46 protein-coding genes and 1 pseudogene (2 of these 47 running past the window's edge) are annotated in these 57,671 nt (G+C 73.2%); 26 read left to right on the top strand and 21 right to left on the bottom strand.

What is annotated here, in order from left to right; all coding sequences use genetic code 11:
• Positions 1-882, bottom strand: partial view of a rhamnogalacturonan lyase B N-terminal domain-containing protein gene (locus tag LQ326_RS29285; RefSeq protein ID WP_234542051.1) — the 5' portion only. It extends 798 nt beyond the left edge of the window; 882 of the gene's 1,680 nt are visible here — the first part of the coding sequence; its start codon is at positions 880-882; its stop codon lies beyond the left edge, outside the window.
• 189 nt (positions 883-1,071) lie between these two features.
• On the opposite strand from LQ326_RS29285, the gene LQ326_RS29280 reads away from it, so the two are divergent.
• From LQ326_RS29280 to LQ326_RS29270, 3 genes are all read left to right on the top strand, one after another.
• Positions 1,072-2,130, top strand: coding sequence for a rhamnogalacturonan acetylesterase (locus tag LQ326_RS29280; protein ID WP_234542050.1), 1,059 nt, complete (start codon positions 1,072-1,074; stop codon positions 2,128-2,130).
• A 165-nt stretch (positions 2,131-2,295) separates the two neighbouring features.
• Positions 2,296-3,993: a DUF2264 domain-containing protein gene (locus tag LQ326_RS29275; RefSeq protein ID WP_234542049.1), complete on the top strand. Its 1,698-nt coding sequence runs from the start codon at positions 2,296-2,298 to the stop codon at positions 3,991-3,993.
• A gap of 24 nt (positions 3,994-4,017) precedes the next feature.
• A complete protein-coding gene (locus LQ326_RS29270; RefSeq protein ID WP_234542048.1) occupies positions 4,018-6,009 on the top strand; it encodes a HEAT repeat domain-containing protein in 1,992 nt (663 codons plus the stop codon).
• 257 nt (positions 6,010-6,266) lie between these two features.
• On the opposite strand, the gene LQ326_RS29265 is transcribed toward LQ326_RS29270, so the two are convergent.
• Both LQ326_RS29265 and LQ326_RS29260 read right to left on the bottom strand, forming a co-directional pair.
• A complete protein-coding gene (locus LQ326_RS29265; protein WP_234542047.1) occupies positions 6,267-6,989 on the bottom strand; it encodes an alpha/beta fold hydrolase in 723 nt (240 codons plus the stop codon).
• Positions 6,982-7,572, bottom strand: a complete 591-nt coding sequence (locus LQ326_RS29260) for a TetR/AcrR family transcriptional regulator (RefSeq protein WP_234542045.1) — start codon at positions 7,570-7,572, stop codon at positions 6,982-6,984. The genes LQ326_RS29265 and LQ326_RS29260 overlap by 8 nt, the downstream gene beginning before the upstream one ends.
• 210 nt (positions 7,573-7,782) lie before the next feature.
• Between LQ326_RS29260 and LQ326_RS29255 the strand changes: the two genes are divergently transcribed.
• Positions 7,783-9,045, top strand: a complete 1,263-nt coding sequence (locus LQ326_RS29255; RefSeq protein WP_234542043.1) for an MFS transporter — start codon at positions 7,783-7,785, stop codon at positions 9,043-9,045.
• Between the two features lie 15 nt (positions 9,046-9,060).
• Here LQ326_RS29255 and LQ326_RS29250 read toward each other — a convergent pair whose 3' ends face one another.
• From LQ326_RS29250 to LQ326_RS29230, 5 genes are all read right to left on the bottom strand, one after another.
• Entirely contained in the window at positions 9,061-9,861 is an 801-nt protein-coding gene (locus LQ326_RS29250) for an ABC transporter permease (protein ID WP_234542042.1), read from the bottom strand.
• A gap of 4 nt (positions 9,862-9,865) precedes the next feature.
• Complete coding sequence (locus LQ326_RS29245) at positions 9,866-10,672, bottom strand: ABC transporter permease (RefSeq protein WP_234542039.1); 807 nt, start codon at positions 10,670-10,672, stop codon at positions 9,866-9,868.
• Complete coding sequence (locus LQ326_RS29240) at positions 10,672-11,679, bottom strand: ABC transporter ATP-binding protein (RefSeq protein WP_181804648.1); 1,008 nt, start codon at positions 11,677-11,679, stop codon at positions 10,672-10,674. The genes LQ326_RS29245 and LQ326_RS29240 overlap by 1 nt, the downstream gene beginning before the upstream one ends.
• A gap of 139 nt (positions 11,680-11,818) precedes the next feature.
• The gene (locus LQ326_RS29235; protein WP_372496980.1) at positions 11,819-13,054 is read right to left on the bottom strand and encodes an ROK family transcriptional regulator; all 1,236 of its coding nucleotides are present in this window, start codon (positions 13,052-13,054) and stop codon (positions 11,819-11,821) included.
• 68 nt (positions 13,055-13,122) lie between these two features.
• Positions 13,123-14,376 carry an FAD-binding protein gene (locus LQ326_RS29230; RefSeq protein ID WP_234542036.1) on the bottom strand — a complete coding sequence of 418 codons (1,254 nt, stop codon included), beginning with the start codon at positions 14,374-14,376 and terminating at the stop codon, positions 13,123-13,125.
• A 186-nt stretch (positions 14,377-14,562) separates the two neighbouring features.
• Between LQ326_RS29230 and LQ326_RS29225 the strand changes: the two genes are divergently transcribed.
• The 4 genes from LQ326_RS29225 to LQ326_RS29210 all read left to right on the top strand — a co-directional run bounded on the left by LQ326_RS29225 (position 14,563) and on the right by LQ326_RS29210 (position 20,053).
• Positions 14,563-15,570, top strand: coding sequence for a hydroxyacid dehydrogenase (locus tag LQ326_RS29225; RefSeq protein WP_234542033.1), 1,008 nt, complete (start codon positions 14,563-14,565; stop codon positions 15,568-15,570).
• Positions 15,571-15,659: 89 nt separating this feature from the next.
• A complete protein-coding gene (locus LQ326_RS29220) occupies positions 15,660-16,730 on the top strand; it encodes a LacI family DNA-binding transcriptional regulator (RefSeq protein WP_234542031.1) in 1,071 nt (356 codons plus the stop codon).
• Between the two features lie 170 nt (positions 16,731-16,900).
• On the top strand, positions 16,901-18,229 hold the full coding sequence (locus tag LQ326_RS29215) for a radical SAM protein (protein WP_234542030.1): 1,329 nt from the start codon (positions 16,901-16,903) through the stop codon (positions 18,227-18,229).
• Between the two features lie 315 nt (positions 18,230-18,544).
• Positions 18,545-20,053, top strand: a complete 1,509-nt coding sequence (locus LQ326_RS29210) for a cellulose-binding domain-containing protein (RefSeq protein ID WP_234542029.1) — start codon at positions 18,545-18,547, stop codon at positions 20,051-20,053.
• A 78-nt stretch (positions 20,054-20,131) separates the two neighbouring features.
• Here LQ326_RS29210 and LQ326_RS29205 read toward each other — a convergent pair whose 3' ends face one another.
• The 3 genes from LQ326_RS29205 to LQ326_RS29195 form a co-directional block, all read right to left on the bottom strand.
• A complete protein-coding gene (locus tag LQ326_RS29205) occupies positions 20,132-21,136 on the bottom strand; it encodes an ABC transporter substrate-binding protein (protein WP_234542028.1) in 1,005 nt (334 codons plus the stop codon).
• Positions 21,137-21,222: 86 nt separating this feature from the next.
• Complete coding sequence (locus LQ326_RS29200) at positions 21,223-22,257, bottom strand: ABC transporter permease (RefSeq protein ID WP_234542025.1); 1,035 nt, start codon at positions 22,255-22,257, stop codon at positions 21,223-21,225.
• On the bottom strand, positions 22,254-23,048 hold the full coding sequence (locus LQ326_RS29195; RefSeq protein ID WP_234542024.1) for an ATP-binding cassette domain-containing protein: 795 nt from the start codon (positions 23,046-23,048) through the stop codon (positions 22,254-22,256). Before LQ326_RS29195 ends, LQ326_RS29200 begins: the two co-directional genes overlap by 4 nt.
• A 201-nt stretch (positions 23,049-23,249) precedes the next feature.
• Here LQ326_RS29195 and LQ326_RS29190 point away from each other — a divergent pair, with 201 nt between their 5' ends.
• Positions 23,250-24,260, top strand: coding sequence for a LacI family DNA-binding transcriptional regulator (locus tag LQ326_RS29190; RefSeq protein WP_308402043.1), 1,011 nt, complete (start codon positions 23,250-23,252; stop codon positions 24,258-24,260).
• Positions 24,261-24,814: 554 nt separating this feature from the next.
• On the opposite strand, the gene LQ326_RS29185 is transcribed toward LQ326_RS29190, so the two are convergent.
• The 3 genes from LQ326_RS29185 to LQ326_RS29175 all read right to left on the bottom strand — a co-directional run bounded on the left by LQ326_RS29185 (position 24,815) and on the right by LQ326_RS29175 (position 28,389).
• Positions 24,815-26,584, bottom strand: a complete 1,770-nt coding sequence (locus LQ326_RS29185; RefSeq protein ID WP_234542023.1) for a DEAD/DEAH box helicase — start codon at positions 26,582-26,584, stop codon at positions 24,815-24,817.
• Between the two features lie 88 nt (positions 26,585-26,672).
• Positions 26,673-26,876 carry a cold-shock protein gene (locus tag LQ326_RS29180; protein WP_016578941.1) on the bottom strand — a complete coding sequence of 68 codons (204 nt, stop codon included), beginning with the start codon at positions 26,874-26,876 and terminating at the stop codon, positions 26,673-26,675.
• A 142-nt stretch (positions 26,877-27,018) separates the two neighbouring features.
• Positions 27,019-28,389 (bottom strand): acyltransferase family protein, encoded by a 1,371-nt coding sequence (locus LQ326_RS29175; protein ID WP_234542021.1) that lies wholly within the window; start codon positions 28,387-28,389, stop codon positions 27,019-27,021.
• A gap of 519 nt (positions 28,390-28,908) precedes the next feature.
• On the opposite strand from LQ326_RS29175, the gene rsgA reads away from it, so the two are divergent.
• From rsgA to LQ326_RS29150, 5 genes are all read left to right on the top strand, one after another.
• Complete coding sequence (gene rsgA / locus LQ326_RS29170; RefSeq protein WP_234542019.1) at positions 28,909-30,090, top strand: ribosome small subunit-dependent GTPase A; 1,182 nt, start codon at positions 28,909-28,911, stop codon at positions 30,088-30,090.
• Between the two features lie 112 nt (positions 30,091-30,202).
• On the top strand, positions 30,203-31,606 hold the full coding sequence (locus LQ326_RS29165; protein ID WP_234542076.1) for a DNA-3-methyladenine glycosylase 2 family protein: 1,404 nt from the start codon (positions 30,203-30,205) through the stop codon (positions 31,604-31,606).
• A gap of 255 nt (positions 31,607-31,861) precedes the next feature.
• Positions 31,862-33,043 carry an SGNH/GDSL hydrolase family protein gene (locus LQ326_RS29160; protein WP_234542018.1) on the top strand — a complete coding sequence of 394 codons (1,182 nt, stop codon included), beginning with the start codon at positions 31,862-31,864 and terminating at the stop codon, positions 33,041-33,043.
• Between the two features lie 231 nt (positions 33,044-33,274).
• Complete coding sequence (locus tag LQ326_RS29155; protein WP_234542016.1) at positions 33,275-34,852, top strand: protein phosphatase 2C domain-containing protein; 1,578 nt, start codon at positions 33,275-33,277, stop codon at positions 34,850-34,852.
• Positions 34,853-34,931: 79 nt separating this feature from the next.
• Positions 34,932-36,674, top strand: a complete 1,743-nt coding sequence (locus LQ326_RS29150; RefSeq protein WP_234542015.1) for a pyruvate dehydrogenase — start codon at positions 34,932-34,934, stop codon at positions 36,672-36,674.
• A gap of 31 nt (positions 36,675-36,705) precedes the next feature.
• Here the strand turns inward: LQ326_RS29150 and LQ326_RS29145 are convergent, their stop codons facing one another.
• Positions 36,706-38,079, bottom strand: coding sequence for a helix-turn-helix domain-containing protein (locus LQ326_RS29145; protein WP_234542075.1), 1,374 nt, complete (start codon positions 38,077-38,079; stop codon positions 36,706-36,708).
• Between the two features lie 210 nt (positions 38,080-38,289).
• Here LQ326_RS29145 and LQ326_RS29140 point away from each other — a divergent pair, with 210 nt between their 5' ends.
• The 3 genes from LQ326_RS29140 (at position 38,290) to LQ326_RS29130 (ending at position 40,304) form a co-directional block, all read left to right on the top strand.
• On the top strand, positions 38,290-38,910 hold the full coding sequence (locus LQ326_RS29140) for a hypothetical protein (protein ID WP_234542013.1): 621 nt from the start codon (positions 38,290-38,292) through the stop codon (positions 38,908-38,910).
• A gap of 176 nt (positions 38,911-39,086) precedes the next feature.
• Positions 39,087-39,548 carry a hypothetical protein gene (locus LQ326_RS29135; RefSeq protein WP_234542011.1) on the top strand — a complete coding sequence of 154 codons (462 nt, stop codon included), beginning with the start codon at positions 39,087-39,089 and terminating at the stop codon, positions 39,546-39,548.
• Between the two features lie 306 nt (positions 39,549-39,854).
• On the top strand, positions 39,855-40,304 hold the full coding sequence (locus tag LQ326_RS29130; RefSeq protein ID WP_234542009.1) for an ATP-binding protein: 450 nt from the start codon (positions 39,855-39,857) through the stop codon (positions 40,302-40,304).
• A 101-nt stretch (positions 40,305-40,405) separates the two neighbouring features.
• Here the strand turns inward: LQ326_RS29130 and LQ326_RS29125 are convergent, their stop codons facing one another.
• Entirely contained in the window at positions 40,406-41,437 is a 1,032-nt protein-coding gene (locus LQ326_RS29125; RefSeq protein WP_234542008.1) for a DUF2637 domain-containing protein, read from the bottom strand.
• Positions 41,438-41,764: 327 nt separating this feature from the next.
• Entirely contained in the window at positions 41,765-42,598 is an 834-nt protein-coding gene (locus LQ326_RS29120; protein ID WP_234542007.1) for a (2Fe-2S)-binding protein, read from the bottom strand.
• 169 nt (positions 42,599-42,767) lie between these two features.
• On the opposite strand from LQ326_RS29120, the gene LQ326_RS29115 reads away from it, so the two are divergent.
• The gene (locus tag LQ326_RS29115; RefSeq protein ID WP_234542006.1) at positions 42,768-43,550 is read left to right on the top strand and encodes a GntR family transcriptional regulator; all 783 of its coding nucleotides are present in this window, start codon (positions 42,768-42,770) and stop codon (positions 43,548-43,550) included.
• Between the two features lie 358 nt (positions 43,551-43,908).
• Here the strand turns inward: LQ326_RS29115 and LQ326_RS29110 are convergent, their stop codons facing one another.
• Together LQ326_RS29110 and LQ326_RS29105 are read right to left on the bottom strand one after the other, a co-directional pair.
• A complete protein-coding gene (locus tag LQ326_RS29110) occupies positions 43,909-44,676 on the bottom strand; it encodes a hypothetical protein (protein ID WP_234542005.1) in 768 nt (255 codons plus the stop codon).
• Positions 44,677-44,844: 168 nt separating this feature from the next.
• Complete coding sequence (locus LQ326_RS29105) at positions 44,845-46,506, bottom strand: PucR family transcriptional regulator (RefSeq protein ID WP_234542004.1); 1,662 nt, start codon at positions 46,504-46,506, stop codon at positions 44,845-44,847.
• Between the two features lie 376 nt (positions 46,507-46,882).
• Here LQ326_RS29105 and LQ326_RS29100 point away from each other — a divergent pair, with 376 nt between their 5' ends.
• The 4 genes from LQ326_RS29100 (at position 46,883) to LQ326_RS29085 (ending at position 52,192) form a co-directional block, all read left to right on the top strand.
• Positions 46,883-47,773, top strand: a complete 891-nt coding sequence (locus LQ326_RS29100; protein WP_234542003.1) for an FAD binding domain-containing protein — start codon at positions 46,883-46,885, stop codon at positions 47,771-47,773.
• Positions 47,773-48,360: a (2Fe-2S)-binding protein gene (locus tag LQ326_RS29095; protein ID WP_234542002.1), complete on the top strand. Its 588-nt coding sequence runs from the start codon at positions 47,773-47,775 to the stop codon at positions 48,358-48,360. The genes LQ326_RS29100 and LQ326_RS29095 overlap by 1 nt, the downstream gene beginning before the upstream one ends.
• 5 nt (positions 48,361-48,365) lie before the next feature.
• Positions 48,366-50,771 (top strand): xanthine dehydrogenase family protein molybdopterin-binding subunit, encoded by a 2,406-nt coding sequence (locus tag LQ326_RS29090; protein WP_234542001.1) that lies wholly within the window; start codon positions 48,366-48,368, stop codon positions 50,769-50,771.
• A gap of 212 nt (positions 50,772-50,983) precedes the next feature.
• Positions 50,984-52,192 (top strand): XdhC family protein, encoded by a 1,209-nt coding sequence (locus LQ326_RS29085; protein ID WP_234542000.1) that lies wholly within the window; start codon positions 50,984-50,986, stop codon positions 52,190-52,192.
• On the opposite strand, the gene LQ326_RS29080 is transcribed toward LQ326_RS29085, so the two are convergent.
• Positions 52,167-52,607 (bottom strand): SRPBCC family protein, encoded by a 441-nt coding sequence (locus LQ326_RS29080; RefSeq protein ID WP_234541999.1) that lies wholly within the window; start codon positions 52,605-52,607, stop codon positions 52,167-52,169. The genes LQ326_RS29085 and LQ326_RS29080 overlap by 26 nt on opposite strands.
• A gap of 195 nt (positions 52,608-52,802) precedes the next feature.
• Between LQ326_RS29080 and LQ326_RS29075 the strand changes: the two genes are divergently transcribed.
• The 3 genes and pseudogenes from LQ326_RS29075 (at position 52,803) to LQ326_RS29065 (ending at position 55,977) form a co-directional block, all read left to right on the top strand.
• A complete protein-coding gene (locus tag LQ326_RS29075; RefSeq protein WP_234541998.1) occupies positions 52,803-54,053 on the top strand; it encodes a cytochrome P450 in 1,251 nt (416 codons plus the stop codon).
• Positions 54,054-54,315: 262 nt separating this feature from the next.
• A pseudogene (locus tag LQ326_RS29070) lies at positions 54,316-54,475 on the top strand (serine/threonine protein kinase); the annotation flags it as partial.
• 338 nt (positions 54,476-54,813) lie between these two features.
• Positions 54,814-55,977: an NAD(+)/NADH kinase gene (locus LQ326_RS29065; protein ID WP_234541997.1), complete on the top strand. Its 1,164-nt coding sequence runs from the start codon at positions 54,814-54,816 to the stop codon at positions 55,975-55,977.
• Between the two features lie 81 nt (positions 55,978-56,058).
• Here LQ326_RS29065 and LQ326_RS29060 read toward each other — a convergent pair whose 3' ends face one another.
• Positions 56,059-57,414 carry a hypothetical protein gene (locus LQ326_RS29060; protein WP_234541996.1) on the bottom strand — a complete coding sequence of 452 codons (1,356 nt, stop codon included), beginning with the start codon at positions 57,412-57,414 and terminating at the stop codon, positions 56,059-56,061.
• Between the two features lie 113 nt (positions 57,415-57,527).
• Here LQ326_RS29060 and LQ326_RS29055 point away from each other — a divergent pair, with 113 nt between their 5' ends.
• A protein-coding gene (locus LQ326_RS29055) for a molybdopterin-dependent oxidoreductase (RefSeq protein ID WP_234541995.1) crosses the window boundary here: on the top strand, positions 57,528-57,671 show its start. It continues 1,092 nt past the right edge of the window; 144 of the gene's 1,236 nt are visible here — the first part of the coding sequence; its start codon is at positions 57,528-57,530; the stop codon falls past the right edge of the window.

Raw genomic sequence — 57,671 nt, 5'->3', positions numbered from 1 at the left:
GCCGGCCGCCACGTACCCGGAGATGCCGAGCGAGTCCGCCCACGGCGTGGTGAGGGTGCCCGGGTACAGGGACGAGGAGGGCGCGCCGCCGTCCGTGAAGGCGATGACGTACGGGCCCTGGAGGCCGTAGCGCTCCGCCTCCGTCTGGTTCTCGCCGTAGTACAGGATCTCGTACAGGCCACCGCCGTCGGCGCTCTGGTGGCGCAGCAGCGAGCGGTAGAACGGGCCGCCGGAGGCCTTCTCGTGGTTGCTGCGCACGATCCACAGGCCGACGCCGCCGGTCGTCCAGCCGATGTAGTCGTAGTCCGTCACCCGCAGCCTGGAGTAGTGCTTGGCGCGGGTCTGGCCGTCGGACTTCTCGAAGACGTCCGCGGACTCGATGACGGTGGGCGCGTAGGTGTAGGAATCCGGCTCGTCGTTGAGGAACAGGCCGGCCTTCACGCGCACGATGTACCGGGTGGCGGTGACCGACGAGTCGGCCTTGTTGGTCCACAGGTAGACGTTGTTCTCGCCGCTGCGGGCCGCGTAGTAGTGCTTCAGTGTGCCGTACGCGACGGAGACCAGGATCGTCGAACCCGACTGGGCGATGGTGACCGTCGAGGTGCCGAGGCCCGACTCGACGTGCGAGTTCTTGCCGCCGTAGCCCTGGTACTGGGTGCCCTTGTAGACCAGCGAGGTCAGGTCGCCGTTGGTCTTGCTGACCTTGAAGACCAGGCCGGCGCCGGTGTCCACGACGTAGTCGGAGCCGTCGTCCGACCAGCCGAAGCCCGCCGCCGAGGCGGTGGCGGCCAGCGGGCCGGTGAGGGCGGCGGTGCCGGCGGCGGCCGCGCTGCCGAGGACGAAGGTGCGGCGTCCGAGCGGTCTCCCGGTGGATCCGGACATGGGGGTGCCTCCTTCGGTGGGGCGGGGGTGCGGGTGACTGTGAGGGTGGCAGTTGAATCGATTTCGCGAAAGGGCTTTCGCGGCCGCGGAGTTGGCAGTTTGCTGAAACTGGTCCATGGGCTAGAAAGCGCTTGTTGATTGGCGGTACGGTCCGCGCCAGACCATGTCGCCACGACGGAGGAGTCCCGGGTGAGACGTTTCAGCGGTGTTCGCGTCGCCGCGTTCGCGGCGGTCGTCCTCGGTACCTGCCTGACGGCCGCGCCCGTCGCCCAGGCCCATGACCGGCAGCCGCCCCTCGGCACGGAGAACTGCACGCAGACCGCCTGCCACTTCGACGTCCCGCCGGGCGACTACGACGTGACGGTGCGGCTCGGCGGCACGGCCGCGTCCAGTACCAGCATCAGCGGGGAGACCCGGCGCTCGCTCCTGCCCGAGACGGCCACGGCCGCCGGCCGGCGCGTCACCCGCAGCTTCACCGTGAACGTCCGCACCCCCGAGGGCGAGCCGACGGGCCCCGACGGAACTCCGGGGCTGGACCTCACCGTCGGCGGCTCGGCCCCGGCACTCGACGGCATCCGTGTCACCCCCGCTTCCCGCCATGTCCGGCAGATCCTCCTGGTCGGCGACTCCACCGTCTGCGACCAGCCCGCCGCCCCCTATTCCGGCTGGGGCCAGCAGCTCCCGCAGTACCTGCGCAAGGGCGTCGCCGTCGCCAACTACGCCGACTCCGGCGAAAGTACGGTCACCTACCTCCGGAACCCACTGCTCTGGGGTACCGTCCAGCCGTTGATCCGCCCGGGTGACCTGGTCCTGATCCAGCTGGCACACAACGACAAGACGACCGACGAGGCGACCTACCGCGCGAACCTGGAGACCCTGGTGGCCGGCGTACGGGAGCGGGGCGGCAAGCCGGTCCTGGTCACGCCGATCGTGCGCCGCTGGTTCAATGCCGACGGCACGCTCGACAACGACATCGCGCTTCTGGTCAACGGGCTCGGCGTCAATCATCCTGAGGTGATCCGCTCGGTCGCCGCCGCCGAGGACGTTCCGCTGATCGACCTCACGGCGAAGACCAAGGCGCTCGTGGAGTCCCTCGGCGTGGCGGGCTCCAAGGCGCTGTACCTGTACGACGAGAAGAAGGACAACACGCACACCTCCGCCTACGGCGCCACCGTCTACGCGGGCCTGGTGCGCGACGAGCTTCTCGCCCAGCACCTGGTGCCCCACGGCACCGTGCGGGTGGGATGAGCCCCTGGGGCGCCCCGACCGGAACCGGGGCGCCCCAGGTTCCACGGGTACGAGGTTCGGTACGAGACTTGGTACGAGGTTCGGCACGAGGTCGGGTACGAGCCCTGGTACGAGGTTCGGCACGAGGCCCGGTACAAGGTTCGGTACGAGCGAGAAAGAGCACCGATGCAGCTGCCTCCCGAGGACCGCGGCCTCAGCCCGCGCACCGGCTACACCCGCGCCCACTGGGAGGCCGCGGCCGACGCGCTGCTCGCCGCCGTGGAGCCGTACGCCACCGCGGACCGCGCCCTCTATCACCTCCCCGGCGACCACCAGAGCTGGTCCGGCCACCTCTCCGACGGACTGGAGGGCTACGCCCGCACCCTGCTCCTCGCCGCCTTCCGCCGCGACGAGACCGCGCTCCAGCGGTACGCGGACGGACTCGCGGCCGGCGTGTCGGGCGGCTGGCCGCGCATCGAGGACCGCAGCCAGCCGCTCGTCGAGGCCGCCTCGATCGCCCTCGCCCTGCGCCTGACCCGGCCACTGCTGTGGGACCGGCTCGACGACGCCGTACGACAGCGCGCCGCGGCCTGGCTCGCCGACGCGCTGACCGCCCAACCCTGGCCCTGCAACTGGGAGCTGTTCCCGGTGACGGTCGGCGGCTTCCTGGCCGAGATCGGCCACGAGCCGGCGGCCGCGCACCGGGCGATCGACCACGGCCTGGCCCGCATCGAGGACTGGTACGTCGGCGACGGCTGGTACACGGACGGCGACGGCCGCAAGTTCGACTACTACAACGGCTGGGCGATGCACCTCTACCCGGTGCTGCACGCCTGGCTCGCCGGTGACGAGAAGCTGCTCGACCTGTACGGCCGCCGCCTGGAACGCCATCTTCACGACTACGCCCGCCTGTTCGGCGGCGACGGCGCCCCGATGCGCCAGGGCCGCTCCCTGACGTACCGCTTCGCGACCACGGCCCCGCTGTGGCTGGGCGCGCTCACGGGTCGTACCCCCCTGTCTCCCGGCCAGACCCGCAGGCTGGCCTCCGGGGCGCTGAGGTACTTCCTCGACCGTGGCGCGGTGGACGCCCACGGCCTGCTGACCCTCGGCTGGCACGGCCCCGACACCGCGCTGCTGCAGGGCTATTCGGGCCCGGCGTCCCCCTACTGGGCGAGCAAGGGCTTCGTCGGCCTGCTGCTCCCGCCGGACCACGAGGTGTGGACGGCACCGGAGGAACCGGCCCCGGTCGAACGAGCCGACGCGGTCACCCCGATCGGCCCGACCAACTGGCTGCTGCAGTCCACGAGTTCGGACGGCGTGGTCCGCCTCCACAACCACGGCAGCGAGGACGTCCGCTACGACCCCTACTACACCCGGCTCGGCTACTCGACGGCGACCGCGCCCTCGGCGTCGTACGACAACAGCGTGATCGTCGGCGGCGACCCGAGCCGCACGGGCATCGAGCCGCTGGGCGTGGGGGACGGATGGGCGGCGTCGCGGCACTCGGCCGGTGCGGGCGCCCGGGTGACGAGCGTAGTGCTCGTGCGGGGGGCCGCGGAGGTACGGGCCTTCCGGGTGACGGGAGCGAAGCCCGGCACACCGGTCCGGGTGACCGGCTGGGTCGCACCGGAGGGGCTGCGGTCCGAACTGCAGCCCGCCGTGGGCCTCGACGGCACCCTGACCGGGGTCACGGGTGCGGGCCCGACCCTGTTCGTGGCGCTGAGCCGCCTCACCGGCACGACGGACGCCGTGGCGCTGGAGGAGACGGTGACCGTACGCGCGGAAGACGACCGGGAACTGACGGTCCTGTGGCGCGACGGCCCCGGACTCCGCGTCCGGTGGCGGGACTCCGGAGTGGACGTGGAGAACATCGCGCAGGGCTGAGTCGCCTCGGGCATGATGCGGATCATGGGGTGGAGAGACGAACTGGTCGAACTGCTGGGGCGGGCCGGGCTGGAGCTCGCGGGGGATCCGTGCGTCGAGGACGTGGTGCCGCCGCCGGTGGCGTGGCGCCATGTGATCAGGTGGGAGGCCCGGCCGGCCGTGGAGGTCGCCCTGGACCGTCCCGACGCCGTCGCCGAACTCAATGCGCAGTGGCACCGGCTGGCGGCCGAAGCGGGGCTGCTCGACGGGGACGGCGTGTTCCTCGTCGACTTCCAGGGCAACCCGCGTCAGGGCTGGATCCGGGTCCGGCTCACCGACGGCTGGGACCTCGCCGGAGTCTTCGGTGGGCGGCCCGGACAACCGGAGTTCGTGACATTGTCGCGGGACGGGGACGCACTGGTCGGGGCCACGACGGAGGAGTACACGGTCTGGCTGGTCGTCGTCGACCGGATCAGGGAGCGGCAGGAGGAGAGTGCGCGGGCGGCCGCCGCGGAGACCGAGGAGGACCGGGCGACGGCCTGGGAAGCGCTGTTCCGGGGGCCCCGGCCCATGGAGAAACTGCTGGGCTCTTGGGCCTGCGGTCTCTCGCTCAATCCGGCCCTCCCGAAGGACCTGCTGCCCCTGCTGCTGGAGAGGTCCCACTTCGCCATGTACAGCGCCATGCCGGCGGACGTCGTGGACACGCTGCTGGGCCATCCGGACTGGAAGGTCAGGAAGCACGCGGCGGAGGTGCAGCCGAACATCACGCCCGATCAGTGGGCGCGCGTGATCGCGGCCGAGGAGGACGAGAAGCACCGCTGGATCCTCACCCTGCTGGCCGCCGACCGCCGGGCCGAGCTCCCGGAGGACACCTGCCGCAGCCTTGCCGCCGACCCTTCGGCCCGGGTGCGCTCCGAGACCGCGCGCCTGCAGGGCCTGCCCGCCGACCTGGCGGTCACCCTTTCCCGCGACCCCGACGGCGGAGTGCGTACCGTGGCGTGCGTGACCGCCTGGCCGCATCTCGACGCAGCGGCCCGGGCGGCGCTCCTGGCCGACCCGCACGGCACGGTGCGCGAGCGGGCGCTGCAACTGCACCACCGCGGCCACCCGGTGTCCCGGTCGGTGTACGAGTCCGGCGGCATCGGGGGCGAGATGCTGGAGAGCTGCAGGCTGGAGCGCGCGCTCGCCGAGCACCTGGCACGCCACGGGGAGGCGGACGAGCGCCGTTCCCTCGCCCGCAACCCATGGCTCGACCCCGGCCTGGTCGCCCTGCTCGCCGAGGACCCCGACGCGCACGTCCGCTGGTCCGTGTCCGTCCGCGCCGACCTCACCGAGGAACAACGCGCCGGCATTCCCGTCGACTTCGATCCGGTCGGCCGCTACCACCCGCTCGACTGGGTCACCGCGCTCCACGACGACCCCGACGCCATGCGCCGCCTGGCCGCGTCCACCCACCCCCTCATCCGCAGAAGCGTCGCCCGCGCCCGGCACCTGCCGCCGGACGTCGTCGCCCGGCTCGCCGACGACGAGGACCGGGTCGTACAGCTGTTCCTCGCCGAGTCCTGCGACGACGCGCCCGCCGAGATGCTGCTGCGGGTGTGGCAGTGGTGGACCGGCAGCCTGACTGTTCCGGACCGTCCGCGCGGCCATCCCAACTTCCCCCGCCACGGCCTCCTGCGCTACGCGGACGATCCGAGCCCGCGGCTGCGCCGGCTGGCGCTGGACGACCCCGAGTCCACGCCCGATCTGGTGGAACGGCTCAGCCGCGACCCCAGCGACGAGGTTCGCCACCGTGCCGCGACCGACCCCCGGCTGCCCGCCGTCGCCGCCGCACGGCTGCTGGCGGACCCTCATGAGTACGTGCGGCAGGCGGCCGCCCGCCATCCGCGCCTGCCCGTAGGGCTCCTGACGCAGCTCCTGCGAGGCGGCGGCGCCGAGACGGCCGCCCGCAACCCGGCGCTGCCCGTGGCGGTCATGCGCCGGATGGTGGAGTCGCTCGGCACCGTAAGGGCGCACGGGGCACACGTCAGGGCGTGAGGCGGGAGATCCGGGACGTGGTCGTGAGCGTGGGTCGTGGTCGGCGACGCTCCGCTGAGCGGACTGCCGCAGTCCGGGTCCGTCGCCGCGCAGGCGGCGGCCTACCAGGCGCCCGCCGGCAGCCCACCGGCCCGAGCACCCCGATCACGGGCTCGCGGAGGACACGGGCCCGGCGGTGACGCGTGGTGCGGATGTCGCGCGCTGCGGTCGCCGCCGACCGACAGAAGAAGTTGCCTCTTCCGCGCTGACGCGGGGTTTTACTGCGCGGGCGGTGCGGAGGGGGCGGACGGTGCCTGTCCGGCCGCGAGCAGCGTCTCGGTGAGCCGGGCCGCGAACGTGGCGGGGTGTTCAAGGGTTCCCAGATGGCCGCCCGGGAACTCGGCGAACGCGGCGCCGGTGTACGCGGCGGTGAACTCGGCCGTGCGGTGCAGGAGCTGGCCGCGTGAGTCGAGGCCGGCGGCCAGGGTGAGGCGGGGCAGGCCGGTCGGTGGGCGGTACGCGGTGAACGGGCGCAGGACGTGGGCGAGGAAGACCGAGAACGGGGTCGGTTCGCCGGGGTCCCGGTGTCCGCCGTCGAGTTGCCCGATCAGCTCGGCCCGCAGGCGTTCGCCGTCCGGCAGCAGGGTGACGCACGGCGGCTCGTGCGCGATGACGTGCCGGAGCCGGTCCGGGTGGCGGGCCAGCAGGTCGAGGGCGGCGATGCCACCGGCACTGGTGCCGAAGACGTACGCCGGCGCGCCGTCCGCCGCCACCTCCGCGAGCACCCGGTGCGCGCCCTCGCTCCAGTCCGGCACGGCCTGGTCGGCGACCGGGTCCCCGAGGTGGCCGTGGGCGAGGCCCAGCGGGTCGTACGTCACGACCGTGAAGTGCGGGGCGAGCTGTTCCGTGAGCGGTCCCAGGCCCATGGGGTGCCCGGCTCCGCCGGGGAGCACGAGCAGCACGGGGCCGCTGCCAGTGACGTCGTAGTGCAGGTCAGACATGGTGGTCGGTCTCCTCGCGGGGCCAGTTCTCCAGTGCGATGTGCAGGGCGTCGATCGCCCGGTCCCAGGACGCGCGGACGTCGCGCGGGGCGTTGAAGCCACCGCAGGCCTCCAGTGCGCAGTAGCCGTGGAAGGTGGCGCGCAACAGGCGTACGGCGTCGGTGAGATCGGGTTCGGCCAGGCCGTAGCCGCGCAGCATGCCGTAGGTGATCTCCACCGTGCGGCGCATGGCGGGGGCATCGGCGTCGACGAGCGTGGGGTCGACGCGGATCTGGGTGGCCGCGTAACGGCCGGGGTGGGCGAGGGCGTACGCCCGGTAGGCGTCGGCGTAGGCGGCCAGCGCGTCCCGACCGGACCGCCCGGCCACGGCGACGGCGATCCGGTCGATCATCTCGCCGCCCGCGCGCAGCGCGAGCCGGTGGCGCAGGTCCTGGAGGTTGCGCACGTGCGAGTAGAGGCTCGCGTCCCGCACGCCGAAGCGGCGGGCGAGCGCGGACAGCGAGACCTGCTCGAAGCCGGCCTCGTCGGCCAGTTCGGCCGCCGCCGCGACGAGCCGGTCGGCGGTGATCCCGGCACGTGCCATGTGATGCCTTTCTCTAGGATTCCTAGGGGAAAACCTAGAGGTTCCAGGTTCTGGCGTCCAAGTGGTTATCGGGCCCTGTCCGGCGGCCCGAGGGCGGGCCCTGTCCGGCGGCCCGGGGCGCGTCTTTCCGGTGGGTCGGGGGTCTGTCGGGTGGCCCCGCGGCGCGTCTGCCTGGCGGCATAGAGTTGCGGGAGGACGGAAGGGGGAGCCGTGGGGTACGGGGTGCGGCGGGTGGCGCGGGCGGCGTCGCGCGGGGACGCGGCGGGTGGCCGACCGCTCTGGAGACAGCGGGACTTCGCGTTCTTCTGGCTCGCCCAGACCCTCTCCGTCCTCGGCGACTCGTTCAGCCTGATCGCCCTGCCCCTGCTGGTGCTCCGGGCGACCGGCTCGGTGGCCCGGATGGGCCTGCTCACCGGCGTCGGCGGGGCCGCGATGGTGCTGGCGGCGGTCTTCGCCGGCGTGATCGTGGACCGGGTCGACCGGCGCCGGCTCCTCATCGGCTGCGACCTGGTCCGAATGGTCCTCTACGGCCTGGTCCCCGTCGTCTGGCTCGCCGGGCCGCGGCTGTGGCTCCTGTATGTGGTCCTGCCCCTGTGCGAGGCGGTCGGGATGCTCTTCGCCGTCGGGTACGTCACCGTGGTCCGCGGGCTGGTCGGTACCGGCCGGCTCACCGAGGCCAACGGGCGGTTGAACGCGACGGCGGCCGCGGCCGGCGTCCTGGGGCCGCTGGGCGCGGGTCTGGTCGCCGCCTGGGCGGGACCGGCCGACGCGGTGGCCGTGGACGCGGCCAGCTACGCGGTGTCGGCGAGTTGCCTGCTCTTCGTACGGCTCGGCGAGCGCGCCGCGGACGACCGGGTGCCCAAGAACACGAGCCTCGGGCGCGACCTGCGCACCGGGGTCGCGTACCTCGCCCGCCATCCCGTCCTGCGCTCGCTCACCGGGCTGCTCTGCCTCTTCAGCTTCCTCACCTTCGGCGTCAACGACCTGGTGATCTATCACCTCAAGCACGACCTCGGCCACGACGACGGCACCGTCGGCACCGTACTGGCGGTCGGCGCGGTCGGCACGATCACCGGGGCGCTGCTGGTCGCCCCGCTCCGCAGGCGGCTCGGCTTCGGGCCGACCTGGATCGGCGCCACCGCCCTGTGCGGACTCGCCTTCGCCGGGCTCGGCCGGCTGGGCACCGTACCCGCGGTGGCCGCGCTGAGCGCGGTCTACCTGGCCTGCGTGGGCATGGCCGGCACCTGCTCCATGTCACTGCGGCAGGAGATCACTCCCGAACCTCTCCTCGGCCGGGTCACCTCCGCCTACTGGACGCTCCAGTACTCGATGGCCCCGGTCGGCGCCGCCGTCCTCACCTGGGCGGCCGGGCGCTACGGCACCGCCCCCGTGGCCGCCGCGGCCGGTGCCTGCTGCACCCTGATCGCTCTAGCGGCCCTGTGCACCCCGGTCCGTGGCGCGGGGCGCACCTGACGGACGCGGGGAACCTCAGCCGTTCACCCCCGTGTAGTGCCCCAGCGCCCACCGCCACAGCCACCGGGCGGCCAGGTAGCCGAGCAGGCCGAGGAGCGGGGAGGCCGCCGCCAGCCAGTAGGGGACGCCGGTCGAGTGGCCGTGGCCGGTGAGGACGGCCGCCGGGAAGTAGGCGACGAAGGCGAGCGGGAGGCCGAAGGTGAGGAAGCCGCCGACCGCCCTCGGAAGGACGTTCAGGGGGTAGCTGCCGAAGGTGCCGAGGAGTTCCTCCAGCCACCGGCCCCAGTAGTCGGCGGCCGGGAAGCGCAGGGAGGCCGAGGCCACGACGGTGAACAGGGCGGTCTCCAGGAGCATGCCGCCGAGGACCGCGGCGACCAGGTACGTGATCCGGCCCGCCGTCCAGTCCAGGTGGCTGCGGCCGAGCGCACCCGCCATCAGACCCGCCGCCACGGTCAGGTCGCCGATCGCGTTGGTCGGGAAGAACTCCAGCTGGACCTGGCGGTGGACCGGCAGGGGACGCAGCAGATAGGCGTCGATCTTGCCCTCCTGGATGTGCCGGCCGAGACCGTGCACCCGGCCCAGGAAGAGCACGAACAGGCCGTGCGCGAGCATGCGGGTCGCCGGGATGAGCAGCACGTCCGAGCTGTCCCACCCGCCCATCCCGGCGAACCGGGTCAGCAGCACGGTCGCGAACACGATCACCGACACCTGCCAGACGGCGCCGATCGCGATCATCATCAGGAACTCGGTGCGGTACTCCAGCTGGGCACGGAAGTTGAGCTGCGTGACCCGCCAGATGATCCGTACGGCGTTCATGGCCTCAGCCTCCCTGGGAGACGACTCGACGGGCGGCGCGCCGCCACAGGAACCGGGTGAGGAAGCGCAGCGCCACCAGCCAGGCCGCCTGGACGCCGAGCTGGAAGCCCGCGTCGGAGAGCGGGATGCGGCCCACGTACAGCGACAGCGGCACGTTGAGCGTGGCCTGGAAGGGCAGGAAGGAGCTGAGGACCAGGAACCAGTGCGGGAAGAACCACAGGGGCGCGTACACCCCGGACATCAGGTTCTGCGCGAAGATCAGGATCAGCAGGGCGGCCGTGTTGCGCAGCGTCCAGAAGCACAACTGGTCGATGAGCAGCATGACGTAGTGCAGGACCCACTGCCCGAGGAGCAGGCTGAGCGCGAAGACCGCGGCCACGGCCGCCGACTCGGGCGGCACCACGACACCGGCCGCCAGGCAGATCGCGTATCCGGTCGCCGCCCAGGCGAATCCGTAGAGCTGTTCGCCGAGGGCGCGCAGCGCGTAGTAGCGCTGCGGGGACAGCGGGCGCAGGTACCAGTAGACGATCGTGCCGTAGTACATGTGCTGCACGACCGTGTCCCGGGCCGCGTACTGGTCCAGCTCCCGCAGCCGGGAGGCGAGTACCGCCAGCACGGCGAAGGTGACCGCCTGGTCGCGGGAGAGCCCGGCGGTCGTACCGGTCTGGGCGTACAGGCCGTGCCACAGGGACGCGACCAGCACCACCTGCACGGTCAGCCGCAGCAGCGCGGCGGTGACCCGGGGCGGGGTGTACAGCTCGCCGAGCGGGGTGACGCGGGCGGCGCGCCAGGCATGGGTCAGGGTCGTCATCACGCGGCCTCGGCCCTGGCCCTGGCCTCGGCGTAGGCGGCCCGCATCACGTCCTCCAGGTCCGCCTCGTCCACCGCCACACCGGTCACCTCGTACCGTTCGATGACCAGCTTCAGCGCCTGGTGGACGGTGGGCGCGGCCGGACCGTCCGGGCCGAACACCACCTGGGGCCCGTCATGGCTCACCAGCGCGATGCCCGGCAGCGCCCCGACCGGGGTGTGCGGGTCGGCGAGCGTCGCCCGCACCTGCCAGGTCGAGCCGAAGTCGCGGCGGACCTCGTCCAGGGTGCCGTCGAGCACCAGCCGCCCGTGGTTGACCAGCACCACCCGCTCGGCGAGCCGCTCGACCTCGGTCATGTCGTGCGTGGTGAGCAGCACGGTACGGCCGCGCTCGGCCACCTGGTACCGCAGGAACTCGCGGACCTGCTCCTTCACCACCACGTCCATGCCGATGGTCGGCTCGTCGAGGAAGACGACCGGCGGATCGTGGAGCAGGGCGGCGGCCAGGTCGCAGCGGACGCGCTGGCCGAGCGAGAGGTGCCTGACCCGGGTGTCCCAGAAGGCGGAGAGTTCGAGGAGTTCGTCGAACTCCCGCAGGCGCGCGGCGTGTTCGGCCTTCGGCACCTCGTAGATGTCCCGCAGGATCGCGAACGACTCCCGCACCGGCAGGTCCCACCACAGCTGGGTCCGCTGCCCGAACACCGCGCCGATGTTCCGGGCGTTGCGCTCCCGCTCCCGGTACGGCACCACGCCCGCGACCCGGGCCTCGCCGGAGGTCGGGGTGAGGATGCCGGTGAGCATCTTGATGGTGGTCGACTTGCCCGCGCCGTTCGGGCCGAGCAGGGCGAGGAGTTCGCCCGGGGCGACGTCGAAGGAGATGTCGGAGACCGCCTGCTTCTCGACGCGCTCAGGGTTGACCAGGGATCGCAGGGCGCCCGCGAGACCCGGGCGCCGGACAGTGGTGTGGAAGGTGCGGGACAGACCGCGGACCTCGATGTTTCCGGCCACGCCGGGTACTCCCTCGTTCCGTGCACGACGTACGGCCGGTCGGCTTGAGAGGCCGACCGGCCGCGGATACGCCACGACGGTCGCAGAGTGCCGAGGAGCCCGGCAATGGATTAATCGAGCGGCGATTTGGACTGTTCGATCACCGGGAGGCGGGCGCGGTGCGGCCCGCGCGGACGCCGCCCCGCTGGCCCACCGGCCGCAGGGCGCCCTCCAGCGCGAACGTGGCCGCGCCCAGGCAGACCGGGTCGGTGGGGATGGGGGAGAGGACGATCTCGGTGGCGGCGAACGGCCGTGCGAGCGCGTGCCGCCGGACGGCCTCCCGCACCTCCGCGAGCAGCGGCTCGCCGAGCCGGCGGGCCACCCAGCTGCTGAGCACGACCAGTTCGGGGTTGAGCAGGTTGACCAGGTTGGCGATACCGGCGCCGATGTAACGGGCCGTGTCCCGGACGACCTTGACCGCGACGGGATCACCGTCCGCCACGCCCCGGGCCAGCGCGTCGATGGTCGCCGTCTGGTCCTCGGGGTGCAGCAGCGGGCTCTGCGGGCTGAGTTCGCGCAGGTTGAGCATGATGCCGGGGGCGCCGACGTACGTCTCGACGCAGCCGTGGTTGCCGCAGTGGCACAGCCGCCCGTCCAGCACGAGCGTGGTGTGCCCCCACTCCCCGGCGCTGTTGCTCACCCCCCGGTGCAGCCTGCCGCCCAGCGCGAGCCCGGCGCCGACCCCGGTGCCGAGGTTCACCACCACGGTGTCCCCGCGGCCGCGAGCCGCCCCGAACCACTGCTCGGCCACCGCGCACGCCCGCAGCGGGTTGTCCAGGTGGAGCGGGTAGGCGATGTGCTCGGAGAGCAGGTCGAGCAACGGCACGTCGTGCCAGTCCCAGTTGGGCGCGTACTCGGCGATGCCGGTGGCCCGGTCCACCTGCCCCGGCACGCTCACCCCGACGCCCAGCACCCGCGCGCCCTCGACGCCGGCCTGCGTCACCACCGAGCCGACGGCCGCGGCCACCTGGCCCACCACCTGCTCCGGCCGGTTCTCGCCGGGACGCATGTCCTCATCGGCGCGGGCCAGCACGTTCAGGGCGAGGTCGAACAGCTCGACGTGGACGTAGGTCTCCGCGATGTCGACGCCGATCAGCGCGCCCCCCGAGGCGTTGACCGCGACGAGGCCCCGGGGGCGGCCGCCCGCGGAGTCCTCGAAGCCGACCTCCGTGATCATCCGCAGTTCCAGCAGCTCCCCGACGAGGGTGGCGACCGTGGCCAGGCTCAGCCCGGTGACGGCCGCCAGCTCCTGCCGGGAGGTGGGGGACTCGGCGATGATGTGCCGTAGCACCTCATAGCGGTTGGCGGTGCGTATGTCACGTGATGTGTGCTTCACACGGCGCAACGCTATGGCCTGGGAAGCGCTTTCGACAAGCCATTACCTTAAGGGTTGGATTAAGTCCGTCAGTCGTGCAGGACCTCCGCCACGAAGGGGTTCGTGAACTTTCCGTTCGGGTCGAGGTCCCGGGCCAGGGCGCGGAAGTCGCCGAGGCGCGGGTACCGCCGCCGGACCTGGTCCGCCGCGACGGCGAAGACCTTGCCCCAGTGCGGCCGCGGACCGAACGGCTCCAGCGCCTCCTCCAGCCGGCGCACCACCGGCAGTACGGCCGTCAGGTCGTCCACCCAGGTGAAGTGCAGCGCCACCGAGTCCCGGCCGTGGGCGGGGCTCAGCCACTGCTCGTCGGCCGCCACCGTCCGCACCTCGCAGGTCTGCAGGACGGGGGCCACCGTCCGCCGGATGCCGTCGACCGCGTGCAGCGCGTCCAGCGCCGCCGGCCTCGGCAGCAGGTACTCCGTCTGCAGCTCGTCCCCGCTGCTCGGCGTGAACTCCGCCCGGAAGTGCGGCAGCCGCTCGTGCCAGGGCCCCGGCACCCCGAACTGCTGCGTGCAGTTGCCCGCCGGCATGCCCGGCACCGGGTGCATCGCCTCGGTCGCGGGCGCGGCCCACGGGAAGTCCACGGCCGGCTGGTCGGTGCGCCGCTTCACCCACACCTGCCGGAAGCCCGGCTCCCGCCAGTCGGTGAACAGGCTCACGCTGTGGGCCGCGCCGGACACGGCGGCGAAGTCCAGCCCCTCCAGGGGCAGTTCGGTGAACACCGTCTGCGCCATGTCGTACGCCGGCTCCAGGTCCAGGGTGAGCGCGGTGACGGCACCCAGTGCGCCCAGCGAGGTCACCGCCCCGTCGAAGCCCGCGTCCCCCCGCGCGAACGTCGCCGTCGAGCCGTCGGCGAGGACCAGCTCCACCTCCCGGACGGGCGCCGCGAGCGACCCGTTGGCCACGCCCGAGCCGTGGGTGCCGGTGGCGACCGAGCCGGCCACCGAGATGTGCGGCAGCGAGGCCATGTTGGGCAGCGCCAGGCCGTGCGCGTGGACCGCGCGGGCGAGTTCGGCGTACCGGACGCCGCCCGCGACCCGGACCGTACGGGCCGCGGTGTCCACCTCGACGGCCGGCGGCAGCCCGGCGATCGAGACCAGGACCCCCTGCGGGCCGGGGTCGGCGATGCGGTTGAAGGAGTGCCCGCTGCCCAGCACCCGTACCCGCGCACTGCCGGCCACCAGCGTCCGGAGCGCGTCGAGGGAGTGCGGGCGATGGAACTCCTTGGGGGTGTACGTGATGTTGCGCGCCCAGTTGGTGACCGTCTGCGCCGGGTCCGTCATCTCTGCTGTCCCATCCCTGTCGTCCCCCGGGGAGTGTCCGCCGTCCTCCGGGGGTGTCCGTCGTTCGCCGGGCAGTCAGTGTCCGTCCCTTTCGGGGAGTGTCTGTCCATTGACCCTCTCATTTGCCGGGACCTACGGTAGACACCGGTTGCTATCCGCGCGTCACCGAGCCGGAAGGTCACTTCCTTGCCCGAGCGTCCGCAGGCTTTGTTCGCCATGACAGCCCAGAACGTGCCGCAGATCTTTCCGCCGGAGGTGCTCGCGCGGCTGCGCGAGCACGTAGAAATCGATCCCACTCTGGTGGCGCACGACTTCACCGACCCCCGGGTACGGGACACGCTCGCCCGCACCGAGATCCTGGTCACCGGCTGGGGCTGCCCGGTCCTGGACGCGGCCGCGCTGGACGCCGCGCCGAGACTGCGGGCGGTGCTGCACGCGGCGGGCTCGGTCAAGGGCTTCACCACACCCGAGGTCTGGCGCCGCGGCATCGTCGTCTCCTCGGCCGCCGCCGCCAACGCGCTCCCGGTCGCCGAGTACACCCTCGCGATGATCCTGCTCGCCGGGAAGGACGTCTTCGCCTTCCGCGACCTGCTGCGTACCCGCCGCACCTTCCCGTACGGCGACATCGTCCCCGGCATCGGCAACTTCCACCGCCGGGTCGGCATCGTCGGCGCCTCCCGCATCGGCCGCCGGCTCCTGGAGCTCCTGCGCCCCCACGACCTGGCCGTCGCCCTCGCCGACCCCTACGTGGACGAGGCGGAGGCCGCCCGGCTCGGCGTCCCCCTGCTGCCGCTGGACGAGTTGCTGCGCACCTCGGACATCGTCACCGTGCACGCGCCCGAGACCCCGGAGACCCGGCATCTCCTCGGCGCCCGCGAACTCGCCCTGATGCCGGCCGGATCGGTGCTGATCAACACCGCGCGCGGCTCCCTGGTCGACCACGACGCCCTGACCGAGGAGCTGCGCGCCGGCCGCCTGACCGCGATCCTCGACGTCACCGACCCCGAGCCGCTGCCCGCCGGCTCCCCCCTCTTCGACCTCCCGGGCGCCTTCCTCACCCCGCACCTGGCCGGCTCGCAGGGCAACGAGGTGGCGAGGCTCGGCCTCACCGTCGTGGCGGAGGCCGGCCGGCTGCTGACCGGAGACGGCCTCCTGCACGCCGTCGACCAGTCGGCCCTCGATCGGGCCGCGTGACAGGCCGTCCGCCGGGTGCCCGCGGCCGTCTCCCAGGGGGCGGCCGTCTCGTAGGGTGACCTGACACATGACGAAGGGGGAAGCGAGCGGTGGCGAAACGGACGCGGCCGGCGCCGAACGGGGACGCCTCGACGGTACGGGACGTCGCCGCGCGGGCCGGCGTCTCCGCGTCGACCGTCTCCCGCGTCCTCGGCGGCACCTACCCGGTGGCCGCCGCCACCCGCGCCAGGGTCCTCAAAGCCATGCGCGAGCTGGACTACGTGGTCAACGCGCACGCCCGCGCCCTCGGCGGCGCCACCAACAAGACCGTCGCCGTCGTCGTGGACGACGTCACCGGCCCCTTCTACGCGCACATCGCCCGCGGGGTCGAGGAGCAGGCCTCGGCGGAGGGCCGGCTGTGCATGCTCTGCACCACGCACGGCGACCCGCGGCGCGTCCTCGCCGTCGTGGAGACCATGCGGGAGCAGCGGGCGGACGCGGTGATCGTGGTGGGCGGCGCCCTTGAGGACAAGGCCTACCACGACCGCATGACCCACTTCGCGCACGCCCTGGACCGGTCCGGCTCCCGGCTGGTCCTCGTCGGCCGCCCGCCGCTCGGCCCCGGCGTCCCGGCCACGGTCGTCGACTACGACAACGAGGGCGGCGCCTTCGCCCTCACCAGCCACCTGCTCTCCGGCGGCCACCGCCGCATCGCCTACCTCGGCCGGGTCCCCGGCCTGTCCACCAGCGCCCAGCGCATCGCCGGCTTCACCCGCGCCCACGGACTCCTCGGCCTCGCCCCCGACCCCGGCCTCGTCCTCGACGGGGTCTTCTCCCGCTCGTACGGCTACCAGGCGACCCGCGAACTCCTTTCCTCCGGGCGGAGTTTCACCGCGGTCCTCGCCGCCACCGACATGATCGCCACCGGCGTGATCCGGGCCCTGCGGGAGTCCGGCCGCCGCATTCCCGACGACATCGCCGTGGCCGGCTACGACGACATCCCGGTCGCCCGGGACGTCCACCCCACGCTCACCACCGTCCATGTACCCCAGGAAGAACTGGGCCGCGCCGCCGTCCGCCTCGCCCTGCACCGCGACGAACTGCCCGACGGGCAGCATCTGGTGCTGGGGACGCATGTGGTGCTGCGGGAGTCGACCCGGCGACCGCCGCAGGGCGGCTGATCCGGTGGCCGTGGAGCGACTTCCACGGCGCCGCCGTCCAGGCCGGTGACGACGTGATGGCCCGGCTCGGCCGGGCCCGCGCCGCGCCGCAGCCGCCCCCCGCTCTCCCCTCCGCCGACGACGGGGCATAACGTGAGGAGCCGAACGCCTGAGCCGGGAGGAGACACGGGATGGGCAGCCGTACCGCGCTGGTCGAGGATCTGATGGAGAGGTTTCCGCATGTTCCGCGGGAAGCCGTCTTCAAGGAGGACCTGCTGCGGGGCGGTGTGGCCTTCGACCCGTCCGCCCTGAGCGATACCACCAACGAGGCAGCTGGCGAGGTCAAGCCGAAGTCGTACTTCATCTTCTCCTTCGACCACGGCACCCTGCCGGAACTGGGCGAGGCGGCGCTGCGCAGGCCCCCGGAGGAGATCATCCTCACCGGCGGGCCGTACGACCTGCGGCGGACCGTGGTGTCCGTGCGGGTGAACCCGACCTCGCCGTACCGGGTGGCCGCCGACGACGAGGGCGTGCTCGGGCTCTACCTCGACGGGAAGCGGATCGCCGACGTCGGGGTGCCGCCGATGCCGGAGTACTACCGGCACAAGCTCGCCAGCGGCAAGTCCGTGATGGAGGTCGCCCCGACCATCCAGTGGGGTTACCTCATCTACCTCACCGTCTTCCGGGTCTGCCAGTACTTCGGCGCCAAGGAGGAGTGCCAGTACTGCGACATCAACCACAACTGGCGCCAGCACAAGGCGGCCGGGCGGCCGTACACCGGTGTGAAGGACGTCGAGGAGGTCCTCGAAGCCCTGGAGATCATCGACCGGTACGACACCGCGAAGGTCTCCACCGCCTACACGCTGACCGGCGGTGCGATCACCAAGACCGTCGCCGGGCGGGACGAGGCGGACTTCTACGGGCACTACGCCAAGGCGATCGAGGAGCGGTTCCCGGGGCGGTGGATCGGCAAGGTCGTCGCCCAGGCGCTGCCGCGGGACGACGTGCAGCGGTTCAAGGACTACGGGGTGCAGATCTACCACCCCAACTACGAGGTGTGGGACGAGTACCTCTTCAAGATGTACTGCCCGGGCAAGGAGCGGTACGTCGGCCGGGACGAGTGGCACAGGCGGATCCTGGACTCGGCCGAGATCTTCGGCGCCCGGAACGTGATCCCCAACTTCGTGGCGGGCGTGGAGATGGCCGAGCCGTTCGGGTTCAAGACCGTCGACGAGGCGATCGAGTCGACCACCGAGGGGCTGCGCTTCTTCATGTCGCACGGCATCACGCCCCGCTTCACCACCTGGTGCCCCGAGCCGACCACCCCGCTCGGCAAGGCCAACCCGCAGGGCGCCCCGCTGGAGTACCACATCCGGCTGCTGCAGGCCTACCGGCAGACGATGGAGGACTTCGGGCTCTCCTCCCCGCCCGGCTACGGCCCGCCCGGACCCGGCCGCGCCGTCTTCTCCGTCAGCTCCTTCATGGACAGTCTGCCCGCGGCGGACCCGGCGAAGGCGTGATGCCGGGGGCCGGCACAAGAAACCCGCCGGAACGGTGAGTCGAAACGCGGTCGCTGTCCGTACCAGTGGCCGGAGTTGTGGGCCACGACGGGCACGAAGGTGTTCTCCGGACGGCCGGCACAGCGGTTGACGTGACACCGGGGACCGGTGGTATGGGTGACGGGGAGGATCCGTGACGCGACCACCGGTAACCGGTATTGAATATGCCGCTTGTCAGTTGTGCAGGTGACGTGAAAAGCTCGGTCCCACCGTGAGGTTCCCCCCAACTCCGTTGCCGATACGGTGAGTTGACCTCGCTTTGGATGCAGGAGACCCATGCCCGACCTGCCGACCCCTCAGGACGCCGCCGAAGCAGCGCTGTTCTCCGAGTGCTGGGACGCGGTGCTCTCCTACGCCGATCTGTGCACGTCCGGCTCGCTGACGGCCAACCAACTGGCCACCGAGGCTTTCACGCTCGGTATGCGCGAGGCCCGTGACGCGGACTTCACGCCGGTCCGCGGCTCAGGACGGCGCGCCGCCCGACTGCCGATGATCCCGCTGCTGCTCACCGCGGTGCGCAACACGGCCGCCGCCTGGGAGGCCGGAGGACTCGGGCACAAGCTCGACCCGGACCTCCGCCTCTGGCTCAACTCCGAGAAGGCGGAGCGCTATACGGGTCCGCCGTTGCAGCGACCCGTCGCACTGCGCGGCATACGTGACATGCAGGACGCGGACGCCTCACTGCTGTGGCTGGCCGAGGTGGAGGCGCTGCCGCTGCCCGCCGTGGCGCGCCGGCTCGGCCTCGACCCGGCCGTCGCCGCCCAGGAACTGGAGCAGGTGCGCGCCCTCTTCCGGGACCGCTGCCACCGCGCCCACCTCGACACGCCGATGGCCGCGGAGTGCCGCAGCTACGCCCGGCTGCTGGACGCGGTCACCCGGTCCTCGGCGGCCGACACGCCCGAGGACCTCTCCCGGCACCTCGCCACGTGTGTGCAGTGCGCCGAGGCCGCCGCCTGTCTGCGGCTGCACGGCGGCGGACTGCCCGCGGCGCTGGCCGGCGGGGTCATCGGCTGGGGCGGCCTCGCCTACCTGGAGCGGCGCCGCCGCGCCGCCGAGGTGCGGCTCGGCCCGGTCCGCCCGGTCGCCGCCGACAACGACGGCGGCGACCCCAGGGAGGGCGGCGGCCGGGGCAAGGTGCTGCGGCACGGGCTGCTCGGCGCGGCGGTGCTGATCTCGATGGTGGCGCTCGGCGTGTCGATGATGCCGATGGGCGGCGGCTCCGGCGACGACGCGGCCTCCGCCTCCCACGACGACCGCCAGCCGGTCGCCGACCCCACCGCCGACATCCCGTCGGCCGACCCGACCGGCACGCACACCGCCGCCGCGGCCCCCTCGTCCTCCTCCTCGGCCACCGCCGGGAAGCCGGACCACAAGAACCCCGACCCGGAGCCCCAGGGCACCTCCGCGGCCACGGCGGGCACCGGCGGCCGTCACGCCTCCGCCTCCGCCGATCCCACCGACCCCGCGGCGGCCACCTGCCAGGTCTCCTACGACCTGGTCAACCAGTGGACCGACGGCTTCCAGTCCACCGTCACCGTCACCACCAGCCAGGCCCTGTCGGGCTGGCGGGTCCAGTGGTCCTTCCGGGACGGCCAGAAGGTCACCCAGATGTGGGACGCGACGGTCAGCCAGAACGGCGGCCTGGTCACCGCCGACGCCGCCGGCTACAACCAGTCGGTCGCCGCGAACGGCACCCTGTCCTTCGGCTTCCTCGGCACCTGGAGCGGCCGGAACTCGGCGCCGTACGCCTTCACGCTGAACGGCGACTCCTGCTCGCTGAACTGAGCCGGGCCGCCCGCACGACCGGCGGCCGGGCGGACCCAAGAGGGTGGGTCCGCCCGCCCGCTGACCGCGGTCCTCCGCTCAGCACTGCGACTTGTAGAAGTACTTGCTGACCGACGGGTCGTTCATGTTGTCCTTGGTGATCGCCACCATGTCGGTCCCGATCGACTTGGTCACCGACTTGCCCTCGAAGGCGCCGGCGAGCTGGTCCACCGCCTGCCGGCCGATCGCCGCCGGGTCCTGGGCGACCAGCACCTGGAGGGTGCCCGACTTCAGTGAGGCGACCTCGTCGGGCTCCGCGTCGAACGCGGCCACCTTCACCGCGCCCTGCCTGCCGGCCTGCTTCAGCCCGGTGGCGATGCCCTGACCGGTGTTGGTGTTGCCCGCGAACACGCCGCCGAGGTCCGGGTGGGCGGCGAGCGTCGACTGGATCTGGGAGGCCGCCGTGGCCGGCAGGTCGTTGTCGTAGAGCGTGGGCAGCACCTTGATGCCGGGGTACTTGCCCATCTCCTCGGTGAAGCCCTTGATCCGGGCGTCGGTGGTCGAGACACCGGGCTTGACGCTGATGACGATGACCGAGCCCTTCTCCTTCATCAGCTTGGCCAGCGCGTCGGCGGCGACCCGGCCGCCCTTCTCGTTGTCCGACGAGATCCGGGTGATGCCGATCGACGTGTCCGTCACCGTCGTGTCCACCAGCGCCACCTTGGTGCCGGACGACTGGATCTGCTTGAGCGACGGAGTCAGCGCGCTCGTGTCGACCGGCGAGATCAGCAGCCCGTCGGGCCGGGAGGCGGCCACCGAGTCGAGCAGCGGCCGCTGCACGGAGACGTCCCACTGCGCGGAGCCGTCGGCCGTGAAGTCCATCCCCTTGGCCTTGGCCTCCTCCTGCGCGGCACAGGTCATGGTGATGTAGAAGGGGTCGCTCTTCACCCCGGTGATCAGCCGGACCTTCTTGCCCTTGGCGCTGCCCGAACTCCCCGAGCCGCCACTGTCGTTCGACGATCCGCACGCCGAGGCCCCCGCGCCGAGGGCCAGGACCGTGCCCACCGCGACCAGCAACCGGCGCCTGCTGCGAATGCTCCTCATCACAGAGTCCTCCTTCGTCACGAGCGATTCAGCGGTCATGAGTGATCCAGTGGTCATGAGTGATCCAGTGGTCATGCGCGGTCCCGTCATGCGCGTTCCCGGGTCTTCCTGCGCAGCTGGTCGATGTAGACGGCCACCACCAGCACCACGCCCACCGCCACGTCCTGCCAGTACTGCTGGACGCCGATCACGATCAGTCCGGTGGTCAGCACCGCCGGGATGAACACGCCGATCACCGTGCCCAGCACCGAACCCCGCCCGCCGAACAGGCTGGTACCGCCGAGGACCACCGCGGTGATCACCTTGAGGTTGTCGGTGGAGTGCCCGGCGATCGACGTCGTGCCGTACGAGGCCAGCCACATCACCGCCCCGAGCCCGGCCAGCAGCCCCATCAGGCCGTACACCTTCACCAGCTGGCGGCCCACCGGAATGCCCGCCCGCCGCACGGCAGTCGGGTTCGACCCGATCGCGAGGGTGTGCTCGCCGAACCGGGTGCCGCCCAGCACCGCGCCGAAGACCGCGGTCACCACGGCCGCCAGGATCACCATCCAGGGGATGCCGAGCACTTTGCCGAAACCGAGGCTGTTCTGCAGATGTGTGGAGGCCGCCCCGGCCGGGTCCTGGCCGCCGGTGGCGAGTTCGGCGATGCCCAGCGCCGCGCCGAGCCCGCCGAGCGTCACGATCAGCGGCGGCACCTTGCCGGTCGCCACCACCGCGCCCTGCAGCGCGCCCCACGCCGTGCCCACCGCCAGCGCGATGACGACACAGAACGCCACCGTGCCCCAGCCCGAAGTCGCCCCGCCGTGATGGATGTTGTACTCACCCGCCGCCACCGCGGCCAGCACCAGCACCGAGCCGATCGACAGATCGATGCCGGCCGTGATGATCACGAAGGTCATGCCGACGCCGAGCACCAGGTAGATGGCCGCGTTCACGGCGATCTGGGTGATGTCGTACGTGGTGAAGAACTTGCCCGGCGCCGCGATGGTGAAGAACAGGACCAGCGCCACCAGGATGACAAAGGTCCACAGCTCGTTGAGGGTTGCCGCGCGGCGCACCCAGTCGGGCACCGCGGCCCGGCCGCCCACGGCCGCCGCGGCCTTCTCGCTCTGCGCCGTCATCGCGCGCCCTCCGCTTCCCCGGTCCGGTTCGGCTCGTCCAGCGAGCCGGTCATCGCCCCGACCAGCTCCTCGATCGTCGTGTCGGCGGCGGTGTACGACGCGACGCGCCGCCCCAGCCGCAGCACCTCGACGCGGTCCGCGACCGACAGCACCTCGGGCATGTTGTGGCTGATCAGTACGACGCAGATGCCCTGGTCGGCGACCCGCCGGACGGTCTCCAGGACCCGGGCGCGCTGGACGACGCCCAGCGCGGCGGTCGGCTCGTCCATGAAGATGACCTTGTGGGCGAAGGCGACGGCACGGGCGACCGCGACGGACTGCCGCTGCCCGCCCGACAACGTTGTCACAGCGGCCGTCACATCCTTCAGTTCCACACCGAGTTCGGCGAAGGCCTTGACCGCCTCCCGGCGCATCGCGGGCCGGTCGAGGACGCCGATGCGTCCGAGCAGCCCCCCGCGCACGATCTCCCGGCCGAGGTAGAGGTTGGCCGCCGCGTCCAGGTCGGGAGCGAGCGACAGGTCCTGGTACACGGTCTCCACGCCGTGCCGCTGCGCGTCCATCGGGCCGGAGAACCGCACCGGCGCGCCGTCGAGGCGGACTTCACCGGCGTCGGGGGCGAGCACGCCCGACAGGACGTTCACCAGAGTGGACTTGCCGGCACCGTTGTCACCGATGAGGGCGACGACCTCGCCGGGGTATGCCGTGAAATCGGCGCCCGAGAGCGCCTGGACGTGGCCGAAACGTTTGACCACTCCATGTGCGGTGAGCAGTGGTTCCCTTGCAGAGGCCATGTTGTGCCTTCTGGTTGGTATCGTTAACAGCTTGGCTGATTCTTGGGGCGCCCGCAGCGGGGTGTCAAGGGTGGTGCAGCGGGTCGCCGCGCGCGCTGGTCGCACCCACATCTCCCGTTGTCCGCAAGGACGTTGACACGCACACGAGTTGGTAACGTTAACGAGTCGACGCTCAAACGTGACGCAGCTGGAGGACGTGGCGTGGCAGCCACCCGGCCGACCATGAAGGACGTTGCCGCGGAAGCGGGCGTGAGCACGATGACGGTGTCCCGGGTCGTCAACGGTGGTTCGGCCGTCGCCCCGCGGACCGCGGCGCGGGTGGAGGCCGCCGTCCGCAAACTCGGCTACCAGCGCGACGACGTGGCACGCCAGTTGCGCCGCACCCATGAACTGAGCCAGATCATCGGCCTGTTGGTCGACGACGTGACCGATCCCTTCATGGCCGCGGTCGCCTCCGCCGCCGAGCACGTCGCCCGGCAGCGCGGCAGCGTCATGCTCATCGGCTCCAGCCGCGCCGACCTGCGCCGCGAACGCGAGGTGATCGCCGCGTTCACCGCCCGCCGCGTCGACGGCCTGATCCTCACCCCCGCCGCCGGCAGCCACCGCTTCCTGCGTCCCGCCCAGGCGCAGGGCACGAAGATCGTCTGCGTGGACCGGGCGGCACCCGGCCTGGAGGTGGACGCCGTCGTGGTCGACAACTTCGGCGCGGTGCGCGAGGCCGTGCAGCAGTTGGTGGCACGCGGGCACCGCAGGATCGGCTACCTCGGCGACACACCGAAGATCTGGACATTCGGCGAACGCCGGCGCGGCTATCTGGCGGCGCTCGGGGCCGCGGGCATCATCGCCGACCCGGCGCTGGTCAGGGACGGTGTGCGCAACGGCCCCGAGGCGGCCGCCGCCGTCACCGGGATGCTGGCGCTGCCCGACCCGCCGACGGCTCTGCTCGCCGGCAACGAACTGCTGGCTTTCGGCGCCCTGACCGCGGCCCCCCGCGATCTCGCCTTCGTCGCCTTCGACGACTTCGCGCTCGCCGCCCGGCTGACCCCGCCCGTCACGGTGATCGCCCAGGACCCGGTGGCCCTCGCGACCAGCGCGGCCCACCTGCTGTTCGCCCGGATCCACGGCGACGTCTCCCCACCGCGCACCGTGGTCATGCCGACCCGGTTGATCCGGCGCGGCTCGGGGGAGCTGCCGGGGCCGTTCGCCGCGTAGGGGGGCGGGGGTGGCGATTCAGCCGGGGGGCGGATGCGGGGGAGCCCGGCCGGAATCCGGGTGCGGGTGAGTGGGGGCCGGTCGCGCCCACGCGGCGGAGCCGCACATCGATACAGCCCCGCCCCCCTGACGGGGCGCTCCACGCCACGTGCGCTACGGCCCGCAGCCGCGTCGCCGTCGACCGCCGACGAGTCCCGGCCGTCGGCGCGCCGGGCGAAGTCCGCTGCTGATCGGCAGCGCCCCGAAGGGGCGCGGGGAACTGCGCGACCAGCCACGATGGTGCTGCGGGGGAATGGCGGCGCGTCATGCCCCTCCAGCCGCGACGGTGCCGCGGAGGGACGACGGCGTGTCGTGCCGTGTCCAGCCACGATGGTGCCGCGAGGGAATGACGTCGCGTCACGCCGCCTCCAACCACGGCAGCGCCCCGAAGGGGCGCGGGGAACTGCGCGACCAGCCGCGACGGTGCCGTGGGGGAATGACGTCGCGTCACGCCGCCTCCAACCACGACGGTGCCGCGGAGGAATGACGGCGTGTCGTGCCGTTTTCAGCCGTGCTCAGGTGGTCGAGGTGCGGCGGTCGCCCCGGCGGCCCGAGCCGCGGCCGCCGGTGCCCGCGGCGCCGCCGGCCGGTGTCCGCCTGCGGGAACCGCGGTCGTCCTTCCCAGTCCCGGTCCCGGCAGCCGCTCCGGCCGCGCCCCGGCGGTCGGAGCCACGACCGCCCGCGCCGCCAGAGCCGCCACTGCCACCGGTTGTCCCGGCGGCTCCGGTACGGCGGGAGGAGCCGCGTCCGCCGGCCGCGGACGTGCCGTCGGCCGCCGTCCGCCCGGCGGTGGCGCGGGAGCCTGCTCCCTGGCCACCTGTTCCCGTGGCGGCGCGGGAGCCCGAGCCGCGGGTGCCCCGTCCGGTGGCCGTACCCGTCGTCGCTCCCGGGCCGTCGCCGTTTCGGCGTCGGCGGCCGGACCGCCTGCCGGGCTTGGCGCCGGGCTCGCGGTCCGGGCGGGACGCGGTGGCCGGCTGGGGGATCTCGATGACGATGGGTACACCGGAGGGCTCGCGGGCGCCGGTGATGGTGGTCAGCTCCGCGTCGGCCGAGGTGACACGGGCCGTGCGGGGGCGGATGCCGGCGTCCGACATGAGCCGGGTGACGTCCCGCTTCTGGTCGGGCAGGACCAGTGTGACCACGCTTCCGGAGCCGCCGGCGCGGGCCGTGCGGCCGCCCCGGTGGACGTAGTCCTTGTGGTCGGTGGGGGGATCGACGTTCACGACGAGGTCCAGGTCGTCGATGTGTATGCCCCGGGCCGCGACGTTCGTCGCCACCAGCGCGGTGACCTGGCCGTTCTTGAACTGCTCCAGGGTGCGATTGCGCTGCGGCTGGGAGCGGCCTCCGTGCAGTGCCGCCGCGCGGACACCGACGGACAGGAGCCGCTTGGCGAGCCGGTCGGCGGACCGCTTGGTGTCGAGGAAGAGGATGACCCGGCCGTCACGGGCCGCGATGCGCGTGGTGACGGCCTTCTTGTCGGTCTCGTCCTGGATGTGGAGCACGTGGTGCTCCATGGTGGTGACCGCGCCCGCCGACGGGTCCACGGAGTGCACCACGGGGTCGGTCAGGAACCGCTGCACCAGGCGGTCGATGTTGCGGTCGAGGGTGGCCGAGAAGAGCAGGCGCTGTCCGTCGGGCCGTACCTTCTCGATCAGCTTGGTGATCTGCGGCAGGAAGCCCATGTCGGTCATCTGGTCGGCTTCGTCCAGCACCGTGACGCGTACGTCGCCGAGCACGCAGTCCCCGCGTTCCACCAGGTCGTTGAGCCTGCCGGGACTGGCCACGACCACCTCTACGCCACGCCGGAGGACGGCCGCCTGCTTGGTGATCGACAGCCCGCCCACCACGGTGGCCACCCGGAGGTTCACCGCTGTCGCGTACGGGGTCAGCGCGTCCGTCACCTGCTGGGCGAGCTCACGGGTGGGCACCAGCACGAGCGCGAGGGGCGCCCTGGGCTCGGCGCGCAGCCCGGCCGTACGGGCCAGCAGCGCCAGCCCGAACGCGAGGGTCTTGCCGGAGCCGGTGCGTCCGCGTCCCAGCAGGTCACGGCCGGCCAGCGAGTTCGGCAGCGTGGCGGCCTGGATGGGGAACGGGGTGGTCACGCCCTGCGCGGTCAGGGTCTTCAGCAGCGCCGCGGGCATGTCCAGGGCGGCGAAGTCGTCGACGGCGGGAAGCGCGGGGGTCGTGTTTTCCGGCAGCCGGAACTCACGCGGTGCCGACCCGGACGGCGGGGCCGACGGGCCCGGCGAGGTGCGTCTGTTCGGCTTCTGGGGCCTGCGGGACATGCGGTGATCTGCCTTCCTGGAAACAGCACAAACCGGGGTCCGCACCAGTGACGGTGCGGACCCCGGTGAGCGGATACGCGTCCGGCGATCAGGCGGGGACGATGTTCTCCGCCTGCGGGCCCTTCTGGCCCTGCGTCACGTCGAAGGAGACCCGCTGGCCCTCCTGGAGCTCACGGAAACCCTGGGACTGGATGTTCGAGTAGTGAGCGAAGACGTCGGGGCCGCCGCCGTCCTGCTGGATGAAGCCGAAACCCTTTTCGGCGTTGAACCACTTCACGGTTCCCTGTGCCATGACCTTCTCCTTCGGTAGGCAGAGGCCCCATCCGGAGACGCCGGAAAAACAAATAATGCGCCTGCAGGAGGAAAACATTCCCGTCAGGCGCACATAGGTTCATGGGTACCACAACTGCAACTGAGTCAACTGTAGCACAGACTCACACCCGGTCCGCGGCGCGAATGGCCCCGGGCCGCTCCAGCCGGTCTGTCGCCGTCCTCCGCGGGGACGCCACCAGCACCAGTGCGATGCCCAGCGCCAGGCCCAGCGCGGGCAGCACCGGGAACCGGCCGCCCGGCGCGAAGCCCTGCACGGCCAGCCGGCTCAGAGCGGCGACGCTCATGGCCAGGCCGAGCCACAGCGGCCAGGCACGGCGCAGGCCGGTGTCCGGGACGGTCCCGCCCGGCGCGGCCCCGCCCGGCGCTGTCCCGCTCGGTACGGTCCGCCCGTACAGCACGTCCAGTGCGCGGTCCAACGGCTTCAGCGCGGACACGACGCAGGCCAGGACGACGCCGAGCACCAGCAGCCAGGGCACGCGCAGCGCCCACCACGCGGCGGACCCGAGCGCCGGCTCGGGCGCGAGGCCGGGCAGGTAGAACGCGGCGGCGACGGCGAGCACCGGCAGCATGTGCCACAGGTACAGCGTCATGCTCGCCGCACCCACGGGGCGCACCAGGCGCCACACCCGCTCGCGGTCCAGCAGCCGCCGCAGCGGCGGCGCGACGAGGAGGCAGAGGCCGGCCTGGGCGACCACCCAGGCCAGCATCGCGGCCGACGGCGGGTCGGTGTTGCTGGGGCTCTGCCCGGTCACCAGGATCAGGCTGACCGGGAACGGCCCGAGGGCCACGAGCGCGGCGAAGGCGAGCCCGCCGCCCGCCGCCATCGCGAGCGGCACCAGCCGGCGAGCGGTCAGCAGACCGTCGCGCCAGCAGAAGCCCAGCTGATAGGCGACGCCCCACACGAGCACGTAGTCGAGCAGTCCGACCCAGGGGGCGTGCGCCGTCGCCACGAGCGCGTCGGCCACCAGAGCGAGGGCACCCAGCGCCGCCGGGACGCGTGGCCCCCAGCGTCGGTGCGCCGCGTACAGCGGCGGCGTCAGGGCGCTGAGCAGCAGGTACACCGGGAGGAACCAGAACTGCATCCCCATCGCCCAGCCCACCAGCGCCAGCGTGTCGGCGTCCACACCTGCCGTCGTACAGACACCGACGGCGAGCAGCACCGCACCGCTGTAGACGCCCACCGGAAGGAGCAGCCGCAGCGCCCGCCGCCCCAGCCACCCCGCGGGCGTGCCCCCGGCCGCCCGGGCCCGCGCCCAGGAACCGCCCGCGGCATGGCCCCCGGCCAGGAAGAACAGCGGCATGATCTGGAACCCGAGGGTCAGCCACTGGGTCCAGGGAACGGCCGCCAGCAGCTCCGGGGCGATGATCCGCCCGTCGGGCTCCCGGACCAGGGCGGTGATCAGCCAGTGGCCCAGCACCACCAGCACGATCGCCCAGGCACGCAGGAAGTCGACGTAGCGGTCTCGGCTCATGGCCGTCATGCTGCCCCAGCCCCGGGGCCACGGCGGCACCACGCCCATGCCGCAACCATTCCGTGCCCGGTACGACACCGTCCGTCGGCGAACTGCGCCCGTATGCCGACGAGTCCGGGCTCGCGCCGGGCAACGGGCAACCCGCGGGCCACCGGGCCTGACGCCCGCCGGTCACTCGGGCCGGGTGCCGGGACGCGTCGAGTACCCGATCAACAGGCTCAGGGGGTAAGCGCCGGACACCACGTTCCCGCGGAGTTGCGGGGTGGCCGGGGCCGGCGAAATTCGGTGGTGCCGCAGAGCGCGTCTCTCTAGGGTGGGACTTGCTTCTCGCGGTGGCCGTCGGCCGCCGCGGTTCAGTCGTGTGCGGAACGGGAGGTGTGACCGATGGCTGTCTCTGTGACGGGCGCTGCCCGCAACCAGAAGTTCGTCCATTCCACCTCCGTGGCCTCCGGCTGATCCTTCCTGTCTTCCGCGTGCCTGTGAGCGCGCGGCCGGGGCCGCCCTTGTGAAGGGTTTCCCTTGAACCGCTCTTCTCTTTCGGCTTCTTCTTCGGCTTCTTCGGCCACTTCCGCTTCGTCGCACCCGCTGGCCCCGTACGGCTGGGACGGGGGCTGGGAAGCGGAGTTCGCCCCGTACGCCGAGCAGGGTCTCCTGCCCGGCCGGGTCGTACGGGTCGACCGCGGTCAGTGCGACGTCGTCACCCCGTCCGGCACCGTCCGGGCCGACACCGAGTTCGTCGTCCCCCGTGACCCGATGAAGGTGGTGTGCACGGGAGACTGGGTCGCCGTCGACCCCGAAGGCAGCGACCCGCTGTACGTGCGGACACTGCTGCCGCGCCGTACCGCCTTCGTGCGGTCGACGTCGTCCAAGCGTTCCGAGGGCCAGGTGCTGGCCACCAACATCGATCACGTCGTCATCTGTGTGTCGCTCGCGGTCGAACTGGACCTCGGGCGGATCGAGCGGTTCCTCGCGCTCGCGATGTCCTGTGCGAGCGGCGAGGCCCTGCTGCACGAGTCGGCACCCGCCCCGAGGTTCGAGGCGCAGCCGGTCGTGGTCCTCACCAAGGCCGACCTGGTGCCGGAGCCGGCGACCCTCGCGCACCTCGTCCAGGACGTCGAGACGACGGCCGCGGGCGTGCCGGTCCTGACTCTCAGCGCGAAAGCGGGCGACGGCCTGGACGTGCTGGTCGCCCTCGTCGGCTCCGGCACGTCGGTGCTGCTCGGCCAGTCCGGCGCCGGCAAGTCCACCCTCGCCAACGCGCTCCTCGGGGAGGACGTGATGGACGTCCGGGCCGCCCGGGACGTCGACGGCAAGGGCCGGCACACCACCACCACCCGCAACCTCCTCGCGCTCCCGGGCGGCGGCGTGCTGATCGACACGCCCGGACTGCGGGGTGTGGGGCTGTTCGACGCCGAGACCGGGGTCGGGCAGGTGTTCGCCGAGATCGAGGAACTGGCGGAGGACTGCCGGTTCTCCGACTGCGGGCACGAGAGCGAGCCGGGCTGCGCGGTGCGCCTCGCCGTGGAGACCGGAGAGCTGCCCGTCCGCCGGCTGGAGAGCTACCGCAAGCTGATGCGGGAGAACCAGTGGATCGTCGCGAAGACCGATGCCCGGCTCAGGGCCGAGATCAAGAAGGACTGGAAGCGGAGGGGCGCGGAGGGGAAGGCGGCGATGGAGGCGAAGCGGGGGCGGCGGTGGTAGCGGTAGCAGAAGCAGTAGCCGTCTGACCGTCGGGTTGGGGGGTGGGGGCCGGGGGCGTCATGTCCGATTCCCGCCAGCCCCGCCCCCGGCCCTCACCCAGACTTGAGGGGTGATGGACGAAGAGACCAGGTACGAGGCGGTCCGCAGCCGTGACGGCCGGTTCGACGGCGCGTTCTTCTTCGCCGTCCGGACCACCGGCATCTACTGCCGGCCCAGCTGCCCCGCCGTCACCCCGAAGCGGCGCAACGTCCGCTTCTTCCCCACCGCGGCCGCCGCCCAGGGCTCCGGGTTCCGGGCCTGCCGGCGGTGCCGCCCGGACGCGGTTCCCGGCTCCGCCGAGTGGAACGTCCGCGCCGACGTCGTCGGCCGGGCCATGCGGCTGATCGGTGACGGCGTGGTGGACCGGGAGGGCGTCGGCGGGCTCGCCGACCGGCTCGGCTACAGCGCACGCCAGGTGCAGCGGCAGCTCACCGCCGAACTGGGCGCCGGGCCCGTCGCGCTCGCCCGGGCCCAGCGGGCGCACACCGCCCGCACCCTGCTGCAGACCACCGAACTGCCGATCACCGAGATCGCGTTCGCGAGCGGCTTCGCCAGTGTGCGGCAGTTCAACGACACCGTCCGCGCCGTGTACGCCACCACCCCGAGCGGGCTGCGCGAGGCCGCGCCCGGCGGCCGGGGCGCACGGCGCGGATCCCCGGCCGCCGGGATCCCGCTGCGGCTCGCCCACCGCGGCCCGTACCAGGCCGGCCCCGTCTTCGACCTGCTGGAGCGGGAATCCGTGCCCGGCGTGGAGGAGGTCACCGGCGTCGCCGGCGCGCGCACCTACCGCCGTACCCTGCGACTCCCGTACGGCCACGCCGTCGTCGCCGTCGAGGAGCGGACCGGTGCGACTCGCGCGACCGGTGCGGGCCCGGGCGCCCGTCCCGGCGGCTGGCTCGACGCCCGGCTGCGCCTCACCGACCCACGTGATCTGACCACCGCCGTACAGCGGCTGCGCCGGCTGTTCGACCTCGACGCCGATCCGTACGCCGTCGACGAGCGGCTCGCCGAGGACACGCGGCTCGCTCCGCTGGTCGCGGCCCGGCCGGGGCTGCGGTCGCCCGGCGCCGCGGACCCCGCGGAGGCCGCCGTACGGGCCCTCGTCGGGACCGCCGGCGCCGAGCGGCTGGTCCGGAGGTACGGCACGGCGCTGGACACCCCGTCCGGCGGCCTCACCCACCTCTTCCCCGAGCCCGCGGTGCTCGCGGGGGCGGAGCCCGACGGCACCCTCGGCGCGCTTGCCGCGGCGCTCGCGGACGGGACGGTACGGCTGGATCCGGGCGCCGACCGGGACGAGGCGGAGGCGGCGCTGCGGGCGCTGCCGGGGATGGACCCGGCGGTCGTCGCCACGGTGCGCGTCCGCGCCCTCGCCGACCCTGACGTCCCGCCGGCCGGGCCGACCGTACCGGACGAGTGGCGGCCCTGGCGGTCGTACGCCGTCCGGCATCTGCTGGTGGAAGCAGAGGCGAGGCACTGATCGCAGCCCTCGCCGTCCGTCCCCGGACGGTGGGGCGGGTGGAACGTGGTGGTGGGGTGACGGTTCGACCCCGGTCCGTTCCGGGCCGCCACCGTCACCACGCCCGGCCCGCTCCGCCCGCCCCACCGCGCCGCTCCACCCCCCGGCTCCGCTCCGCGCTCCGCCACCCGAGTGGTCTCGTGGTCCGGTTGCTGTTCGAGCCGATCCCGGTATGTCACCTTCCCCTCCAGTGGGCCTTCGAGAGGGCAGGTGTGGATGGGCAGGGTCGGGCGGGTGCTCGCGGTGGTGTTGTTGCTGGTGATGGGGGTGACCGGGCGGGCCGGTGCCGACGCCGGGCCCGTGCTGTGGACCGGGAGCTGGGAGGCCGCGCCCTCCGGTACCGAACCGGCCGTGCCCGGCGGCGCGTTCCGCAACGTCGTGCACCTGAGCGTCGGGGGGAGCGCGGTGCGCGTGCGGGTCAGCAACCGGCTCGGCAGCGCCGCGCTGCGGCTCGGAGCGGTCACCGTGGCCCTGCGGCAGGGCGACGGACCGGACGCCGTACCCGGCTCGATGCGCGCCGCCACCTTCGCGGGCGCCGGCACCGCCGTCGTACCCGTCGGGCAGGACCTGGTCAGCGACCCCGTGCCGCTCGCCGTCGCGGCCGCCGCCGATCTGCTGGTCACCGTCGAGACCCCGGGCGACTCCGGGCCCGCCACCTTCCACCGGGTCGCGCTCCAGACCAGCTACCTCGCGAAGGACGGTGCCGGGCGGGCCGCCGACGAGGACGGGGACGCGTACACCCGGACCACCGGTCACTGGTACTACGTCACCGGCGTCGACGTGCGGGCCGTGGCCCACGGCAGTGTGGTCGCCTTCGGCGACTCCCTCACCGACGGCAACGGCACCAGCATGGACGCCAACCACCGCTGGCCCGACCGCCTCGCGGACCGGCTGCGGCCCTGGCGGACCGGCGTCCTCAACGCCGGGATCTCCGGCAACCGGCTCATGCGCGACAGCACCGGCGGACCGGGAGCCCTCAGACGCCTGGACGCCGACGGGCTCGACCGGAGCGGTGTGCGGACCCTGGTCGTCCTCGAAGGCATCAACGACATCAAGGGCACCCCGGAGGCCACGGACCCCGCCGACTTCGTGCGGGCCTACCGGACCATCGTCGCCCGCGCCCACCTCAGAGGGATCCGGGTGATCGGCGCGACTCTCACGCCGTACGCCGGGTACAGCGGCTACACCGACGCCCGGGAGGCCGTACGGCAGGCGGTGAACGCCCTGATCCGCACCCAGCACGTGTTCGACGCGTACGTCGACTTCGACGCCGTCGTACGGGATCCGCAGCGGCCCAGCCGCATCCTTCCCGCCTACGACCCCGGCGACCACCTGCACTTCAACGACACCGGCACGCGCGCCCTGGCCGACGCCGTCCCGCTCGCCGACCTGCTCTGAGCCTCAGTCGGCCCAGCCCACCACGGCCGGCCGCCACCAGCGGGCACGCGAACAGGGAGGGCAGGACAGGAAGGCCAGTTCCGGACCACCCCGCCCCGTGCGTGTCGCCGACCCCCTTTCGTCGCACGGGTGTTCAGGATGTCCCTCGCCATACCCCCCGGGACGAGGTCCGGTACGGGATTTTCCGGATGCCCCGTTTTCATCCGGCCCACGCGGTGGACAATTAGGGGCATGAGCCAGCCAGGGGGTAGGTCCGCCCGTCATGAGGACGACTGGTGGGGGCAGTTGTACGAAGACTCCGCCGACGACACCGGACCCACGGCCGTCCCCGATTCCCTCGACGACCGCTTCGCCTCGGCGGAGAAGACGGTGGGGGGACGGCGGGGCGTCACCGCGGAACCGGGCGGCGACCAGGCACCGCCGACCGTACCGGCCCAGCGGGCGCCCGCCGCCCCCGCTCCGAAGGCCTGGCCGTGGGACGAGGAGGACCAGGAGCAGCTGGAGGCGGACGACGACGCCCCGGCCGCCGCCCACCCCGCGACCCGTCCCGACCTGCCCGCCCCACCCCCGCGTGCCGCCCCGGAAGCCCCGGAAGCCCCGGAGTCCTTGCCCCCATGGGCGTCGCGAGCTCCGGAAGTGGCGGATGCCGTGGAGCCCTTGGCCGCATGGGCGCCGCGAACCCCGGAAGCCCCGGAAGCCCCGGAAGCTCCTGAAGCGACGGTTGCCCCGGAGCCCTTGGCCCCGTGGGCGTCGCGAGACCCGGAAGTCTCGGAAGGGACGGTTGCCCCGGAGTCCTTGGCCGCACGGGTGCCGCGAGTCCCGCAGGAGGCCCCTTCGGCCTCCTCCGTCGACTACGTCGGGTCCGGGCCGCCCACCTACGACGCCGAGCCCACCGCCCTGCCCGCCGCCGACCCCGACGAACTCGACGACCTGGTCGCCGACACCGTCCTGGAAGGCGCCCGGTACGGCTCCTGCACCCTGCGGGCCGTCTCGCAGCGCGGCGACTCCGCCCGGTACCGCGGCGAGCCGCGCCGCGACGCCCTGCTCGTCGCCCGGTTCGGGGCCGGCGAACAGGCCCTGGTCCTGGTCGCGATGGCCACCGGCGCCCGGGCCGTCCCCGGCGCGCACCGGGCCGCCGCCGAGGTGTGCGAGTGGATCGCCCGGGCCGTCGGCCGCAGCCACCAGCGGCTCACCGAGGACATCCAGGCCGCCCGGCGCGGCGACCTGAAGTCCGGGCTGCACCGGCTCACCGACCGCAGCCTCGGCAGGCTCCGCGCCGGCGCCGCCGAACGGGGCGTCGCCCCCGAGGAGTACGCGGCCAGCCTGCGCTGCCTCCTGGTCCCCGCTCACCCCCAGTGCCGTACCCGCGTCTTCTTCGGGGCCGGCGAGGGCGGGCTGTTCCGGCTGCGCGACGGCGAGTGGCAGGACATCGAACCGCGCGTCGACACCGACAGCGCCGGCGAACCCGTGCTCGGCTTCGGCTCGCGGCCCGCCGAGACCCCGGCGGGCGACCGGCTCACCATGGACCTCGGCATCCCGACCCCGCCGAGCCCCTACGAACCGGCCCCCGAGCCACCCCGTGACCCGTTCCTGTTCCGGGCCTCGGTAGCCCGCCCGGGTGATGCTCTCGTGATGTGCACGGGCGGCCTCGCCGACCCGCTGCGCGGCGAACCCGCCCTCTGCGCCTACCTGGCCCGACGCTGGTCCGGCCGTACCCCGCCGGGCCTCGCCGCGTTCCTCGCGGACGCCCAGGTACGGGTCAAGGGGTACGCGGACGACCGTACGGCGGCGGCCGTCTGGGAGGCGTGAGCGCGGTCTGTGTGGATACATGGAAGGGCGTCGCGGGGGGAAGCCGGAGATCCGCGCAGCCGAAGGGTGCCCGACCGCCATGGCCAAGCAGAACGTCGCCGAGCAGTTCGTCGACATCCTCGTCCGCGCCGGAGTGCGCCGCCTCTACGGCGTCGTCGGTGACAGCCTCAACCCGGTCGTGGACGCCGTCCGCCGCAACTCGGCCATCGACTGGATCCACGTCCGCCACGAGGAGACCGCCGCCTTCGCGGCCGGCGCCGAGGCCCAGATCACCGGCACGCTGGCGGCCTGCGCCGGCTCCTGCGGCCCGGGCAACCTGCACCTGATCAACGGCCTGTACGACGCCCACCGCTCGATGGCCCCGGTCCTGGCCCTCGCCTCGCACATCCCCTCCGGTGAGATCGGCCTCGGCTACTTCCAGGAGACCCACCCCGACCGGCTCTTCCAGGAGTGCAGCCACTACAGCGAGTTGATCTCCAGCCCGCAGCAGATGCCCCGGCTGCTGCAGAGCGCCATCCAGCACGCGGTCGGCCGCAGCGGCGTGAGCGTGGTGACCCTGCCGGGTGACATCGCCGACCAGCCTGCCCCCGAGCAGTCCGCCTCGGCCGCCGTCGTCACCTCACGGCCCACCGTCCGCCCGGGCGACGAGGAACTCGACAAGCTGGTCGCGATGATCGACGCGGCGGACAAGGTGACCCTGTTCTGCGGCAGCGGCACGGCGGGCGCCCACGCGGAGGTCATGGAGCTGGCGGAGAAGATCAAGTCCCCGGTCGGCCACGCCCTGCGCGGCAAGGAGTGGATCCAGTACGACAACCCGTACGACGTCGGCATGAGCGGGCTGCTCGGCTACGGCGCCGCCTACGAGGCCACCCACGAGTGCGACCTGCTGATCCTGCTCGGCACCGACTTCCCGTACAACGCCTTCCTCCCCGACGACGTGCGGATCGTCCAGGTCGACGTCCGGCCCGAGGTCCTGGGCCGCCGGTCCCGGCTGGATCTCGCGGTGTGGGGCGATGTGCGCGAGACCCTGCGCTGTCTCGTTCCGCGCGTGCGGGCCAAGACCAACCGGCGGTTCCTCGACCGGATGCTGAAGAAGCACACGGACGCGCTGGAGGGGGTGGTGCAGGCGTACACGAGGAGGGTCGACAGACATGTCCCGATCCATCCGGAGTACGTGGCCTCGGTCCTCGACGAAATCGCCGACGACGACGCGGTGTTCACCGTCGACACCGGCATGTGCAACGTGTGGGCGGCCCGTTACATCTCGCCCAACGGCCGCCGCCGGGTCATCGGTTCCTTCTCGCACGGCTCGATGGCCAACGCACTGCCGATGGCGATCGGGGCCCAGTTCACCGACCGGCGGCGGCAGGTCGTCTCGATGTCAGGAGACGGCGGATTCGCCATGCTGATGGGCGACTTCCTGACCCTCGTCCAGCACGACCTGCCGGTGAAGGTGGTCCTGTTCAACAACTCGGTGCTGAGCATGGTCGAGTTGGAGATGCTGGTCGGGGGGCTGCCCGCGTACGGCACCGCCAACACCAATCCCAACTTCGCGGCTGTCGCGCTGGCCTGTGGCGCCTACGGGGTGCGGGTCGAGAAGCCCAAGCAGCTCGCGGGCGTGCTGAAAGACGCTTTCAAGCACAAGGGGCCGGCCCTGGTCGACGTGGTCACCGACCCCAACGCGCTGTCCATCCCGCCGAAGATCAAGGCGGAGATGGTCACCGGGTTCGCGCTCTCCGCGTCCAAGATGGTCCTGGACGGCGGCGTGGGCCGGATGCTCCAGATGGCCCGCTCCAATCTGCGCAACGTGCCGCGGCCGTGACGGGGGCCGGGGCCGGGGCCCAGACTGTGACTCAGCCGGTGGGCACCCACTGGCGGACGCCGTCGACGAAGCCGTACCAGTAGTGCGGCAGGCCCTTGATGGAGCTGGTGCGGAACGGCCTGCCGTGGTCGTCGATCCGGACCGTGCCGCTGCGTCCCTGTGACGACCAGTCGAGTTCGAGGTACCAGCGGCAGTCGCAGCCCGTGGTGTCCGCCTTGACGCGCAGCACCTCGGGGTCCGTGGCGGAGACCCGGTAGGGCAGGCGCATCGTCGAGACGGTCCGACCGTCGGGGCCCTCACCGGCCACCGGGCGGGCGATGGGGCGGTCCTTGTCCAGGTTCACGGCGAAGTAACGGGGCGTGAGCCCGCCGCCGCAGCCGTCGGCCATCGAGTACGCGATGCCGGGCGCGGGAGCCGTACGGCCGACGACGCGCACCCGCAGGTCCTCCAGGACGACGGCGGTGGACGAACGGCCCTGCACGGAGACGTCCACGATCGTGTTGCCGCCGTGCACCGCGCCCTGGGTGGCCGCCCAGGTGCCGGCGTCCTGCGGGGCGGGCGGCGGCGGGACCTGGGCCGGCTGCTTGTCGATGACGTAGTCGTGGTCGCAGCCCAGCTCCCACCGCTGCGAGTTCGCCGTCCAGGTGAGGGGGACGGCGGCCGGGGCCGGGGTGGTGGACGTGCCGTGGCCGGCGGGGGAGGAGGCCGTGCCGTCGCCCGCCGAGGAGGACGAGGAGGACGAGGCCGATGCGGACAGGGACGACGGGGCGGCCGAGGAGGAGTCCGGCGCCGTGCCGGTGGCGCCGTTGCCGTGGCGGTCGGCGTCGCCGGCTGCGGTGGTGGCGGAGGAACTGGTGTCCCGGGCCGCGCTGCCGCCGGCCTCGCGGCCGTCCGGCAGAGCGGCCAGGCTGCCCAACGTCGCCAGGAGCACGGTGACCACCGCCGAGGCGACCAGCGTGCCGCGCCGCCGGTACCAGGGGCGGGTGACGGAAGCCGCTTCCGCCGAGGGGGCAGCGATGGAGGCCGCTTCCGCCGAGGGGTCGGCGACGGCCCCGGGGCTCTCCACCGGTTCGCGGGCGCCGGCCGGCACGGGGGCGGGGGGCGCCGGCTCGGTGTTCTCCACGGGTCCCGCGCTCTCCGTGGCGCTCGGTCGCCGGCGTGCCGCAACCGCGCACAGCCAGCGCTCGTGGAGAGCGAGCCGTTCCTGCGGTGTCGCCCCGCAGAACGCGGCGAGGCGTTCCACCGGGGCGAAGTCCAGCGGTACCGCCTCGCCCGCGCAGTAGCGGTGCAGGGTGGAGGTGTTCATGTTCAGGCGGCGGGCCAGGGAGCCGTAGCTCCGGTCCGTACGGTCCTTCAACTGCCGCAGCAGCGCCGCGAACTCCTCGACGTCGTCGCGCACGCGCACCTTCCCCCGCTCGTCCGTATCCCAGGCACTCACATACCTGCACGTCAACGAGGCTGGGATGGTTCCAGGCAGGTGAAAGGGGCGGTGGCCGTTGCGGTTCGCCGAGGTGACGGCCGATGCTTCTGGTGCCGCACCGACCAGGGCCGCACCGACCATCCGGCGCCGTCGGCGGCATCCCACACCCATGCACCGACCCACGGGGGATCAGTCATGCCCAAGCGCACCCGAGCAGGCGCGCTCATCGCACTCGCCGGCGCCGCACTGGCCGTCGGCACCGCGCTCGCCGCCCCGGCGGCCGCCGCGCCGAAGCCGCCCGGCTTCCTCGCGGCGGCCGACCTGCCGCCGCAGCCGGGCCTGTCCTGGACGGCCGGCAGGGTCACCGCCGGAGTACCGGAGGAGGTCGAACGGGACACCTGCCTCGGCATCGCGCTCGGCGGCGGTCAGAACACCTGGTACCGGGAGTTCCGCACCGACCTCGACACCGGTGCCCGACAGGTCAGCGCCGAACTGCCCAGCGTCCGTGCGGCGAAGGGCCGGTTCGCGAAGCTGGACGAGGACATCGTGTCCTGCGCCTACCGGATCGAGATGGACGACCCGCAGACCCGGGCCACCTTCCAGGACCACGGTGACCTGCCCGTCGGGGACGGCGCCCACGTCTACGCCCTGCACACCGTGACCTCCTGGGGTGCCAGTGACATCCGGCTGCTCTCGGTCGGCCGGGACGGGCGCACCGTCACGGTCGTGGACTGGGGGCGGCTGGGCGGCTTCGCGGACGCGCCGGTGAAGGCGTTCAAGAAGACGACGGCCACGGCCGTGCGCAAGCTCCACTGACCCACGGTCACCGCAAGGACGGGGCCGTCCTCCCGTTCGGGGGACGGGAGGGCGGCCCCGAAGGACCACCACCGCACAGTCCATACGGCCGGTACGGCAGCACAGCCGGTACGGCACACACAGCACACCCAGAACCCACCGCACACACAGCACCCACAGAACACGGGGTATCAGACATGAGCAGCAAGACCCGCGCCGTCCTCACCGCCGGTGTCCTCGCCGTGGCCCTCGGGCTCGGCGCCACCGCCCAGGCCTCGGCCGGCGCTCCGCGCAGCGTCGCCGGCGACCCGGGCGACAACATCACCCGCATCGCCGACTTCTACGGCGCCTACATCGACGCGGAGAGCGACGTCGACGGCAGCGGCGGCCTGACCAAGGCACTGCGCGCCTACTACATCGAGCCGACCTACCTGAAGAAGCTGAAGGCCTGGGAGGCCCGGGAGCACGCGGACGGGGTGCTGCGGGCCCAGAACACCCCGCTCAAGTGGAAGGTGACCGACCGCGGCACGGCTCGCTACACGGAGGCCGCCGTCACCCTCACCTGGAGCCGGAACACTTCCACCAAGCTGATCGTCGACATGAGCCGCTCCACCCACAAGATCATTCACATCGGCACCACCGGCCTCGGGGGCAAGTAGCCGGAAGGTCGGCTTTCGGCCAGGTTCACAGGTGCCGCGGACCGCGTGAAACAGCCCGGGGAATTGTGTACGGGGCTGAATCACACCGGGTCCGCGGCACCCTTGGCACGTACGGGACGGTCCGGGCGGTGACGTACGTGCCGGAGCGGACCGGGGAGTTGGCCGAACACCCGGTCGTCATCGACGTGACATGACTGGCCCGTGCCCGAGCGGGCATGGATCCCGTGAACGTGTTCGATCAGGAGGGGATCCGGTAGCGGCGTGCGGGCGGGGGCCATGAACAGTCAGGCACGAGGGGGCGGTCCCGTGGCCATCGGGGCCTCCTCGGCGCAGACGGCGGGGGAAGAGACCGACACGACGGAACGGGGCCACCCGTCGCAGTTCAGGCGCCGGCTGGGGCGGGCGGATCTGCGGGCGGTGCCTGAGGCGCGCAGGGAACTGCGGGAACTGCTGCGGCACTGGGGGCGTCCCGGCCGCTCCGAGATCGCGGAACTGCTCACCAGCGAACTCGTCACCAACGCTCTGGTGCACACGGACCGCGAGGCGGTGCTGACAGCCGTCGTGGAGCCGAGTCAACTACGCGTGGAGGTGCGGGACTTCGTGGGCCGCAAGCCGCGTGTGCGCGCCCCGGACACCGGCGACGGCACGCACGGCCGGGGCCTGGTGCTGGTGGACGCCTTCGCCGACGCGTGGGGCGTCCAGGCGCACGAGGTCGGGAAGTCGGTGTGGTTCGAACTGGACGCCGAGGCCGCCTGACGCCGAGGCCGCCGGGCCGGGGCCGCATACGCAACGGGACGGGGGCGTGACCCGAAGGTCACACCCCCGTCCCGAGATGCCGTACGGCAGGCAGCAGCCGATCAGCCGAACTGCTGCTCAAGGTCCTTGAGCTTGCGCTCCAGGGAGTCCAGGCGCGGCAGCGCCATTGTGTCGTCCTCCGCGGTCAGGTCGACGGTGATCGGGTCAGACCCTTTGCGGACGGGCTGAAGGGAGGGCCGCTGGCGTACGGGCAGTTGCTCCGGCGCCGCTATGGCAGGCTCCGTAGTGGGCTGGGAGGCGCGCTCCACCTGATGCACCTCGTCCTGCCGGCCGCGCCCGATGAAGCCGCGGTGGCCCCGGCTGATGGCCTTGAGCTGGGCCCGCTCCAGGCGGTCCTGCTCGCGGCGGCGCATCCGGTTCGCCTCGCTCTGCCGCTTGTCCTCGCGCACCTCGTCGACCGCCTCGTCCAGGCTGCGCACGCCCTCCAGGAGCATCAGCGACCAGGCCTTGTAGGTCTCACGGGGGGCACGCAGCCAGCGGACGATACGGATCTGCGGCAGCGGGCGCGGCACCAGGCCCTGCTCGCGCAGGGCGGCCTTGCGGGTCTGCTTCAGCGCGCGGTCGAAGAGCACGGCCGCGGAGAGCGACATGCCGGCGAAGAACTGGGGGGCGCCGGCGTGGCCTCCGCCCCTGGGGGCGTGCACCCAGTTGAACCAGGCGGACGCGCCGGCGAAGGTCCACACGAGGATTCGGGAGCCGAGCGCCGCGTCACCGTGACTGGCCTCGCGCACCGCGAGGACGGAGCAGAACATCGCGGCGCCGTCCAGGCCGAACGGCACCAGGTACTCCCAACCGCCGGAGAGGTTGAGGTTCTGCTGGCCGAAGCCGACCAGTCCGTGGAAGGAGAGAGCTGCGGACACCGCCGCACAGCAGAACAGGAGCACGTAGGCGGCGGTGGCGTAGATGGCCTCCTTGCGCCGGCGGCGCTCCTCGCTGCGCTCCCACGAGTCGTCTTTCGCGTGCTCCCCACCGGACCGCTTGGAGCGCGTCAGCACCGCCACCGCGACCAGCACGCCCAGGAGCAGTACGGCGCCGGGAAGCAGCCAGTTCAGCGATATGTCGGTCAGTCTCATCTAGGGGTCCCTTGCATTGGGATAGGGCGTATCGCCCGCCATAGTGGCCCAATCCCACTGGCCCTCAGGGGGTTTCGGGCCAAGAGGCCGCCAAGGAAGTGCAAGGGGATGCCCCAGGGCGGCATTCTGCTCGAACTGCCGCATGAGGGGCGGGAGTTGAGTTCGATTAAGACTACCCATACGGGTGGTTCCTCGGAAAGTTCCTGCGACAAGTGAGGAAGTTGTGAATTCCCTGTCCCCGCAGGAGTGCCTTGCCGTCGGCGATCCTAGTGGATGCCGCGGGGTGCCCTGCCCCCGGGGGGGTGCCCCGAACGGGCTGAGGTGGCCTCAGGCCGCGGCGGCCGTCGCGAGTTTGGCGATCCGCGCGTCGTCGCAGGTGCGCGGGCAGGTGGCGCAGGTGTCCTCCGGACGCAGGGTGTAGTACATGCAGCAGCTCGCCCGGTCCCGGGTGGGCAGCGGCTCGCCGGCCGGGCCGGTCAGCACCCGGAACGCGGCCGAGCCGACGTACGGCTCGGTCGCGCCCGGCAGCAGCTGTTCGAGTTCGCGTACGGCTCGCGCCTCGTCCCCGAGCAGCCCGGCGATGTACCAGAGCCCCTCGACGACCTCGTCCGTGGCCATGCCCCACAGGGCGCGGCCGCGCCGCCGCATCCGGGGTCCGAAGCCGCCGAGCACCGGTTCCAGGTGCTCGGCGACGGCCGCCCGCACCTCGGCGCGCAGCGCCTCCTCGCCGGAGACGACCACCGCGCCGGGCAGTGCCGCCGCCGGGTCGCCCGGGAGGCAGGCGAAGGAGACGACGCGCACGGCCATCCGGCCCGCCGTCCGGTCGTACGACACCTCCGCCACGGGGAGGCGGGGGACCCGGCGGCCCAGGAACCAGGGGACCGTGATCAGGAGGCAGGCGGCCCAGGCGTAGCGGTGCAGGCCGAAACTCGCGACCACGTCGGGGCGGGCCGGCCTCCCCTCGTCCCGCAGGATCTGCTCCGCGTCCCAGGCCAGGAAGGCGTCCAGCGCGGCACCGCCCGCCGCCAGCTCGGCGCCGCCCACCCAGCCGCCGCCCCGCGGGGCCGCGTCGCCCGGCCCGAGCTCGGAGACCACCAGGGCGGGGCAGGCCTCGCTGAGGCGCGCGTAGGCGTCGGAGGCGGGGGAGGCGGGGGAGAGCATGGGCTACCACCGATCGGATGCGGGCTCTGGACCGACTGCCGGATAAGTAAGGCTTACCTTACCTAGCTGTTCGGGAATTTGAACCAGCGCCTTGTGCGCCTAAGGTGCTTGACGGACAAGTAACAACCCGCCGTTAATGACCCAAGTGCCGATGACCCGGAGGAGACCCGTGAACCAGCGCGCGCACGCGGCTCCCGCCGAGACGGCCAGGGCGTCGGCGCGGTCGCGGTCCGAGGAGTCGGCGCGGGAGGCGCCCGGGTTCCCCGCCGACCCGCAGGCCGCGCGCGGCGAGCACACGCACGGCGAGCACCCGCACGGCGAGCGGCCGGTCCCGCGGCCGCGGCCCACCGTGCAGCGGGCGTCCGTGCGCGGGCAGATCCTCGACGCGTTGCGTACCGCGCTGGCCAGCGGAGAACTGGCGCCCGGCGAGGTGTACTCGGGGCCGGCGCTGGGGGAGCGGTTCGGGGTCTCCGCGACGCCGGTGCGCGAGGCGATGCAGCAACTGGCCCTGGAAGGCGCGGTCGAGGTCGTGCCCAACCGCGGGTTCCGGGTCGTCGAGCGGGGCGCCCGCGAGCTCGCGGAACTGGCCGAGGTGCGGGCGCTGATCGAGGTGCCGGTGATGCTGCGGCTGGCGCGCAGCGTGCCGGCCGAGCGGTGGGCCGCGTTGCGGCCGCTCGCCGAGGAGTCGGTGCGGGCGGCGGCGTCGGGGTGCCGGGCGACGTACGCGGAGGCCGACCGGGCGTTCCACCGGGCGGTGCTGGCCCTGGCGGGCAACGAGCAACTGGTGCAGATCGCGGAGGACCTGCACCGCCGTGCGGTTCCGCTGCGCGGGGGCCGGGCCGACCTGATGTCGGACGCGGGGGAGCATGCCGCGTTGCTGGAGGCTTTGGTCGCGGGGGAGTTGGATACGGTGCGGAGGCTGGTGGCCGGGCATTTCGCCGGCGCGGGGTGAGGGGCGGGACGGGTTTACGCGGGGGCGCGCCGTGGGGGTGGCGGCCGGGGCCGGCTGTCGGGATGCGGTAGGTGTCGGGGGCCGTCGTCAGTGCGCGTGCCGGGTGCCGGGTGCGCGTCCGTCGTGCCTGGTCGCGCCCACGCGGCGGAGCCGCACATTGAGACAGCCCCGCGCCCCTGACGGGGCGCTGCGGTCCCCGGTTCTTCCCGGCTGCGGGCAGTCGTGCCTCGCCCAGTGCCTCAAGGGTCTGGGAGGGGCCCCGAGAGTGGGGGAGGGTGGGCGCTGGGGGTCCCCCCGGCCGAAGGCTGGGGGAGGCACCCTGCCGACGCCGGTGAGTGACACTCCCCGCCCCCGGCTGTCACGCCGTTGCCGCTCCCGGGGACGGTGGGGTGAGCTGCCTTGCCAGCCACGTGGGCACACCGCCCAGGAGGCGGAACAGCCGGCCGGCCTCCTCCCGCAGCCGCGACGCCTCCGGCTCGGACTCCGTGTCGGCCAGGGAGGCGAGGGCGGGGGCCGTGCCCACGAGGTAGCCCAGTTCCTCCCTGATCCGCAGCGACTCGGCGAAACCGTGTCGTGCCTCGCTCACATCGCCGTCCCGCAACGCCAGTCCGGCCAGGTGGCGCCAGGTGAAGGAGAGCAGGAGGGGGTCGGCGTGGGCCGTGGCGCCGGCGTGGGCGCGACGGTAGGCGGCGCGGGCGGCCTGCGGGGCGCTGGTGAGGTTCTCCGCCAGCAGGCCCCGGCGGAAGTCGAGGAGCGCCCGCACCGGTGCCCCCGGCGGGATCAGCGCCGCCGCCCTGCCGAGCGCGGCCCGCGCCTCGTCGGCCCGGTCGCGGACCCCGTGCAGCGTGGCCGCGTAAGCGAGTTGGCCGCGCTCGCAGGCGGCCGCCCCCCGCTCCTCGTCGGACCGGGCCACCGCCTCCGCCGTCCGCAGCGCGTCCTCGGCCTCCTCCCAGCCCCGCTCGGTGTACAGGCACCGTTCGACCATCAGCCCCGCCCGCTGCAGCGTGTACGCGGGCGTGTCCGACGGCAGCAGAGCCGCCGCGTCGGCCCAGCAGGCCCGCGAACGCAGCCGCCATACCGCGGTCTGGAGCGGATCGTCACCAGCGGTCGTTCCGTTCCCAGACATGGCGGAGTACGCCACGTTGCCCTCCCCTAGCGCGCCGTCGAGCAGTGAAGTGGTGGCCGCATTCCAGCACCGATCACAGCGCGGGGCCAAGAGGGTGGGTGAATAATTTCACAAAGTCGTGGGACGGCGACGGCACTCGGCGGGAGCCGGTCGTACGCCCGCGTGACCTCAGCTCATCCGCAACGCCAAGAAGAAATCGAGCTTGTCCTCCAGCCGGGACAGGTCCCGGCCCGTCAACTGCTCGATCCTCCCCACGCGGTAGCGCAGCGTGTTGACGTGCAGGTGAAGACGGGTGGCGCAGCGCGTCCAGGAGCCGTCGCAGTCGAGGAACGCCTCCAGGGTGGGGATCAGTTCGGCGCGGTGGCGGCGGTCGTAGTCCCGGAGCGGGTCCAGCAGCCGGGCGGTGAAGGCACGGCGGACGTCGTCGGGGACGAAGGGGAGCAGCAGGACGTGCGAGGCCAGCTCCTGGTGGCCGGCCGCGCAGACCCGGCCGGGGCGGGCGGCGGCCACCCGGCGGGCGTGCCGGGCCTCCTCCAGGGCGCCGCGCAGCCCCTCCGCCGAGTGCACGGCCGCGCTGACCCCCACGGTGACCCGGCCGTCGTCGCCCAGGCCCGCCGCCAGCGGGGTCCGTACCGACGCCAGGAGGACGTCGGCGTGCACGCCGGCCTCGGAGCCGTCGTGCTCGGCGGCGACGGCGGGCAGCGGGACGAGGGCGACCGCCTCGTCACCGGTGTGGGCGACCGCTATCCGGTCGGAGGGCTCCGGGCCGCTCGCGAGCGGGTCGACCAGGATCTCCTCCAGCAGGCACTGGCCGACCGGGCCGCCCGCCACCTCCCCGCCGTCCCACTCGACACGGGCGACGACCACCTGCCAGTGCGGGGCCGCGCCGAGGCCCGGCAGCAGGACCGGCGCGGCCACCCGCAGACGGGCGGCGATCTCGGTCGGTGCCGCGCCCGTCTGGACCAGTTCGAGGACCTCCTGGGCGAGCCTGCGCCGCACCGTGCGCGCCGCGTCACGGCGGTCGCGTTCCACGGCGATCAGCTGGGTGACGCCCTGGAGCAGGTCGAGCCGCTCCTCGGGCCAGTCGCCGGCGTCCGCCTCGACCGCCAGCAGCCAGTCCGACAGCACCGTCTCCCGCACGTCCCGCGCGCCCTGCGGGGAACGGACCGGGAAAAGGGAGTACGGGGTGGTGCCCAGCAGCACGCGGTGCGGGCCGCGGCGGCCGGTGCGGGTGGCGGCCAGGTGCTCGGCGGCCAGCGCCGCGCAGACGTCGGCGGGCAGCGCGGGCCCGGACACCTTGGAGCCCGCGATCAGACGGCCGGCCGGGGACAGCACCCAGGCGCGCAGGTCGAGGTCGGAACCGAGCAGGTCGAGGACCACGTCGGGGCCGCCGCCCGCCGGCCCCGACGTCATCATCCGCCGGTGCCGGTCCACGACGGCCGCCAGGTCCCCGGCGCGCTCGCCGCTGACCTGCCGTACGACATGCTCGGTGATCGTCGCGAACGCCACCGACTCATGGACCGCGAAGAGCGGGAGCCGGTGCCGCGCACAGGCCACGACCAGGTCCTCGGGGACGTCCCCCAGCTCCGCCTCACCGGCCGCCAGCGCCGCCACCCCGGCCTGCACCAGGAGTCGTACGAACGGCTCGGAGTCCGCCGCGTCCCGGCGCCAGGCCAGGCCCGTCAGCACCAGTTCGCCGCCGGCCAGGTAGCGGCTGGGGTCGCGCAGGTCGGTGGTCATGACCCCGCGCACGGTGCGGTCCAGCTCGTCCTCGCCGTCGAGCAGCCGCAGGCCCAGCGCGTGGGTGTCCAGCAGTGCGCGCAGCCGCATCTCGTCGCCGCCGTTCTGTGTCTCGAAATCTACGATGAATCCTGAAGGGTCATGAGTGGGGCGCCCCGGACCTGCGGGTCCGCGGGCCGTCACCAGGAGTCGCCGGGCCGCGACCGACGGCTGCCAGGGTGTTTCCTGCGTTTCCCCGGGAAAACCAGGAGGTTACTGATGGCCCCCGTTCATACGAATCTACAAGATGGCCGTGCTGGCCAGCCAACTCCTTCATGGTTTCGGTGACTGACCCCGCTGGAGCAAGGGGCGGTGTACTGGCCTCGTTCCGCGTCAACAGGACATGAACGAGCCGGGCCCGCCGCACACGGATTGGCTCAATCCGCACGACTCACGAGACTCGACGAGACGGAGAAGAGAGCCGGTCATGGACTTCCTTCGCCCCGCCAGCTGGGAGGAGGCGCTCGCCGCGAAGGCCGAGCACCCCACCGCGGTGCCGATCGCGGGCGGCACCGATGTGATGGTCGAGATCAACTTCGACCACCGCAGGCCCGAGTACCTCCTCGACCTGAACCGGATCGGCGACCTCTACGAATGGGAGGCCGTCGAGGGGAGCGTACGGCTCGGCGCCTCCGTCCCGTACGCCCGGATCATGGAGCACCTGCGCACCGAGCTGCCCGGCCTGGCCCTCGCCTCGCACACCGTCGCCTCCCCGCAGATCCGCAACCGCGGCGGCGTCGGCGGCAACCTCGGCACCGCCTCCCCGGCCGGCGACGCCCACCCCGCGCTGCTCGCGGCGGGTGCCGAGGTCGAGGCCGAGTCGGTGCGCGGCACCCGGCTCATCCCCATCGACGACTTCTACACCGGCGTGAAACGCAACGCCCTCGCCCCCGACGAGCTGATCCGCGCGGTGCGGGTGCACAAGGCCGACGGCCCGCAGCAGTACTCGAAGGTGGGCACGCGCAACGCGATGGTGATCGCCGTGTGCGCCTTCGGGCTCGCCCTGCACCCCGAGACGCGGACCGTGCGGACCGGGATCGGTTCGGCCGCTCCGACGCCGGTGCGCGCCAGGACCGCCGAGGACTTCCTGAGCGCGGCGCTCGACGAGGGCGGCTGGTGGGACAACGGCAAGGTCATCACCCCGTCGGTCGTCAAGCAGTTCGCGGACCTGTGCGCCGCCGCCTGCAACCCGATCGACGACGTCCGGGGCACCGCGGGCTACCGCCGCCACGCGGTCGGCGTGCTGGCCCGCCGGACGCTCACCTGGACCTGGGACTCCTACCGCGGCACCGCTCAGCAGAAGGGGATGGTCGCCTGATGCGTGTCAACTTCACCGTCAACGGACGCCCGCAGGAAGCCGACGACGTCTGGGAGGGCGAGTCCCTGCTGTACGTCCTGCGTGAGCGCCTCGGCCTGCCCGGCTCCAAGAACGCCTGCGAACAGGGGGAGTGCGGGTCCTGCACCGTCCGGCTGGACGGCGTACCGGTGTGCTCGTGTCTGGTCGCGGCCGGACAGGTCGAGGGGCGCGAGGTGGTCACGGTCGAAGGGCTGGCGGACCAGGCCAGGCAGCGGGCCCGCGGCGATGCCCGCGGGACCTCGCTCGACGAGGCGAAGGCGTTGGCCGCCGGGGGCCAGGAGTCCCCGGCCGGCGAAGGCACCGGCGCATTCCCGCACGCGGCGCTCTCTCCCGTCCAGCAGGCGTTCATCGACGCCGGCGCCGTCCAGTGCGGCTTCTGCACCCCGGGGCTGCTGGTCGCCGCCGACGAGATGCTGGAGCGCAACCCCAGCCCGACCGACGCGGACATCCGCGAGGCGCTCTCGGGCAACCTGTGCCGCTGCACCGGCTACGAGAAGATCATGGACGCGGTCCGCCTCGCGGCCGCCCGGCAGGGAGAGGGGGTCTGAGCCGGATGCCCTCCGACAGCGCCCCCCTCGGCACTCCCAGCAAGGTCACCCAGGGCTCCCCGGGCTCCCCGGCACAGGGCGGCATCGGCGAGTCCACGCTTCGCCCGGACGGCACCCTCAAGGTCACCGGCGAGTTCGCGTACTCCTCCGACCTGTGGCACGAGGACATGCTCTGGGGCCAGATCCTCCGCTCCACGGTCGCGCACGCCGAGATCGTGTCGATCGACACCGGCGAGGCCCTCGCCCAGCCGGGCGTCCACGCCGTCATGACGTACGACGACCTGCCCACCGAGGTGCGGAACTACGGCCTGGAGGTCCAGGACACCCCGGTCCTCGCGCACGGCAAGGTGCGCCACCACGGCGAACCGGTCGCGATCGTCGCCGCCGACCACCCGGAGACGGCCCGCCGCGCCGCCGCGAAGATCAAGGTCGAGTACCGCGAGCTGCCGGTCATCACCGACGAGGCCTCCGCGACCGCACCCGGCGCGGTCCTCGTCCACGAGAACCGCGCCGACCACCACATCGGCCACGTCCCGCACCCGAACATCCTGCACCGCCAGCCGATCATCCGCGGCGACGCCGACGAGGCGGCGAGGCGCGCGGCCGTCATCGTCAAGGGCGAGTACCACTTCGGCATGCAGGACCAGGCCTTCCTCGGTCCCGAGTCCGGCCTCGCGGTGCCCGAGGAGGACGGCGGCGTCCACCTCTACATCGCCACGCAGTGGCTGCACAGCGACCTGCGCCAGATCGCCCCGGTGCTCGGTCTGCCCGAGAACAAGGTGCGGATGACACTGGCCGGCGTCGGCGGCGCGTTCGGCGGCCGCGAGGACCTGTCGATGCAGATCCACGCCTGCCTGCTGGCCCTGCGCACCGGCAGGCCGGTGAAGATCGTCTACAACCGCTTCGAGTCCTTCTTCGGCCACGTCCACCGCCACCCGGCCCGCCTCTACTACGAGCACGGGGCCACGAGCGAAGGCAAGCTGACGCACGTCAAGTGCCGGATCGTGCTCGACGGCGGCGCCTACGCCTCCGCCTCCCCGGCGGTCGTCGGCAACGCCTCCTCGCTCGGCATCGGGCCGTACGCCGTCGACGACGTCGACATCGAGGCCATCGCCCTGTACACCAACAACCCGCCCTGCGGCGCGATGCGCGGCTTCGGCGCGGTCCAGGCGTGCTTCGCCTACGAGGCGCAGATGGACAAGGTGGCCCGGCGACTGGGCATGGACCCGGTGGCGTTCAGGAAGCTGAACGCCATGGAGCAGGGCACCGTCATGCCGACCGGGCAGCCGGTCGACTCCCCGGCGCCCGTCGCCGAACTCCTGCGCCGGGTCGAGGCGATGCCGCTGCCGCCCGAGCGCCAGTGGGAGAGCAGCGAGGGCGTGGACGTACGGCAGCTGCCCGGCGGTCTGTCCAACACCTCGCACGGCGAGGGTGTCGTACGCGGCGTCGGCTACGCGGTCGGCATCAAGAACGTCGGCTTCTCCGAGGGCTTCGACGACTACTCGACCGCGCGGGTGCGTATGGAGGTCGTCGGCGGCGAGCCCGTCGCCGTCGTGCACACCGCGATGGCGGAGGTCGGGCAGGGCGGGGTGACCGTCCACGCGCAGATCGCCCGCACCGAGCTCGGCGTGGCGCGGGTGACCATCCATCCGGCCGACACCCGGGTGGGTTCGGCGGGTTCGACCTCGGCCTCCCGGCAGACGTACGTCACCGGCGGCGCCGTGAAGAACTCCTGCGAGCTGGTCCGGGAGAAAGTACTCGACCTGGGCCGCCGCAGGTTCGGTACCCACCACCCCGCCTGGGCCGCCGCCGAGCTGCTCCTGGAGGGCGGCAAGGTCGTCACCGACGGCGGCGAGGTGCTCGCCGACCTGGTGGACGTCCTCGGCGACGAGGCCGTGGAGGTCGAGGCGGAGTGGCGGCACCGGCCGACCGAGCCGTTCGACCCGCGCACCGGGCAGGGCAACGGCCACGTCCAGTACAGCTTCGCCGCCCACCGAGCGGTCGTCGAGGTGGACACCGAACTGGGGCTGGTCAAGGTGATCGAGCTGGCCTGCGCCCAGGACGTCGGCAAGGCGCTCAACCCGCTCTCCGTCGTCGGCCAGATCCAGGGCGGCACCGCCCAGGGCCTGGGCATCGCCGTGATGGAGGAGATCATCGTCGACCCGAAGACCGCGAAGGTCAGGAACCCGTCCTTCACGGACTACCTGATCCCGACCATCCTCGACACGCCGACCATCCCGGTCGACGTCCTCGAACTCGCCGATGACCACGCCCCGTACGGGCTCCGCGGCGTCGGCGAGGCCCCGACCCTGTCCTCGACTCCGGCCGTCCTCGCGGCGATCCGGGACGCGACCGGGCTGGAACTCAACCGCACGCCGGTACGCCCGGAACATCTGACGGGCACCGCATGACGAGGGCGTGGCCGCCGCTCGCGGCCGCACCGTGACACAGCTGCCGTCGCGGGCAGTCGTGCCTCCCCAGGCCCTCAACGCCTCGGGGACCAGGCGGTACGGGTGGGCGCAACGGCATCCCGGCGCCGGGCGGCAACCCGCGACGGCGGCGACGGCACGGTCCCGCGCCCCTGTCGGGTCGCCTGCCCCCGACCTGCCAAGGAGAACCGGAAATGCTGGACATCGCCGACGAGCTGAACCGGTGGATCGCCGACGGGCGTGACTTCGCCGTGGCCACGGTGGTGGCGGTCGGCGGCAGCGCTCCGCGGCAGCCCGGCGCCGCGCTCGCGGTGGACGCCGAGGGCACCGCCGTCGGGTCGGTCTCCGGCGGCTGTGTGGAGGGCGCCGTGTACGAGCTGTGCCGGCAGGCACTGGAGGACGGCGAGACCGTCCTGGAGCGCTTCGGGTACAGCGACGAGGACGCCTTCGCCGTCGGCCTGACCTGTGGCGGCGTCATCGACGTCCTCGTCACCCCGGTACGGGCGGCCGACCCGGCCCGGCCGGTGGCCGCGGCCGCGCTGGCCGCCGTCGTGCGCGGGGAGGCGGCGGCCCTCGCGCGGATCGTCAGCGGGCCGGCCGAGCTGCTGGGCCGCGCCCTCCTGGTGGACGCCGACGGCTCCCACGAGGGCGGCTTCGGCGCCCGTCCCGAGCTGGACCGTACGGTCGCCGCCGAGGCGGCCGCCTTCCTGGACGCGGGCCGCACCGGCACCCTGGAGATCGGAGAGCAGGGCTCCAGGTGCGGAGCACCGCTCACGGTGCTGGTCGAGTCCTCCGTCCCCCCGCCCCGGATGATCGTCTTCGGCGCGATCGACTTCGCGTCCGCACTGGTCCGCGTCGGCAGGTTCCTGAACTACCGCGTGACGGTGTGCGACGCGCGCCCCGTCTTCGCCACCACGACCCGCTTCCCGGAGGCCGACGAGATCGTCGTCGACTGGCCCCACAGGTACCTGGACCGCACCCGGGTCGACGGCCGTACCGTCCTGTGCGTCCTCACCCACGACGCCAAGTTCGACATCCCGCTGCTCCGGCTCGCCCTCCGCCTGCCGGTTGCCTACGTCGGCGCGATGGGCTCCCGCCGCACCCACCTGGACCGCGAGGCGCGCCTGCGCGAGGCCGGCGTCACCGAGCGTGAGCTGGCCCGTCTCCGCTCGCCCATCGGCCTCGACCTCGGCGCCCGTACGCCCGAGGAGACCGCGCTGTCGATCGCGGCCGAGATCGTCGCGAACCGGAGAGGAGGCAGCGGGGTCCCCCTGACCGGCGCGCACACCCCGATCCACCACGACGCGGCGTCCTCGCCTGCCCCGGCTCCGGCGCGGCGGATCGGGCCAGTGCACCTGGCGCTCCCTCTCGCCGGCGTCAGGGCCGCCGGAGCAGCGAGTTGACCGCCCGTCCGAAGACGGCCCGGGACGTCCGGCGCACCAGCGGGTCGAAGACCGAGGGCAGCCCCCGGATCCGCAGCTCCTCGTGCCAGACCACCCGGGTACGGCCGCCGGGGCCGGGGTGCACCTCCAGTTCGGCCCAGCCGAGCACCACCCGGCCGTGCTTGACCAGGCGGCACCGGCCGGAACCGCCGTCCTGCGGGGGCTCCCAGACGGTCACCTCCATGGGATCGTCGAACGCCAGCCGCCCGAAGCCGGAACGGGCCACGAAGACCGTGCCCGCGCGGGTCGGGGGATCGGTGAGCACGGTGACCCGGGTCAGCGGGACCACGTCGGCGTGCCGGGACCACCGCGTGAGCCGGCGCCACGCCTCGTCGATCGGCAGCGGAGCCGTCCGCTGAAGGAGGAAGTTGACCACGTCACGATGTTAGGCAAGCCGGCCGGGGCGGGCACGCTTCACCGTTGACCCGTCGCAGCCGGCCCACGAGGGGTGGCCGGCCGCCTTCTGACTGGGCCCCGGCCCCGCCCCCGCCCGGCCCGGCCCTGTCGCGGCCGCACGCCGGTACGGCACCATGAGCGCGGTCCGTACCGTCGTCGTCCCGGGGGGCGTCTCATGGAACGCGAACTGCACGACAGCCACGACAGCCACGACAGGCTCGACGACTTGATGCGCGACCCTTATCCGCTGTACGCGCGGGCGCGGGCGGCGGAGGGGCTGGTGTGGGTGCCCGAACTGGACGCCTGGCTGGTGGCCCGGGACGAAGACGTCCGTGAAGTGCTGCGGCGGACCGAGGAGTTCTCGTCGGCGAACGCGTTAAGGCCGGACGTCGTGCCCGCGCCCGCCGCGCTCGCCGTGCTCGGCGGCGGCTTCGGCGGCCGCCCGGTCGTGGTCACCTCGGACGGCGAACGGCACCACCGACTGCGCACCCCGCTGCTGCGCGCACTGTCACCGGCCCGGATCGCGGCGGCCGTACCGTACGCCCGGGAGCGCGCCGCCGCCCTCGTCGACGGGTTCGTGACCGAGGGCCGGGTGGAGCTGATGTCGGCCTACGCCGCTCGGCTGCCCGGCGAGGTCATCGGCCGGATCGTCGGCCTCGACCCCGCCGACGTGCCCCTCGTCGTGCACGGCGGCCGGCGCGCCGAGGAGCTGCTGTTCCGGCCGTTGCCGGAGGCCGGGCAGGTCGCCGCCGCGGAGGACGTCGTCGCCATGCAGCACGTCCTCGACCGCTGCGCCCGCGACCGCTACACGCACCCCCGCGAGGACCTGGCCACGGAGATCGTCACCTCCGTGGCCGAACCCGGCCACGCCGAACTCCCCCTGGAACAGCGCCACGAGGCCGTCGCCCACCTCCAGAACCTGCTGCTCGCCGGGCACCTGACCACCACCGCGCTGATCGGCACCACCGTCCTGCATCTGCTCGGCCACCGTCGCCAGTGGGAACTGCTCTGTGCGCAACCGGACCTGATCCCGGCGGCCGTGGAGGAGGCCGCCCGCCACGACGGGCCGCTCCAGGGCTTCCGGCGGGTGGCCACCCGCCCGGTCACCCTCGCCGGTACCGAACTCCCCGCCGGGGCAGAGCTGTTCGTCGCGTTCGGCGCGGCCAACCGGGATGCCTCGCGGCACCCCCGCCCGGACACGTTCGACATCACCCGCACCACCCCCGCCCGCCATCTCGCCTTCGGCTTCGGCGCCCACGCCTGCGTCGGCGCCCAGCTCGCCCGTGACCAACTCCGCATCACGGTGGAGGAGTTGACGCGCCGACTGCCGGATCTGCGGCTCAGGCGGGGGCGGCCCGTCACCATGCGCCCGACGCTGATCCACCGCTCACCCCAGGAACTGCACCTCACCTGGCGGGCGGCCTAGGCCGGTGCGGGCGACGGTCCCGGACCGGGTCTGGCTCGTCTGCGTGGTGTGGTCGCGTACGTCGGCGGGTGAGACCGTGGCGACCTGTGCGCAGCCCGCCAGGACCAGGGCCGGCGAGACGGCCGTGGCGGTGAGCGCCGGAGGCGAAGACGGGCGACCGGGGCGGGGACGGGGTACGCGGTGCCGGAGCTGACCGAGACCGAGGCGCGACGCCGGTTCGCCGGCGCACGGGTGGCACGGCTCGCGACCGCGGCGTGCTGTCATCGCGATGCGCTACGTGCCGGGGCCGGATCCGCGCGCCCTGCTGGACGAGGAGGGCGCGCTGCCGGTGGCCACGACCCTGCGGATCACAGGCCAGGTTTGCCTCCTCTCTCGACGCGGCTCACGAGCACGAGCTGGTGCACCGGGACGTCGAGCCGGGACGCCGGTGCCGCCGGCCGACCAGGAGGAGCCCGCGGCCACCCTCGTCGTAGGTGCGGGTGGGCCCGACGCATGGGCGGGGGCGGTGTCGCTGGAGTCGAGGACCTCGCAGGTGACGGTGTGCTCGTCGTGGACGGGCGGCCCGGCAGACGGGGCTCTCCCCGCACCCGGCCTGCGCCCACCTGCGCCGTATCCGGGCCGGGCCCGACATCAAGACCACCGCCGAGCTCACCCCGCCGGCCATCTCCCCCGGCCTGTGATCCCGCTCCGCCCGACAGATCCGCCCCGCCGTGGCAGCGTGGGAGCAGCGGCTGAGCACAGTGGTGTCCTGGAGGCGGAGATGACGGTGAACGGACTCGGACTGGTGGTGCACGGCGGGCACGCGGAGGCGGTGGAAGCGGCCTGTGCCGTACGGGCGTGGGCGGCGGAGCACGACGTGCGGTGCACCGACATCGACGTGTGGCACGACGGCGGACGGCACCACTCCGGGGAGGAGGTCGCCGCCGCGGGTGATCCCGACCTGATCGTCACCCTCGGCGGGGACGGCACCTTCCTGCGCGGCGCCCGGCTCGCCGCCCGCAACGACGCCCTGGTCCTCGGCGTCGACCTGGGCCGGGTCGGCTTCCTGACCGAGGTCCCGGTCCGCTCGGTCCGGGCGGCGCTGGACGCGATCCGCGAGGACCGCTACACCGTGGACAGCAGGCTGCTGCTTACCATGCGCGCCTCCCGGCGCCTGGAGGTGCCGGCCGACATGGAGCGGCTGATGCAGTACGGCCGCGGGCCGCTGCTGCCGCCGCCCCAGGTGCGCACGGACTGCGAGCAGGACACCGACTGGGGCGTCCCGCTGCACGTCACCGCGGTCAACGACGTCGTCCTGGAGAAGCTGTCCCGGGACCGTCAGGTGTCCGTCGGGGTGTACATCTCGGGCCGGCTGCTGGCCTCCTACTCCGCCGACGCGCTGCTGGTGGCGACGCCGACCGGCTCGACCGCCTACAGCTTCGCCGCCGGCGGACCCGTCGTCTCGCCCTGCGCGGACGCGCTCGTCTTCACCCCGGTCGCCCCGCACATGGCGTTCAACCGCTCGGTCGTCACGGCCCCGAACGAACCCGTCGGCCTGCGCGTCCTGGAACGGTCCGGGCAGGCCGCGGTCAGCGTCGACGGCCAGGTGCGCGGCGTCCTGGACCCGGGGGACTGGATCGGCGTGTACGCCGCCCCGGCCCGGCTGCGGGTGGTCCGGCTCGCGCCGATGGACTTCTACGGCCGCCTGCGCGAGCGCATGAACCTGACCGACGCCCCGGCCGCGGTCGCCGACGGAACACCCCCGCCCCTGTGGTCGTTGACGTCGCCCCCGCCCGGCGACATGGCCCACATCTCCATGCCGCTCCTCGCCGCGCAGCGCGCCCAGGCGAAAGGACCGTGCGCCGACCGGACGGACGGTGTCGCCCCAGCACTGGAGGAGCCGGTCCTCCCACGTCATGCGCGGGACGGCGGGAGCGGCCACTGACCGCCGACTCCCGCTGCACATGGACGGGCTGCGAGCCGGAACTCCGGCCCGCGCCGCGGGGCACGAGCCGGACCGGCGGGGTCACCAGCCCGTGAACAGCAGGTGGTTCAGCAGCAGCGCCAGCAGTGCCTGGGCCGTGAGCCAGGCGCGCGGCCGGGGCAGGAACGCGCAGGCCGGCAGCAGCCACATCGCGAACGGCAGCCAGATGCGTTCCGTCTCCGCCTTGCTCATCCCGGACAGGTCGGCGATCAGCAGGGCGAGGAGGGCGGCGCCCACGAGGAAGGCGAGACGGGTCTGCCCGGCGGCCGCGGTACGGCGGTGGATCAGTACGGCACCCGCCCTGCGCAGCCCGGCCACCGTGGCCAGGCCCGTGATGACCACCGTGCAGGCGAGGTTGGCCCACACCCAGTAGCCGTACGGCCGGGTCCCGCCGACGCCCTGGTAGTAGCGGGTGACCAGCAGCCGGTACCCCTGCCACCAGTCGAACCCGGCAAGGGTGAACACGAGCGGCACGACCGCCGCCCCGGCCAGCAGCAGGGCGAGGACGGCAGGGCGGGCGCGCACCCGGCGCCGGCCGAGCACCAGCACCGCCGCCCCGATCAGCGCGAAGAGCGTCAAGCCGTACGACAGGTAGCAGGTCAGCCCGTACAGCAGTCCGGCACCCGCGGCCCACGCCACGGACCGGCCGGTCACCGCGAGCGCCAGCAGGGCCACCGCCCAGGCGGCGACCGCCGCGAAGTACCCGTCGGCCGAGGCGCCCACCCACACCGCGGCCGGGGCCAGGACCAGGAAGGGCGCGGCCCGCCGGGCGAGCCGCTCGTCGGCCAGCGCCCGCACCGCGACCAGCACGGCGACACAGGCCGTGGAGCCCACGGTGATGCACCAGGCGCCCGCCCAGCCGCCGCCGCGCAGCCCGGCGCGGTCCAGGAGGACGAAGGTGAGCGTGGCCGCCGGCGGATGCCCGGCGATGTGGGCGGGCCAGGGGGCCGGGGTGCCGCTGACGATGTGGTGCGTGAAGTCGCGCAGGGCCGCCGGGATGTCGTGGAAGCGGCCGATGACCGTGAGGTACTCGTTGGGGCTGGTGAGCCGGCCCGCCACGCCCCGCTGCCAGCCGTCGACCAGCGCCAGCGACCACGTCCAGGCCAGACAGGCACCCCAGGCGGCGCCCAGCAGCCCGCGCCAGGGCAGCCGGACGGCGAGGCTCGGCCCGTACGCCGCCACGGCGGCCGCGACCAGCACGGCGGCCGGGGTGCCCGGCCCCACGTGCGGGTCCCAGTCGGCGAACAACGGCGGCCAGTGCACGAACAGGACGCGGTAGGTGTCCTGGAGGTGCCGGCCGACCAGTACGGCGACGAGCACGAGCAGGGCGGCGGCGAGGACGGCGATCAGGTCGGCGGACCGATCGGCGTACCGGTCACGGAGCGGGGTGCGGGTCACACCGGAACGCTAGGTCGGCGACCGCGCCGGAGTGTGGATCAGGCGGCTGACGTCAGACTTTCGTCATGGGTCGCGTCCCCTTTTCCGGACTTCCCCCGGCCTACGGTCGGACCATGCGACACGACGACCCACGGCTTCCCACCTCACCCGGCTTCTGGCGCAGCCCGGTGCGCGGCACCTGGTTCACCTCGGTGCTCGGCCTGGTGCTGCTCGCCGGCATCACCGTGCTGTTCGTGACCGGACTGCTGTCGTACGCC

This window comes from Streptomyces shenzhenensis, assembly GCF_021462265.1.
In the GTDB taxonomy this organism is placed as follows: domain Bacteria; phylum Actinomycetota; class Actinomycetes; order Streptomycetales; family Streptomycetaceae; genus Streptomyces; species Streptomyces shenzhenensis.
Note: the sequence above shows the minus strand (reverse complement) of the source record. Positions and strands in the feature narration are given on the sequence as shown.

Excerpts from the sequence above, each read along its gene's own strand:
- LQ326_RS29275 (WP_234542049.1), top strand. The coding sequence starts at position 2,296 with ATGCAGCTGCCTCCCGAGGACCGCGGCCTCAGCCCGCGCACCGGCTAC.
- LQ326_RS29270 (WP_234542048.1), top strand. The coding sequence starts at position 4,018 with ATGGGGTGGAGAGACGAACTGGTCGAACTGCTGGGGCGGGCCGGGCTG.
- LQ326_RS29265 (WP_234542047.1), bottom strand. The coding sequence starts at position 6,989 with ATGTCTGACCTGCACTACGACGTCACTGGCAGCGGCCCCGTGCTGCTC.
- LQ326_RS29260 (WP_234542045.1), bottom strand. The coding sequence starts at position 7,572 with ATGGCACGTGCCGGGATCACCGCCGACCGGCTCGTCGCGGCGGCGGCC.
- LQ326_RS29250 (WP_234542042.1), bottom strand. The coding sequence starts at position 9,861 with ATGAACGCCGTACGGATCATCTGGCGGGTCACGCAGCTCAACTTCCGT.
- LQ326_RS29245 (WP_234542039.1), bottom strand. The coding sequence starts at position 10,672 with ATGACGACCCTGACCCATGCCTGGCGCGCCGCCCGCGTCACCCCGCTC.
- LQ326_RS29230 (WP_234542036.1), bottom strand. The coding sequence starts at position 14,376 with ATGACGGACCCGGCGCAGACGGTCACCAACTGGGCGCGCAACATCACG.
- LQ326_RS29215 (WP_234542030.1), top strand. The coding sequence starts at position 16,901 with ATGGGCAGCCGTACCGCGCTGGTCGAGGATCTGATGGAGAGGTTTCCG.
- LQ326_RS29210 (WP_234542029.1), top strand. The coding sequence starts at position 18,545 with ATGCCCGACCTGCCGACCCCTCAGGACGCCGCCGAAGCAGCGCTGTTC.
- LQ326_RS29205 (WP_234542028.1), bottom strand. The coding sequence starts at position 21,136 with ATGAGGAGCATTCGCAGCAGGCGCCGGTTGCTGGTCGCGGTGGGCACG.
- LQ326_RS29200 (WP_234542025.1), bottom strand. The coding sequence starts at position 22,257 with ATGACGGCGCAGAGCGAGAAGGCCGCGGCGGCCGTGGGCGGCCGGGCC.
- LQ326_RS29195 (WP_234542024.1), bottom strand. The coding sequence starts at position 23,048 with ATGGCCTCTGCAAGGGAACCACTGCTCACCGCACATGGAGTGGTCAAA.
- LQ326_RS29185 (WP_234542023.1), bottom strand. The coding sequence starts at position 26,584 with ATGTCCCGCAGGCCCCAGAAGCCGAACAGACGCACCTCGCCGGGCCCG.
- LQ326_RS29180 (WP_016578941.1), bottom strand. The coding sequence starts at position 26,876 with ATGGCACAGGGAACCGTGAAGTGGTTCAACGCCGAAAAGGGTTTCGGC.
- LQ326_RS29175 (WP_234542021.1), bottom strand. The coding sequence starts at position 28,389 with ATGAGCCGAGACCGCTACGTCGACTTCCTGCGTGCCTGGGCGATCGTG.
- LQ326_RS29165 (WP_234542076.1), top strand. The coding sequence starts at position 30,203 with ATGGACGAAGAGACCAGGTACGAGGCGGTCCGCAGCCGTGACGGCCGG.
- LQ326_RS29160 (WP_234542018.1), top strand. The coding sequence starts at position 31,862 with ATGGGCAGGGTCGGGCGGGTGCTCGCGGTGGTGTTGTTGCTGGTGATG.
- LQ326_RS29155 (WP_234542016.1), top strand. The coding sequence starts at position 33,275 with ATGAGCCAGCCAGGGGGTAGGTCCGCCCGTCATGAGGACGACTGGTGG.
- LQ326_RS29150 (WP_234542015.1), top strand. The coding sequence starts at position 34,932 with ATGGCCAAGCAGAACGTCGCCGAGCAGTTCGTCGACATCCTCGTCCGC.
- LQ326_RS29140 (WP_234542013.1), top strand. The coding sequence starts at position 38,290 with ATGCCCAAGCGCACCCGAGCAGGCGCGCTCATCGCACTCGCCGGCGCC.
- LQ326_RS29135 (WP_234542011.1), top strand. The coding sequence starts at position 39,087 with ATGAGCAGCAAGACCCGCGCCGTCCTCACCGCCGGTGTCCTCGCCGTG.
- LQ326_RS29125 (WP_234542008.1), bottom strand. The coding sequence starts at position 41,437 with ATGAGACTGACCGACATATCGCTGAACTGGCTGCTTCCCGGCGCCGTA.
- LQ326_RS29120 (WP_234542007.1), bottom strand. The coding sequence starts at position 42,598 with ATGCTCTCCCCCGCCTCCCCCGCCTCCGACGCCTACGCGCGCCTCAGC.
- LQ326_RS29110 (WP_234542005.1), bottom strand. The coding sequence starts at position 44,676 with ATGTCTGGGAACGGAACGACCGCTGGTGACGATCCGCTCCAGACCGCG.
- LQ326_RS29105 (WP_234542004.1), bottom strand. The coding sequence starts at position 46,506 with ATGCGGCTGCGCGCACTGCTGGACACCCACGCGCTGGGCCTGCGGCTG.
- LQ326_RS29100 (WP_234542003.1), top strand. The coding sequence starts at position 46,883 with ATGGACTTCCTTCGCCCCGCCAGCTGGGAGGAGGCGCTCGCCGCGAAG.
- LQ326_RS29095 (WP_234542002.1), top strand. The coding sequence starts at position 47,773 with ATGCGTGTCAACTTCACCGTCAACGGACGCCCGCAGGAAGCCGACGAC.
- LQ326_RS29090 (WP_234542001.1), top strand. The coding sequence starts at position 48,366 with ATGCCCTCCGACAGCGCCCCCCTCGGCACTCCCAGCAAGGTCACCCAG.
- LQ326_RS29085 (WP_234542000.1), top strand. The coding sequence starts at position 50,984 with ATGCTGGACATCGCCGACGAGCTGAACCGGTGGATCGCCGACGGGCGT.
- LQ326_RS29075 (WP_234541998.1), top strand. The coding sequence starts at position 52,803 with ATGGAACGCGAACTGCACGACAGCCACGACAGCCACGACAGGCTCGAC.
- LQ326_RS29065 (WP_234541997.1), top strand. The coding sequence starts at position 54,814 with ATGACGGTGAACGGACTCGGACTGGTGGTGCACGGCGGGCACGCGGAG.